The 54,986-nt window shown below is 70.5% G+C and carries 51 protein-coding genes (1 of these 51 running past the window's edge); 19 read left to right on the top strand and 32 right to left on the bottom strand.

What is annotated here, in order from left to right:
* From NON00_RS11750 to NON00_RS11720, 7 genes are all read right to left on the bottom strand, one after another.
* On the bottom strand, positions 1-462 hold the 5' portion of the coding sequence (locus tag NON00_RS11750) for a molybdenum cofactor biosynthesis protein MoaE (RefSeq protein WP_256021046.1). Its footprint begins 3 nt before the window's first position; only the first 462 of its 465 coding nucleotides appear in the window; the start codon lies at positions 460-462; its stop codon lies off the left edge, out of view.
* Between the two features lies 1 nt (position 463).
* Positions 464-721 (bottom strand): molybdopterin converting factor subunit 1, encoded by a 258-nt coding sequence (moaD, locus tag NON00_RS11745; RefSeq protein WP_256021044.1) that lies wholly within the window; start codon positions 719-721, stop codon positions 464-466.
* Entirely contained in the window at positions 721-1,272 is a 552-nt protein-coding gene (locus NON00_RS11740) for a hypothetical protein (RefSeq protein ID WP_256021041.1), read from the bottom strand. The genes moaD and NON00_RS11740 overlap by 1 nt, the downstream gene beginning before the upstream one ends.
* An 85-nt stretch (positions 1,273-1,357) precedes the next feature.
* Positions 1,358-1,972 carry a CDP-diacylglycerol--glycerol-3-phosphate 3-phosphatidyltransferase gene (pgsA, locus tag NON00_RS11735; protein WP_256021039.1) on the bottom strand — a complete coding sequence of 205 codons (615 nt, stop codon included), beginning with the start codon at positions 1,970-1,972 and terminating at the stop codon, positions 1,358-1,360.
* Positions 1,973-2,023: 51 nt separating this feature from the next.
* The gene (uvrC, locus tag NON00_RS11730; protein WP_256021057.1) at positions 2,024-3,970 is read right to left on the bottom strand and encodes an excinuclease ABC subunit UvrC; all 1,947 of its coding nucleotides are present in this window, start codon (positions 3,968-3,970) and stop codon (positions 2,024-2,026) included.
* Between the two features lie 820 nt (positions 3,971-4,790).
* A complete protein-coding gene (gene folB, locus NON00_RS11725; protein WP_256021036.1) occupies positions 4,791-5,186 on the bottom strand; it encodes a dihydroneopterin aldolase in 396 nt (131 codons plus the stop codon).
* Complete coding sequence (locus NON00_RS11720) at positions 5,183-5,956, bottom strand: SDR family oxidoreductase (protein ID WP_256021033.1); 774 nt, start codon at positions 5,954-5,956, stop codon at positions 5,183-5,185. Before NON00_RS11720 ends, folB begins: the two co-directional genes overlap by 4 nt.
* Before the next feature lie 95 nt (positions 5,957-6,051).
* On the opposite strand from NON00_RS11720, the gene NON00_RS11715 reads away from it, so the two are divergent.
* Positions 6,052-6,258 (top strand): DUF1289 domain-containing protein, encoded by a 207-nt coding sequence (locus tag NON00_RS11715; protein ID WP_256021030.1) that lies wholly within the window; start codon positions 6,052-6,054, stop codon positions 6,256-6,258.
* A gap of 128 nt (positions 6,259-6,386) precedes the next feature.
* Here the strand turns inward: NON00_RS11715 and NON00_RS11710 are convergent, their stop codons facing one another.
* Together NON00_RS11710 and NON00_RS11705 are read right to left on the bottom strand one after the other, a co-directional pair.
* On the bottom strand, positions 6,387-7,217 hold the full coding sequence (locus NON00_RS11710) for an ABC transporter ATP-binding protein (protein WP_256021026.1): 831 nt from the start codon (positions 7,215-7,217) through the stop codon (positions 6,387-6,389).
* A complete protein-coding gene (locus NON00_RS11705) occupies positions 7,217-7,990 on the bottom strand; it encodes an ABC transporter permease (protein ID WP_256021023.1) in 774 nt (257 codons plus the stop codon). The genes NON00_RS11710 and NON00_RS11705 overlap by 1 nt, the downstream gene beginning before the upstream one ends.
* 247 nt (positions 7,991-8,237) lie before the next feature.
* Here NON00_RS11705 and NON00_RS11700 point away from each other — a divergent pair, with 247 nt between their 5' ends.
* Together NON00_RS11700 and NON00_RS11695 are read left to right on the top strand one after the other, a co-directional pair.
* Positions 8,238-8,957 carry a hypothetical protein gene (locus NON00_RS11700; protein ID WP_256021020.1) on the top strand — a complete coding sequence of 240 codons (720 nt, stop codon included), beginning with the start codon at positions 8,238-8,240 and terminating at the stop codon, positions 8,955-8,957.
* Between the two features lie 93 nt (positions 8,958-9,050).
* The gene (locus NON00_RS11695; RefSeq protein ID WP_256021017.1) at positions 9,051-10,289 is read left to right on the top strand and encodes a hypothetical protein; all 1,239 of its coding nucleotides are present in this window, start codon (positions 9,051-9,053) and stop codon (positions 10,287-10,289) included.
* A gap of 102 nt (positions 10,290-10,391) precedes the next feature.
* Here the strand turns inward: NON00_RS11695 and NON00_RS11690 are convergent, their stop codons facing one another.
* Positions 10,392-11,345, bottom strand: a complete 954-nt coding sequence (locus NON00_RS11690; RefSeq protein ID WP_256021014.1) for an ABC transporter substrate-binding protein — start codon at positions 11,343-11,345, stop codon at positions 10,392-10,394.
* A 184-nt stretch (positions 11,346-11,529) separates the two neighbouring features.
* Between NON00_RS11690 and NON00_RS11685 the strand changes: the two genes are divergently transcribed.
* Positions 11,530-12,069, top strand: coding sequence for a DUF4347 domain-containing protein (locus NON00_RS11685; protein WP_256021011.1), 540 nt, complete (start codon positions 11,530-11,532; stop codon positions 12,067-12,069).
* A gap of 14 nt (positions 12,070-12,083) precedes the next feature.
* Here NON00_RS11685 and parE read toward each other — a convergent pair whose 3' ends face one another.
* The 6 genes from parE to NON00_RS11655 form a co-directional block, all read right to left on the bottom strand.
* Entirely contained in the window at positions 12,084-14,057 is a 1,974-nt protein-coding gene (gene parE, locus NON00_RS11680) for a DNA topoisomerase IV subunit B (protein WP_256021008.1), read from the bottom strand.
* A 214-nt stretch (positions 14,058-14,271) separates the two neighbouring features.
* On the bottom strand, positions 14,272-14,754 hold the full coding sequence (dps, locus tag NON00_RS11675) for a DNA starvation/stationary phase protection protein Dps (RefSeq protein WP_256021005.1): 483 nt from the start codon (positions 14,752-14,754) through the stop codon (positions 14,272-14,274).
* An 81-nt stretch (positions 14,755-14,835) separates the two neighbouring features.
* Positions 14,836-16,449 carry an MFS transporter gene (locus NON00_RS11670; RefSeq protein ID WP_256021003.1) on the bottom strand — a complete coding sequence of 538 codons (1,614 nt, stop codon included), beginning with the start codon at positions 16,447-16,449 and terminating at the stop codon, positions 14,836-14,838.
* Between the two features lie 139 nt (positions 16,450-16,588).
* Positions 16,589-17,161 carry a nucleoside 2-deoxyribosyltransferase gene (locus tag NON00_RS11665; protein WP_256021000.1) on the bottom strand — a complete coding sequence of 191 codons (573 nt, stop codon included), beginning with the start codon at positions 17,159-17,161 and terminating at the stop codon, positions 16,589-16,591.
* Positions 17,162-17,387: 226 nt separating this feature from the next.
* Positions 17,388-18,824, bottom strand: coding sequence for a trehalose-6-phosphate synthase (locus tag NON00_RS11660; protein WP_256020997.1), 1,437 nt, complete (start codon positions 18,822-18,824; stop codon positions 17,388-17,390).
* A gap of 12 nt (positions 18,825-18,836) precedes the next feature.
* A complete protein-coding gene (locus NON00_RS11655; RefSeq protein WP_256020994.1) occupies positions 18,837-20,615 on the bottom strand; it encodes an ABC transporter ATP-binding protein in 1,779 nt (592 codons plus the stop codon).
* Between the two features lie 167 nt (positions 20,616-20,782).
* Between NON00_RS11655 and NON00_RS11650 the strand changes: the two genes are divergently transcribed.
* The gene (locus tag NON00_RS11650) at positions 20,783-21,844 is read left to right on the top strand and encodes a glycosyltransferase family 4 protein (protein WP_256020991.1); all 1,062 of its coding nucleotides are present in this window, start codon (positions 20,783-20,785) and stop codon (positions 21,842-21,844) included.
* Positions 21,845-21,930: 86 nt separating this feature from the next.
* On the opposite strand, the gene NON00_RS11645 is transcribed toward NON00_RS11650, so the two are convergent.
* From NON00_RS11645 to NON00_RS11620, 6 genes are all read right to left on the bottom strand, one after another.
* On the bottom strand, positions 21,931-22,125 hold the full coding sequence (locus NON00_RS11645) for a hypothetical protein (protein ID WP_256020988.1): 195 nt from the start codon (positions 22,123-22,125) through the stop codon (positions 21,931-21,933).
* 114 nt (positions 22,126-22,239) lie between these two features.
* Complete coding sequence (locus NON00_RS11640) at positions 22,240-22,461, bottom strand: hypothetical protein (RefSeq protein ID WP_256020985.1); 222 nt, start codon at positions 22,459-22,461, stop codon at positions 22,240-22,242.
* Between the two features lie 79 nt (positions 22,462-22,540).
* A complete protein-coding gene (locus NON00_RS11635; RefSeq protein ID WP_256020982.1) occupies positions 22,541-22,747 on the bottom strand; it encodes a cold-shock protein in 207 nt (68 codons plus the stop codon).
* 262 nt (positions 22,748-23,009) lie between these two features.
* Positions 23,010-24,707 carry an iron ABC transporter permease gene (locus NON00_RS11630; protein ID WP_256020979.1) on the bottom strand — a complete coding sequence of 566 codons (1,698 nt, stop codon included), beginning with the start codon at positions 24,705-24,707 and terminating at the stop codon, positions 23,010-23,012.
* Between the two features lie 239 nt (positions 24,708-24,946).
* Positions 24,947-25,603, bottom strand: a complete 657-nt coding sequence (locus NON00_RS11625) for a flavin reductase family protein (protein ID WP_256020976.1) — start codon at positions 25,601-25,603, stop codon at positions 24,947-24,949.
* Between the two features lie 50 nt (positions 25,604-25,653).
* The gene (locus NON00_RS11620) at positions 25,654-26,625 is read right to left on the bottom strand and encodes a D-glycerate dehydrogenase (RefSeq protein WP_256020973.1); all 972 of its coding nucleotides are present in this window, start codon (positions 26,623-26,625) and stop codon (positions 25,654-25,656) included.
* Positions 26,626-26,911: 286 nt separating this feature from the next.
* Here NON00_RS11620 and NON00_RS11615 point away from each other — a divergent pair, with 286 nt between their 5' ends.
* The 3 genes from NON00_RS11615 to NON00_RS11605 all read left to right on the top strand — a co-directional run bounded on the left by NON00_RS11615 (position 26,912) and on the right by NON00_RS11605 (position 29,554).
* On the top strand, positions 26,912-27,700 hold the full coding sequence (locus NON00_RS11615) for an SDR family oxidoreductase (protein WP_256020970.1): 789 nt from the start codon (positions 26,912-26,914) through the stop codon (positions 27,698-27,700).
* A gap of 7 nt (positions 27,701-27,707) precedes the next feature.
* Positions 27,708-28,991 carry a Zn-dependent hydrolase gene (locus tag NON00_RS11610; RefSeq protein WP_256020967.1) on the top strand — a complete coding sequence of 428 codons (1,284 nt, stop codon included), beginning with the start codon at positions 27,708-27,710 and terminating at the stop codon, positions 28,989-28,991.
* A gap of 62 nt (positions 28,992-29,053) precedes the next feature.
* Positions 29,054-29,554, top strand: coding sequence for a YaiI/YqxD family protein (locus NON00_RS11605; RefSeq protein ID WP_256020964.1), 501 nt, complete (start codon positions 29,054-29,056; stop codon positions 29,552-29,554).
* A gap of 115 nt (positions 29,555-29,669) precedes the next feature.
* Here NON00_RS11605 and NON00_RS11600 read toward each other — a convergent pair whose 3' ends face one another.
* Positions 29,670-32,066, bottom strand: a complete 2,397-nt coding sequence (locus NON00_RS11600; RefSeq protein ID WP_256020962.1) for a penicillin acylase family protein — start codon at positions 32,064-32,066, stop codon at positions 29,670-29,672.
* Positions 32,067-32,218: 152 nt separating this feature from the next.
* Positions 32,219-32,989, bottom strand: coding sequence for an IclR family transcriptional regulator (locus tag NON00_RS11595; RefSeq protein WP_256020959.1), 771 nt, complete (start codon positions 32,987-32,989; stop codon positions 32,219-32,221).
* A 175-nt stretch (positions 32,990-33,164) separates the two neighbouring features.
* Here NON00_RS11595 and NON00_RS11590 point away from each other — a divergent pair, with 175 nt between their 5' ends.
* Positions 33,165-34,616, top strand: a complete 1,452-nt coding sequence (locus NON00_RS11590; protein ID WP_256020956.1) for an amidohydrolase family protein — start codon at positions 33,165-33,167, stop codon at positions 34,614-34,616.
* Between the two features lie 118 nt (positions 34,617-34,734).
* Here the strand turns inward: NON00_RS11590 and NON00_RS11585 are convergent, their stop codons facing one another.
* The gene (locus NON00_RS11585) at positions 34,735-36,321 is read right to left on the bottom strand and encodes a diguanylate cyclase (protein ID WP_256020954.1); all 1,587 of its coding nucleotides are present in this window, start codon (positions 36,319-36,321) and stop codon (positions 34,735-34,737) included.
* A 268-nt stretch (positions 36,322-36,589) separates the two neighbouring features.
* Here NON00_RS11585 and NON00_RS11580 point away from each other — a divergent pair, with 268 nt between their 5' ends.
* The 3 genes from NON00_RS11580 to NON00_RS11570 all read left to right on the top strand — a co-directional run bounded on the left by NON00_RS11580 (position 36,590) and on the right by NON00_RS11570 (position 41,017).
* Positions 36,590-38,176, top strand: coding sequence for an alkaline phosphatase (locus tag NON00_RS11580; protein ID WP_256020951.1), 1,587 nt, complete (start codon positions 36,590-36,592; stop codon positions 38,174-38,176).
* 271 nt (positions 38,177-38,447) lie between these two features.
* Positions 38,448-39,827, top strand: a complete 1,380-nt coding sequence (locus tag NON00_RS11575; protein ID WP_256020948.1) for a class II 3-deoxy-7-phosphoheptulonate synthase — start codon at positions 38,448-38,450, stop codon at positions 39,825-39,827.
* Entirely contained in the window at positions 39,824-41,017 is a 1,194-nt protein-coding gene (locus NON00_RS11570) for a nicotinate phosphoribosyltransferase (RefSeq protein WP_256020945.1), read from the top strand. Before NON00_RS11575 ends, NON00_RS11570 begins: the two co-directional genes overlap by 4 nt.
* 96 nt (positions 41,018-41,113) lie before the next feature.
* Here the strand turns inward: NON00_RS11570 and NON00_RS11565 are convergent, their stop codons facing one another.
* From NON00_RS11565 to NON00_RS11550, 4 genes are all read right to left on the bottom strand, one after another.
* The gene (locus NON00_RS11565) at positions 41,114-41,941 is read right to left on the bottom strand and encodes a M15 family metallopeptidase (protein ID WP_256020942.1); all 828 of its coding nucleotides are present in this window, start codon (positions 41,939-41,941) and stop codon (positions 41,114-41,116) included.
* 75 nt (positions 41,942-42,016) lie between these two features.
* On the bottom strand, positions 42,017-42,754 hold the full coding sequence (locus NON00_RS11560) for a prephenate dehydrogenase/arogenate dehydrogenase family protein (protein ID WP_256020940.1): 738 nt from the start codon (positions 42,752-42,754) through the stop codon (positions 42,017-42,019).
* Between the two features lie 185 nt (positions 42,755-42,939).
* Positions 42,940-44,352, bottom strand: coding sequence for a dipeptidase (locus NON00_RS11555; RefSeq protein ID WP_256020938.1), 1,413 nt, complete (start codon positions 44,350-44,352; stop codon positions 42,940-42,942).
* Between the two features lie 19 nt (positions 44,353-44,371).
* On the bottom strand, positions 44,372-44,566 hold the full coding sequence (locus NON00_RS11550) for a hypothetical protein (protein WP_256020934.1): 195 nt from the start codon (positions 44,564-44,566) through the stop codon (positions 44,372-44,374).
* Here NON00_RS11550 and NON00_RS11545 point away from each other — a divergent pair.
* A complete protein-coding gene (locus tag NON00_RS11545) occupies positions 44,565-45,557 on the top strand; it encodes a D-2-hydroxyacid dehydrogenase (protein WP_256020931.1) in 993 nt (330 codons plus the stop codon). The two genes, NON00_RS11550 and NON00_RS11545, sit on opposite strands and share 2 nt — an antisense overlap.
* A gap of 45 nt (positions 45,558-45,602) precedes the next feature.
* On the opposite strand, the gene gpt is transcribed toward NON00_RS11545, so the two are convergent.
* Positions 45,603-46,079, bottom strand: a complete 477-nt coding sequence (gene gpt, locus NON00_RS11540; protein WP_256020928.1) for a xanthine phosphoribosyltransferase — start codon at positions 46,077-46,079, stop codon at positions 45,603-45,605.
* A gap of 3 nt (positions 46,080-46,082) precedes the next feature.
* Positions 46,083-46,424 carry a tRNA-binding protein gene (locus tag NON00_RS11535; protein WP_256021055.1) on the bottom strand — a complete coding sequence of 114 codons (342 nt, stop codon included), beginning with the start codon at positions 46,422-46,424 and terminating at the stop codon, positions 46,083-46,085.
* Between the two features lie 118 nt (positions 46,425-46,542).
* Here NON00_RS11535 and NON00_RS11530 point away from each other — a divergent pair, with 118 nt between their 5' ends.
* From NON00_RS11530 to NON00_RS11510, 5 genes are all read left to right on the top strand, one after another.
* Entirely contained in the window at positions 46,543-47,358 is an 816-nt protein-coding gene (locus NON00_RS11530; protein WP_256020925.1) for an SDR family NAD(P)-dependent oxidoreductase, read from the top strand.
* Between the two features lie 20 nt (positions 47,359-47,378).
* On the top strand, positions 47,379-48,986 hold the full coding sequence (gene ggt / locus NON00_RS11525) for a gamma-glutamyltransferase (RefSeq protein WP_256020922.1): 1,608 nt from the start codon (positions 47,379-47,381) through the stop codon (positions 48,984-48,986).
* A gap of 72 nt (positions 48,987-49,058) precedes the next feature.
* On the top strand, positions 49,059-50,549 hold the full coding sequence (locus NON00_RS11520; protein ID WP_256020919.1) for an amidase family protein: 1,491 nt from the start codon (positions 49,059-49,061) through the stop codon (positions 50,547-50,549).
* Between the two features lie 184 nt (positions 50,550-50,733).
* Positions 50,734-51,699 (top strand): D-glycerate dehydrogenase, encoded by a 966-nt coding sequence (locus NON00_RS11515; RefSeq protein ID WP_256020916.1) that lies wholly within the window; start codon positions 50,734-50,736, stop codon positions 51,697-51,699.
* A 60-nt stretch (positions 51,700-51,759) separates the two neighbouring features.
* Entirely contained in the window at positions 51,760-52,743 is a 984-nt protein-coding gene (locus NON00_RS11510) for a tripartite tricarboxylate transporter substrate binding protein (protein WP_256020913.1), read from the top strand.
* Positions 52,744-52,895: 152 nt separating this feature from the next.
* On the opposite strand, the gene NON00_RS11505 is transcribed toward NON00_RS11510, so the two are convergent.
* Positions 52,896-53,744 (bottom strand): VOC family protein, encoded by an 849-nt coding sequence (locus NON00_RS11505; RefSeq protein WP_256020910.1) that lies wholly within the window; start codon positions 53,742-53,744, stop codon positions 52,896-52,898.
* A 176-nt stretch (positions 53,745-53,920) separates the two neighbouring features.
* Here NON00_RS11505 and mbfA point away from each other — a divergent pair, with 176 nt between their 5' ends.
* Positions 53,921-54,877, top strand: a complete 957-nt coding sequence (gene mbfA / locus NON00_RS11500; protein ID WP_256020908.1) for an iron exporter MbfA — start codon at positions 53,921-53,923, stop codon at positions 54,875-54,877.
* Positions 54,878-54,986 lie beyond the last annotated feature (109 nt).

Here is a 54,986-nt window from a genome sequence, read left to right as displayed (position 1 = left end):
GGGGGCAGCACCCCCTGCCTGCCACTTGGCTGTGGCGGCGTCGTCGCTCGCCTTCGCCTCGACCCAGCGTTCCGACCCGTCGGCGAATTCCTCGCGCTTCCAGAAGGGCGCGCCGGTCTTCAGCCAGTCGATCAGGAAGGCGCAGGCCTCCAGCGCCGCTGTGCGGTGGGCCGAGGCAGCCAGCACCAGCACGATCGGCTCCCCCGGCCGGATGCGGCCGACGCGGTGGATGATGGTGCAGCCCGTCAGCGGCCAGCGCGCCTCGGCCTCGGCGGCGATGCCGGCCAGGGCCTTTTCCGTCATGCCGGGATAGTGTTCCAGCACCAGGGCGCTGATGCCGTCATCCGCCCGGCACAGCCCGGTGAAGCTGGCGATGCCGCCCACATCCACCCGCCCGGCGGCGAGCGCCGCCGCCTCCGCCGCCGCGTCGAAAGCCTCTTCCTGGACCAGGATGCGCGCCATCTCAGCCGCCCGTCACGGGGGGGAAGAAGGCCACCTCATCCCCATCCGCCACCGGGTGGGAGGGCGGGCGGAATTCCTGGTTCACCGCGGCGCGGATCTGCCGTGCCTGGGCGAAGGCGGCGGCATGGCCGGGGCTGCGCGTGGCGAGATGCGCCATCAGCCCCGCCACATCGGTGACGCCTTCCGGCAGGTCCAGCCGCTCGGCGCCCGTGCCGGCCTTCTGCCGCACCCAGGCGAAATAGAGGATCTGGACCGCCATCAGCGTGCCGCCGGCACCTGGCGGACGCTGCCATCCGCGCCCAGCAGCAGCGTGGTGGCCCCCTGCGGGATGGCGATGCCCGAGCCACCGCCCGGCGAATTGTAGGTGGCATAGCCCGGCCCGCCGGTGGCGGTGATCACGGGGCCCTGCGGCGTGTGGATCACCTGCCCCCCGGCACGGCGGTCCGGCGCGGTCAGGGCAGGAGTGGGTGTGGGCGGCGCGGCGGCCGGCGCGGCCCGCCCGGCGGGGGTGCCGGGCGCCAGCAGCTCGGGCGGCGTGGCGCTGCCATGGCTGCGCGGCGCCGGCTGGCCCTCGCGCGGGCGCAGGTCGCGGTTGCCGGGGCTGGGGGGCGGGGCTTCCCCGGCGGCGGGCCAGACATTGCCGGGCGCCGGCAGCAGCGGCGCCACCTCCGCCGGCTGGCCCAGCACCCGCTGCACCGTCAGGCTCTCCGCCGGCAGGCCGGCGCGGCTGTCCGGCGGGACGCAGCCGCCCAGCAGCGCCGCCGCCACGCCCATCCCCGCCACCATCCCGATTCGTCCGGCGCGTGCCATCGGCCCCTCCTGATATCCCATTCTCCCCGCAGAGATGCGGGCGCGGACCCTGTGCCTCAAGGGGGGTGCCTCAAGGGGGGGGGCCTCAAGGGCGGGAGAGCTGCTTGGCCGCGCCGTCGCGCGCCATGTCCTGCTCCCCGGCATGGCGCAGCCCGGCGCGCAGATAGTCCCAGCCCGTCAGCATGGTCAGCGCGGCGGCCAGCCAGAGCAGCGCCTCGCCGATCCAGCCCACGGGCAGGAAGCCGAGGCCGAGCGCCCGCGCGCCCGTATCGCCGGCCAGTAGCACGCCGAGCGCCGTCATCTGCACACCCGTCTTCCACTTGGCCAGCCGCGTCACCGGCAGGCCGACGGCCAGCCCGGCCAGATATTCGCGCAGGCCCGAGACCAGGATCTCCCGCAGCATGATGACAATGGCCGGCAGCAGCCCGAGCAGCGAGAGCCGCCCAAGCCCGGCCAGCAGCATCAGCGCCGCGGCGACCAGCAGCTTGTCCGCGATCGGGTCCAGCATGCGGCCGAAGGCGGAGATCAGCTGCCGCTCGCGCGCGATCTTGCCATCGAAATAGTCGGTGATGGCGGCGGCGGAGAACAGGGCGCAGGCCGCCACATCCCCCCAGGGCAGGCGCAGCGCAGCCAGCAGCACCAGGACGGGCACCGCCGCGATACGGGACAGGGTCAGGAGGTTCGGCAGGTCTGTCGGCAAGGCTTCGGTCTCTTCCCGCTGGGCGGCCCGGTGGGTCTTTCCGGGGCGGTGTTACCGTGGAGGCTTTCCCAAATTAGCCCCGGCGGCGCCAGGGTGGAAATGCTCATGGATGCGTGTGGCCATGGCCGGGCCGATGCCCGGGCAATTTTGCAGATCCTCCAGCCCCGCCTGCCGCACCCCGCGCGCCGAGCCGAAATGGTTCAGCAGCCGCCGCTTGATGGCGCTGCCGACGCCGGGGATCTCGTCCAGCTCGCTGCGGGTGATGGCCTTGCTGCGCCCGGCGCGGTGGGTGGTGATGGCGAAGCGGTGCGCCTCGTCCCGCAGCCTTTGCAGATAATAGAGCACCGGGTCGCGCGGCGGCAATTGCAGGGGCGGGTGGCCCTCGCGGTGGAACCATTCGCGCCCGGCATCACGGTCCGGCCCCTTGGCGACGGCGACGAGGGCGAGATCCTCCAGCCCCAGCTCCGCCATCACGGCGCGGGCGGCGGAAAGCTGACCGGCGCCGCCATCGATCAGCACGAGGTCCGGCCAGCCCTCGCCCTGGCGCTCCGGGTCCTCCTTCAGGGCGCGGCCGAAGCGGCGCTCGAAGACCTCGCGCATCATGGCGAAATCATCGCCGCCGCCGCTGGCGGTGCGGTCGCCCCCTCCCGGCGCGGCGGGGCGGGCAGGGGCGGGTGCAGGAGAGGCGGGGGTGGGCGCCGCGCCGCCCTGGATGGCGTATTTGCGGTAGGCCGCCTTGAGAAAACCCTCCGGCCCGGCCACCACCATCACGCCATAGGCGTGGCTGCCCTGGATGTGGCTGTTGTCATAGATCTCGATGCGGCGCGGCGTCTCCGGCAGGTCAAAAAGCTGCGCCACGCCCTCCAGCAGCGCGCGCTGGGCGGTGCCCTCGGCCAGGCGGCGCTCCAGCGCCTCGCGCGCATTGGTGGCGGCGTGCTCGACGGCCACGCGCTTCTCGCCGCGCTGCGGCGCGTGCAGCTCCACCCGGCGCCCGGCCTTGAGCGCCAGCGCCTCGGCGATCAGCCCGGCATCGGGCAGGGCGTGGGAGAGCAGCAGCAGCGGCGGCGGCGGCAGGTCGTCGTAAAGCTGCGCCAGGAAGGCGGAGAGCACCTCCTCCGGTGCCGCGTCGTCCTTCAGGTGGGAGGGGAAGAAGGAGCGGTTGCCATTGTTCCGCCCGCCCCGGAAGAAGAACACCTGGACGCAGGACTGCCCGGCGATCTGGTGCAGGGCGATGACATCGGCATCGCCCACCCCGTCGAGGTTGATGGCATTCTGCCCCTGCACATGCGTCAGGCCGCGGATGCGGTCGCGCAGCGCGGCGGCGCGCTCGAATTCGAGATTGGCCGCCGCCTGCTCCATCTCCACCGCCAGCGCCTTCTGCACCGAGGGCGTCTCGCCGGAGAGGAATTTTTTCGAGTCCTTCACCAGCGCGCCATAGTCCGCCTCGCTGATGCGCCCGACGCAGGGGGCGGAGCAGCGCTTGATCTGGTGCAGCAGGCAGGGGCGGTCCCGGCTGTCGAACACCGTGTCGCGGCAGGAGCGCAGCAGGAAAACCTTCTGCAGCGCCGTCAGCGTCTGATCCACCGCCCAGGCGCTGGCGAAGGGGCCCCAGTAGCTGGCGCCCTTGCGCTTCTCCCCCCGGTGCTTGGCGATCTGCGGGTAGGGGTGGTCCTCGGTGATCACCAGCCAGGGATAGGACTTGTCGTCCCGCAGCACGATGTTGAAGCGCGGCCGCAGCTTCTTGATGAGGTTGGCTTCCAGCAGCAGCGCCTCGGCCTCGCTGCCGGTGGTGATGATCTCCATCCGCCGCGTGGCGTGCACCATGCGGCGCAGCCGCTCCGGCAGCCGGGCGAGCTGGGTATAGGCCACCACGCGCTTCTTCAGGCTGCGCGCCTTGCCGACATAGAGCGCCTCGCCCTTCGCATCGAGCATCCGGTAGACGCCGGGGGAGAAGGGCATGGTGGCCAGCGCCGCCTCGATGACGGCCACCCCCTCCATCACCGGGCCTTCCGCCGCGGGGGAGGCAGGGGCCTCCGGCTGATCTTCCGCGGCGCCCTCGGCGCGCGTCCCGGCCTGTTCACCGGTCTGCCCCTCGGCCAGCCCGTCTGACGTCCTCCCCGGGGCCGGTGTTTCGGGCGTCTCCCCTGGTCTCTCCCGTGGCGGCGTGTCCTGCATGGGCGGGGTGAACCACGCCGGCGCCCGCCGCTCAAGGCCCACGCGGAAGTTGTCCACCGAAGCTGTGGATAAACCTGTGGATGGGGTTGGGGTTAACCCTCCTAAATGGCTGTCATCTGCGGGTCACATGGGGATGCTCATGCTTTGGGCATTTTTTTAAGTTATTGATGTAGAATGATTTATCGGATTTTTGCGCCGCGACAGGGCGTCAAGTTCAACAATGCCATTGACGCAGAGTTCACTCTTCAGATGTGAAATGAGCGGTGGACAAAACCCTGTCCCAACTGGCCTTTTCGCATCCCCGGCGGTGGGCGCGCGGGGCCGGGCCGCCGAATCGTACCCTCACCCCGGGCCAGGGGCCGGCCCCTCCGCCGCCCGCGAAAGCGCCTCCGGAGCGGGGGCGCAACAGTTTGGGGGCCATTCTGCCTAGGCCCTGTGCAGCGCAGCATGAAGCCTTGGCATGGGGGGCCAGGGGCGGGCAGGGGGGCGGGCTGAGGGGCGGGCCGCTGCCCCCCGGCCCCAGGGTTTTCCACCGAAACCGTGGATGAGGATGTGGAAGGGGCTGTGGGAATCTTCCGCAAGCCCCTGTCCTGTAACGGGATTTTACAACCCCAGGGGGGGTGCCCCGGAGGCGGGGCCTCGGTCAGGCGCGCAGCCGCTCCACCGTGACCCCCACGGCGGCGACATCGGCGATGATGTCCGGCTTCTCCACCGTCACCCGCGCGGCGGCGATGCGCCGGTCCCCCGCCAGCACGGCGCAGGCGATGCGCTCGGCCAGCGTCTCCGCCAGCCGGACATGGCCTTCCAGCGCGATGCGCCGGGCGGTGTTGGCCACCGCCTCATAATCCACCACGCGCTCCAGCCGGTCCTCGCCCACCCCGTGGGGGGCGGCATCGTCCTCGGCCAGCAGCTCGACATCGATCAGCACGCGTTGCGGCGCGGCTTCCTCATGCGGGTAGATCCCGATGCGGGCGTCCACCGCCAGGCGGCGGACGAGGATACGCCGCAGCCCGCGCGCGGCATCAGGGGAGAAGCTCATTCCGGCAGGGTCTGACCCCGGGAGGGGGACCATTGCAAGTGCTGCCCGCCATCCAGCGCGATCATCTGCCCCGTCATCGCCGGCAGGGCGAGGATGGCGAGCACGGCGCGCGCCACCTCCTCCGGGCTGGTGCCGCGGCCGAGCGGCGTGCTGGCGGCCTGCGCGGCGAACTGCTCCGCCGTCTGGCGCGGGCTCGGGATGGCCGGGCCGGGGCCGATGCCATTCACCCGGATGCGCGGCGCCAGGGCCAGGGCCAGGCTCTGCGTCAGCGCCCACAGCCCCGCCTTGGAGACGGTGTAGGTGACGAAATGCGGCGTCAGCGACCACACCCGCTGGTCCAGCATGTTGATGATCACGCCTTCCGCCGCCGCCGGCAGGGCGCGGGCGAAGGCCTGGGCCAGCACGAAGGGGGCGCGCAGATTCGGCTCCAGGTGGAAATCCCAGCTTTCGCGCGTCGCCGTATCCCACTCGTCGCGCTCGAAGGTGGAGGCGTTGTTCACCAGCACCCCCACCGGGCCGAGGGCGGCGGTGGCGGCGGGCAGCAGGGTCTCCACCTCCGCCTCGCGCTCCAGCGCGGCGGGGAGGGTGATGGCGCGGCGGCCCAGGGCGCGGATCTCGTTCGCCGTCGCCTCCGCCTCGGTGGCGCTGCGGCCGTAATGCAGGGCGATGTCGAAGCCGGCACCGGCCAGGGCCAGGGCGGTGGCGCGGCCCAGCCGCCGGGCGCCGCCGGTGACCAGGGCAAGGCGGGGAATCGTCTCAGGGATCAACATGGACCCAGACTTGGCCGCGCGGCGCCGATCGTCCAGGGGGCAGCGCATGGCAGCCCCGCGCTCGCCTCCGCCGCCCCCGGCGCCATATGGCGGGCATGAGCGAACGCCCCTGCATCAAGGTCTGCGACTTCGACGAGGAAACCGGCTGGTGCCTCGGCTGCGGCATGACGAAGCCGGAGCGCAAGGCCTGGAAGAAAATCCCCGCCTACCGGGAGGCCATCCGCGCCGCCCTGCCGGCCCGGCTGGACGCCATGGCGGGGGAAGGGCATAGGGTCGGGGAAGAAGCCAGAAGAAAGAAATAGATGCCTTCTTTTTCTGAAGAAAAAGAAGCAAAAAGACTTTTTCCGTTTGGCGTCCCGCCTCAGGCCTGAAGCGGGACGCCAACTGAAAAAAGGTTTTTGGTTCTTTTTTCTAAAAAGAACGCTTCTTCCTAAACCAAAGCCGCCTTGCGCACTTCCTCACGGATTTCCGCCATCAGCCTGGCCTTGAGTTCGGCGAAGATGGGGGTGGTCTTCACCGTCCAGTCGCGCGGATAGGGCAGGGGGACGGGGATTTCCGCCTTCACCCGGCCGGGGCGGGCGGACATCACCAGCACGCGGTTGGCCAGGAAGATGGCCTCGTCGATATCGTGGGTGACGAAGAGCACGGTCTTGCGCGCCTCCGGCGTGTCGCTGCCCCAGACTTCCAGGAGGAGTTCCTGCATCAGCTCGCGCGTCTGGTGGTCGAGCGCGCCGAAGGGCTCGTCCAGCAGCAGGATCTCGGGGTCGTTGGCCAGGGCGCGGGCCAGGGCGGTGCGCTGCTGCATGCCGCCCGAAAGCTGGCGCGGCCAGTGGTTCTCGAAGCCGCGCAGCCCGGTGCGGGCGATGAAGCGGGCGGCGATCTCGCGCGCCTCCTTCTCCGGCCGCTTCCGCTCGCGCAGGCCAAAGAGGATGTTCTGCTCGACCGTCAGCCAGGGGAAGAGGGTGTAGGACTGGAACACCATCCCCCGGTCCGGCCCCGGCCGCGTCACGCCCTGGCCGTTGAGGTGGACGCTGCCGCCGCTCGGCCGGTCCAGCCCGGCGACGATGCGCAGCAGCGTGGACTTGCCGCAGCCCGAGGGGCCGAGGATCGAGACGAACTCGCCCGGGCGGACATCGAGATCGGTGGGTTGCAGCGCCAGCGTGGGCGCGGCGCGGCCCTGGCCGGGGAAGCTGCGCGTCAGCCCGCGGACGGACAGGCCATGGGCGAGGGGAGGGGGGGCGAGGGGAGGGGTATCCGGCATCACAGCGTCGCCCAGCGGAAGAGGCGCCGGTTCAGCGCCTTGAAGAGGAAATCCGTCACCAGCCCGATCAGCCCGATGACGACGATGCCGAAGATCATCTGCCCGGTGTCGAGCAGGCGCTGGCTGTCCATGATCATGTGGCCGATGCCGCTCTGCGCCCCGATCAGCTCGGCGACGATGACATAGGTCCAGGCCCAGCCGAGGACGAGGCGCAGCGCCTCCATCACCTGCGGCGCGGCGGCGGGGATGATGACGCGCCGCAGGATGCCGCCCTGGCGCGCGCCCAGCGTATAGGCGGCCTCCACCAGGTCGATCCGCGTCGCGCCGGCAATCACCGCCACCATGATGACGACCTGGAACACGCTGCCGAGGAAGATGACGGACAGCTTCTGCGCCTCCCCCACCCCCGCCCAGAGGATGAGCAGCGGGATGAAGGCCGAGGCCGGCAGGTAGCGGGCGAAGGAGATGAAGGGCTCGAAAAAGGCCTCGACCGGCTTGTAGGCGCCCATCAGCAGGCCGAGCGGCACGGCCAGCGCGGCGGCCAGCACGAAGCCGCCCAGCACGCGCCACACCGTCATGCCGATATCGCCGATGAAATTGTATTCGGTGAAGAGCGACCAGCCGGAGGCCAGCGCCTGCCAGGGCGAGGCGAGGAAGAGCGGCTGGACGAAGCCCGTCGCCGTCACCAGCGCCCAGGCGCCGATGAACAGGACGAAGAAGGCGATGCCCAGCGCGATTCGCGCCGAGGCGGGGACGGGTTTCAGCGGTTCCAAGGCAACGGGCTTTCCTGTCGTCGGTCGGGGTGGGCGCGGGAGGGCCGGCGCAGGATGCCAGCCTGTGGCGGGTAATCAATCCAGGGCCTGCAAGCAAAGCGGGGGCCAGGAAAGCGGCAGGCCGGTGGGCGCGCCCCTCGCGGTCACCGCCCGGCAACCTCGTCCGGCCATGCTGCGGGGCGTGCCGTCCGCCTCTGCCCCCGCCTCTGCCCCCGTCTCCATCCCCGGGCCCGCCAGGAGAACCGTCATGATTCCCTTCCGTCTCTCCGCCCGCCGCCTGCTGCTGGCCGGGCTGGCGCTGCTGGCGATGCCCGGCCTCGCCCGTGCCGCCTGTGAGCCGGCGGGTGGCGACACGCCGCCGCAGGGGGCGCTGGCCGTGGCGCCCCAGGCCGGGCCGCGCCTCTATTTCCACGAGGACGGGGCGCGCTGCCCGCAGGCTGGCGCGCCCTGCCGGAGCAATGCCTATCTGGTGCCGGGGGATGCCGTCCTGCTGGCCGGGCGGGATGGCAAGGGCTGGGCCTGTGTCACCTTCGCCAGCCCGCGAGGGCGCGTGACCTGGGGCTGGATGCGGGAGGAGGCGCTCAACCCGCTGCCCGTCATTTCCGACCGCGCGGCGGATTGGGTGGGGCGCTGGCGCTTCGGGGCGGAGGAGACCCTCACCCTCTCCGCCGCGCCCGGCGGCGGGCTCCAGCTTGAGGGGGAAGCCAGCTGGGGCGCCTCCGATCCCGAGCGGGTGAAGCGGGGCGGGGTGAATGTCGGCAGCATTTCCACCCGCGTCGTGCCGCGCCAGGGGCGGGTGGCCTTCGCCCTCGATGATGACGGCAAGCCCGTGCCCTATGAGAAGACCCGCTTCGGCTGCCGCCTCTGGATGGAGCGCCATGGCCCCTATCTGGTGGTGGGCGGCGACCAGCCCGGCAATTGCGGCGGCCACAATGTGACCTTCAACGGGCTTTACCGCCGCTCCTGACCGGGCGGTGTGGGGGCTGGCATGCGGGAGGCCGGGCGGTTAGAGAGCGCCCGGTCAACATCACGGCAATGTCAGCGGCGGAGAAGAGCCAGCATGCGCCCCGCCTTCTCCCGCTCCGCCCGCCGGCATGCCCTGCCGGCCCTGCTGCTGCTCGCCGCCCTCGCCAGCCCCGCCGCCCAGGCCACCGAGCCCTTCACCCTGACGCTCGACATCCTGGGCCGCCGCATGAGCGGCAGCGGGCATGATGCCATGGCGCTGCTGAAGCTGTTGCAGCCGGGTTCCGCGGCCACCGCGGCCCTGCCGCCGCCGGGCCTGCCCTACACCGTCTCCCTGATGGCGCGCGGTGTGGCGATCCGCTTCGATATCGCGGCCGTCACCGGTGCCATCCGCCTGCGCGTGCCCGCCGCGGGGGTGGACATCACCTTCAACAGCGGTTCGCCCGTGGCCTCGCGCGATGCGCTGATCCATTTCATCCAGGGGCAGGGGGACCGGGAGGCGCTGAAGCGCATCATGAGTGCCGCCGTCCGCACCACCACGCTGGACCCGGTGGCGGGTGCCCCCACCGCCATGCTGGAGCGCACGGCGGTGGCGGATTTCAACCTCGGCCTGCTGCCGCCGGGCGATGCCGGAGACATGACGCCGCGCGCCGCCGGCTGGCATGCGGCCCTGGGGGCCGCCTTCATGGCCCAGCGGGAGGATACCCCCTCCACCACCGTTCCCATGCTGCCGCTCTCCCTCTCCTACGCCTTCGGGGAGGATGGGCCGGAAGCTCTGTTCGATCTTCAGCTGGAGCGCGGCAATACCGGTGGCGGCAAGCGTGCCTCGGCCAGCGGGGCGCTGGGGGTGCGGCTGCCCCTACTGACCACGCCGGACCTGCGCTGGTCCGTCACGCCCGCGCTGCGGCTCGGCGCGGTGAGTTCCGCCTGGCTGGCGGCGGCGGCGCGGGTGCAGGGCGCGGCCGTCACCAGTGACCTGCGCATCGCCCTGCCGGGCGAGATGGTGCTGGCCCTGGGTTCCGGCGTCGGCCACTACCAGACGCGGCCGATGAAGCTGCGCAACTATGATGTCCTGTACGAGCTGGACAACACCGCCTGGCGCAACAGCGCCAGCCTTTCCTGGCCGATGGGCCGGGTGGCGGACCGGCCGCTGCGCATGGCTGCCGGCATCGCCGATACCCGCCTGAACGGGCATGACACCGCCGTGCCCTCCTGGCAGGAATACAGCCTCTCCGCCGTGCTGGGGCGGGCGCAGCCGGTGCGCCTCTCCCTGGGCTACCTCGCGGGGGAGGGCGGCTACCACGCCTTCCAGGCCGGCTTGAGCGTGGCGTTTTAACGGGCGCCCCGCCTCCATCCTGAGGCGGGACGCGATCTGGAAAAGTTTTTTGGTTCTTTTTTCCAAAAAAGAACGCTGCTCTTTCTTTCCCCCCCCCCCGGCTCAGCCGCCGAGGAAACGCGTGTCGAGCAGCTTCGCCAGATCCGGCGCCTGCCGGATAACACCGGCTTCCTTCTGCACTTCCAGGGCCTTGGCCATGAACTGCGGCAGGCCATCGGCGGCATAGGCCTTGTTCTCGGCGGCGTCCTGCCAGTCGATGAAGGCGGCGCTGGCCTTGAAGGCCTCGCCCGACTGGTTGACGCGCTTGCCCATGATCTCGAAGGATTTTTCCGGCTCCTTCCCGATCATCTCCAGGGCGTCGTACCAGCTCTTGACCACCAGCTTCACCGCCTCGGCATTCCTGGCGACGAAATCGGGGGTGAAGGCCAGGGTATCGACGACGCAGGGGTAATCCAGCGTGGTGGAGAGGATCCGGCCCTTCTCGGCCCCCATGGCGCGCACCTGGGAGAGATAGGGCTCATAGGTGGAGCAGCCATCGAACTGCCCGGCCACGAAGGCCTGGGCCGCCGGCTGCGGCGCCAGCGTCGCGGTCTGCACATCCTTGATGGACAGGCCGTTCTCGCGCAGCATGTAGGCCAGCACGAAATAGGGCGTGGTGCCCGGCCCGTCGACGGCCAGGGTCTTGCCCTTCAGCGCCGCCCAGCTGGCGATGTTCGGGCGCACCGCCACGCCATCGCCGCCCTTCGACTTGTCGAGCACCAGCACCTGCACCAGCGGCATGGTGCTGCCCCACAGCACCATGGTGTCCACGGTGGTGACGACGCAGTTCAGCGCACCGGCGGCCAGCGCCAGGTTGCGCTCGCGCTGGGGGACGAACTTGGTCTCGACCTCCAGCCCGTTGGCCTTGAAGAGGCCGGCCTGCTCGGCCAGCGTCAGCGGGGCGAAGCCGGTCCAGCCCGACATGCCGATGGTGATCTTGGGCAGGCCCTGGGCGCGCAGGATAGAGGGCATGGCGAGCGCGCCAGCGGCGGCCCCCAGGAAAAGGCGGCGTTTCATCGGTGTGTTCTCCTCAGGCCTGGCGGCTCTCCCGTTGGCGCCACAGTAGAGCGGCCCCGGCGGCGCGGGAAGCGATTCACCCGGCGTCAAGGAATGGACACACCCCCTTCACATCCACCTGCGGTGGATCAATACTCCGTTAGTTCCCCTCTGCGATGATGAAGTTTCTTGGAAAGGACTCGCCATGCCGCAGAATGCCGCTGCCCCTGAACCCGCCCGCGCCACCCGCCTGCTGGTGCTCGACCCCCGCGCGCCGGGCTGGACGCTGCGGCTGACCGCGGCGGGGGAAGGCACGGCGGTGCTGGTGCTCGACCCCGCGCGGGACGGGCTGGCCCAGGCGGCGGAGGTCGCGGCCGAGATGGCGCCCCTGCAGGAATTGACGCTGTGCGGCCTGTCCGAGCCGGGCCGGCTTGGCCTCGGCAGCGCCACGCTGGTGGTGGATGGGCTGGCCAATGGGCTGGAGGATCGCGGCTGGATGCTGGCCGCGCTGGGGGAGGGCCTCGCGCCCGGCGCGGCGCTGGTGCTGGCCGATGGCGCCGGGGATGGCAGCGCCGGCGGGCGGCTTCTGGCTGCCCTGGCCCGGCTGGTGGGCCGCGATGTCGCCGCCGCCGATGGCCGTATCCTCGCCCGCCCCGACCGGCTGCGGGAGGTGCCGGGCTGGCTGCTGCCGCCCGGCCAGGGCAGCGGCCCCGGCAGCGGCCCCGCCCGCCTGCTGGCGGGCTGACGCCGCGCCGCCTTTCAGGCGTCCACTTCCTCCAGGTCCAGCTTCGCGGCGTTCTCCTGGATGAACTTGAAGCGCAGCTCCGGCTTGCGGCCCATCAGCGCCTCGATCAGCTCGGAGGTGCGGGCGCGCTCCTCGGGCGGCAGCACCACCTGGAGCAGCGTGCGCTTGCGCGGGTCCATGGTGGTTTCCTTGAGCGAGGCCGGGGGCATCTCGCCCAGGCCCTTGAAGCGGCTGACCTCCACCTTCTGGCTGGGCTTGAAGGCCTTCTTCAGCAGCTTCTCGCGCTCCGCGTCATCCATGGCGTAGAGCGTCTTGCCGGCGGTGGCCAGGCGGTAGAGCGGCGGCTGCGCCAGGAAGACGCGGCCCTGCCGCACCAGCTCGGGCAATTCCTTGTAGAAGAAGGTCATCAGCAGCGCGGCGATATGCGCGCCATCCACATCGGCATCGGTCATGATGACGACGCGGCCATAGCGCAGGCGGCTGATGTCGAACTTCTCCCCCGCGCCACAGCCCAGCGCCTCGATCAGGTCCTTCAGCTCCTGGTTCTGCCGCAGCTTGTCGGCGCTGGCCGAGGCGACGTTGAGGATCTTGCCGCGCAGCGGCAGCACCGCCTGGGTCTCGCGGTCGCGCGCCTGCTTGGCGGAGCCGCCGGCCGAATCGCCCTCCACAAGGAAAAGCTCGGTGCCCTCCGCCGCCTCGCGCGCGCAGTCGGCCAGCTTGCCGGGCAGGCGCAGGCGGCGCGTCGCGGTCTTGCGCGGGGTGTCCTTCTGCTCACGGCGGCGCAGGCGCTCCTCGGCGCGCTCGATCGCCCAGGTGAGCAGGTTGCCGGCCATCGCCGGGTCCCCCGCCAGCCAGTGGTCGAAATGGTCGCGCAGGCCCTGCTCGACCAGCTTCGCCGCCTCCGGGCTGGTCAGCTTGTCCTTGGTCTGGCCCTGGAACTGCGGCTCGCGGATGAAGACGGAGAGCATGCCCGCCAGCCCGCCGAAGACATCCTCGGCGGTGATGGCGGCGGCGCGCTTCTCCTTGCGCAGCTCGCCATAGGCGCGCAGCCCCTTCACCAGCGCGGCGCGCAGCCCGGCCTCATGTGTGCCGCCCTGTGGCGTCGGGATGGTGTTGGCATAGGTGTGCAGGAAGCCCTCGCCCTGCTCCAGCCAGGTGACGGCCCATTCGCAGCGCCCGGCGCCCTGGGGAAAGCGCGTCTCCCCGGCCCAGGGGGCGGGGATGACGGGGGCGCGCTTCTCCACCGCCGCCGCCAGGAAGTCCGAGAGGCCGCCGGGGAAGTGCAGAATCGCCTGGGAAGGGGTGTCGTCCTTCACCAGGGCGGGGTCGCAGGACCAGCGGATTTCCACGCCCCGGAACAGATAGGCCTTGGAGCGGCAGAGGCGGAACAGCCGGGTGGCCAGGAATTGCTGCGCGCCGAAGATCTCCGGGTCCGGCCGGAAGCGGATGGTGGTGCCGCGGCGGTTCTGCACCGCGCCGGCATTCTTCAGCTTGGCCAGCGGCTTGCCGCGCGAATACGCCTGGGTGAAGAGGGTGCGGTCGCGCGCCACCTCCACCTCCAGCCGCTCCGACAGGGCGTTGACGACGGAGGAGCCGACGCCGTGCAGCCCGCCCGAGGTGTCATAGGCCTTGCCCGAGAACTTGCCGCCGGAATGCAGGGTGGTGAGAATCACCTCCAGCGCCGAGAGGCCCGGGAATTTCGGGTGCGGGTCGGTCGGGATGCCGCGGCCATTGTCGCGGATGGTCAGCCAGTTGTCTTTCTCCAGCGTGACCTCGATGCGGTCGGCATGGCCGGCCACCGCCTCGTCCATCGCGTTGTCGAGCACCTCGGCCGCCAGATGGTGCAGGGCGTTCTCGTCGGTGCCGCCGATATACATGCCGGGGCGCCGCCGGACGGGCTCCAGCCCCTCCAGCACCTCGATATCCTTGGCCGAATAGGAAGCGCCGGCCTGCGCCTTGGCACCACGGCCGCCAAACAGATCGTTCATGTCTTGTTCACACCCTCGCCGGGCACCGTAACCAAGGCGAAGGGTCTGAGGCAAGCCCGCGATGCAGGGGGCAGAAAGCGGGAAGAAAGAAGCGTTCTTTTTTGAAAAAAGAACCAAAAAACTTTCCTCAGACAGCGACCCGCTTCCGGCCTGAAGCGGGTCGCCAAACTGAAAAAGTCTTTTTGCTTCTTTTTCTTTAGAAAAAGAAGATGACTTAATCTCCCAGATGGGCTTCCAGCATCCACACTTTCTTGTCGAGATCGCGGGAGAGGCCGGTCAACAGGTCGGCGGTATCGGCATCCCCGGCCTCATCGGTGCTGTCGATCCCCTCGCGGACCGATTTGGCGAGGCTGGCGAAGCGGTCGGCCAGTTCCTTCACATGGGCGAGGGCGGCGGTGGTGGCCTGCGGATAGGCGGGCAGGCGGGACTTCTCGGCGACGATCTGGCTGGTGCCATCCGGCGTGCCGCCCAGCTGGACCAGGCGCTCCGCCACATCGTCGGCGGTGGCGAAAAGCTCGTTGTAGAAGCCTTCCAGCATGGTGTGCAGGCCGATGAAGTTCGGGCCGCGCAGCGTCCAGTGGGCCATGCGGACGCAGTTGGTCAGGTCGATCGTATCGGCCAGCGTGGCGTTGAGGACGCTGACCGAGACCTTCTTGGCATTCTCGCCGAGATCGTTGCGCGTGGCGCGGAGAGCCATGGGATACCTCCTGTCTGGCAAGGCAAACGCTGAGCCTAAGATGGGGTTGCGCGGCGGAATTGTATCTTCTGATCGTGCCGCTCAGGGCGCATGGCTGATGAAGCGTGTGGCCTCCGGCCCGGTTTCGCCCCCCGTCGCGCTCCGGTGCAGCGCGGCGGCGCGGGCGATGGCGGCGCGGTCGGCCGGCTCCAGGCGCTGCAATTCGCGCAGATGGTCGGTCCAGTTTTCCATGGCCCAGAACTCGGCCCACATCTCGGGATGGGCGACATCCTCATAGAGCCGCCAGGAGAGGGCGCCGCTGCGCAGCCGCACCTGCCGCAACTCCGCCATGGCGGCCAGGAAGGCCTCGCGGTCGGCGGGGGCGATGCGGTAGCGCACCATCTCCAGCACCCGCCCGCGGCCCTGGGCGAGCAGCCCGGCGAGTTCCGCCGCCGGCGCCTCCGGCTGCGGCAGGAGGGAGGAGGCCGCCTCCGCCGCCGGGCGCGGGTCGAGCGACCAGCGGCGCATCACCAGCCCCCCCACCGCCCCGGCGGCGCCGAAGGCGAGCAGCGCCGGCTGCACCCCCACCGCATCCCCCGCCCAGCCCGCCAGGGCGGAGCCGAAGGCGAGCGCGCCGAAGAAGGAAAGCTGGTAGATGCCGATGGCCCGCGCCCGCACCCAGGCGGGGGAAGCCATCTGCGCCGCCGCCTGGAGGGTGGAGGCGGCGCCGATCCAGGCGGCGCCGTAGAACAGCATGCCGATGCCCGCCAGGAACCAGTGCGTGGCGAGGCCGAGCAGCAGCAGCGCGGCGGCGGCGCTGAGCGAGGCGCCGGCGATGAGGTCGCTGCGGCTGAAACGGGCGCGGGCGCGCGGCAGCAGCAGCCCGCCGCCCACGGCGCCGACGCCCATGGCCGCCAGCATCAGCCCGAAAGCCTCCGGCCCGAGGCCGAGCCGCCCCCGCACCACCAGCGGCAGCAGCCCCCACATGGCCGCGCCGAAGAAGAAGAACACCACCGCCCGCAGGATGATGACGCGCAGCGCCGGGGAGGCCGTGACGAAGCGCAGCCCCGCCCGCATGGCGGAGAGGAAATGTTCCTTCGGCAGGGCGTTGCGCGGCGCCTCCCGCCGCCAGAGCACCAGCGCCACGATGAGGATGACGAAGCACAGGGCGTTGAAGGCGAAGGCCGCCTCCGTCCCCGCCAGCCCGATGATGAAGCCGCCCAGCGCCGGGCCCACGGCGCGGGAGAGGTTGAAGCCGATGCCGTTCAGCACGATGGCCTGGGTGAGGTCGGTGCGCGGCACCAGCTCGGGCGTGGTGGCGGCCCAGGCGGGGAAGTTCATGGCGCTGCCGGCACCGATGGCGAAGGTGAAGGCCAGCAGCCCCCAGGGCCCGATCGCCCCCGTGGCGGTGACGAGGCAGAGCCCCAGCCCCATGGCGCACATCCAGGCCTGGGCGAAGATCAGGTAGCGGCGGCGGTCCACGATATCGGCCATGGCGCCCGCCGGCAGGGCGAGCAGGAAGACCGGCAGCATGGAGGCCGCCTGCACCAGGCTGACCATGATGGGGGAGGGGGCGAGGCTGGTCATCAGCCAGCCCGCGCCGGTGTTCTGCACCCACATGCCGGTGTTGCTGGCGAGGTTGGCCAGCCAGAGCAGGCGGAAGGCGGGGTGGCGCAGCGGCGCGAAGGCGGAGGGCGGCGCGGTGGTCTGGGACATGGGAAGCCTTGGCAGGGGCAAATCCCGGCCAGCCTGCCGTGATCCCACAGCCCCTGCCACCCTGTCCGAGCCCCTGACAGACAAAAGTTTTTTGGTTCTTTTTTACAAAAAAGAACCGCTTTCTTCCGCCAGCCTTCTGTCAGGCCGCCATGCGCCCGCGCATCAGCGCCTGGACGCAGGCCTCGAAACCGTCGAGGTCATGCCAGCGGCGTTCCTCCGGCACATCGCGTGCCACGAGCAGGCCGCCGGCGGCGCGGATGCCGCCATCGATCATCAGGTTGTCGTGGCAGCCGAAGCTTTCGAGGTGCAGCCCCTCGCCATCGGCCCAGCCGCCTTCCGGCAGGGGGCGGGCGGCGGCGCCGAGGAAGGCGCGGGTGCGGTGGCTGAAATCCACCACGCTGTTGGTGTAGCCCAGCACCGGGCGGCCGAGGGCGCGCATGAACCCCACCTCATAGACCGTGCCGGCATCGGCCGAGGGGCCACGGAAGGGGGTGAGGTTGGCGATCATCGCATCGCAGGCGCGGATATGCGCCTCGTTGCGCAGATAGATTTCGAACCAGCGGTCCCCGGCCTGGTCGGCGGCCGTATCGCTGATCGGGTCGGTCGGGAAGATGCCGATGGCGCCGTGGCGGGCGCAGATGGACTTCTTCGCCACGGCCATGGCGGCGGCGTCGGGGAGAAAGACGTCAGGTCCGGCAAGATAGATGCGCATGCACGGATTATGGCGTGGCGTGGGGCCAACCGCCAGCGGCTGCTGCGCCTCTGTGCCCTGTTTCGTCCTGCTTTGTTCCGGATGGAGCGGGACAAAGCAGTCAATTTGCTTAAAAAATGTTCTTTTTTGGTAAAAAAGAACCAAAAAACTTTTTCCAGATGGCGGCCCGCCCATGGCCCAGGGCGGGACGCCAAATGGAAAGTCAAATGGAAAGAAAGATCAAAATTTATGCCGCGTCGTGCGCCACCAGTTCGCGGCTGCCAGTGGCCGGCAGGGCGCGCAGGTCAGCCTCGAAGCGGTCGCGCCAGCGTTCCAGGCTGTTGCGGCGCATCACCGCCATCATCGCCGCGTGCCGCTCCTGGCGTTCCTCGCGCGACATGGCCAGCGCCCGGTCCAGCGCGGCGGCCACGCCCGCCTCGTCATGCGGGTTGACCAGCAGCGCGGCCTCCAGCTCCCGCGCCGCGCCGGCGAATTGCGACAGCACCAGGATGCCAGGGTCGCGCGGGTCCTGCGCCGCCACATATTCCTTGGCGACGAGGTTCATGCCATCGCGCAGCGGCGTCACCAGCCCGACCTTCGCCGCGGCATAGAGCGGCATCAGCGCGGCGCGGGGGAAGCTGCGGTTGAGGTAGCGCAGCGGCGTCCAGTCCAGCTCGGCGAAACGGCCATTGATGCGCCCGGCCTCCCCCTCCAGCTCGCGGCGGATGGCCTGGTAGGCCTCGACATCGCTGCGCGAGGGCGGCGCGATCTGGAGATACTCCACCCGGCGGTGCCAGGCGGGGTGCGAGGCCAGGAAGCGCTCATAGGCGGCGAAGCGCTGGCGCAGGCCCTTGGAATAGTCCAGCCGCTCCACGCTCATGATCAGCTCGCGCGTGCCGAGGGCGGCGCGCAGCGCGTCCATCTGCGGGTGGCCGGCACCGGCCACGGCCTCGGCGCGCAGCGCGTCCACATGCACGCCGATCGGGTAGACCGCCGTGCGCACCAGCCGGCCATGCACCAGCAGCAGCCCGCCCGCGAATTCCTCGCCGCCCAGCTCGCGCCGGACATAGTCGGCGAAGGCGAGGCGGTAGCCCTCCGTCTGGAAGCCGATCAGGTCGTAATGCGCCATGGCGCGCACCAGCTCGGCATGGGCCGGCACCGTCATCAGCACGGAGGGGGAGGGCCAGGGCGTGTGCAGGAAGAGGCCGATGCGGTTGCGCACGCCCAGCCCGCGCAGCGCCTCGGCGAGGCCCAGCAGGTGGTAGTCATGCGCCCAGATCACATCCTCCGGCCCGACCAGCTCGGCCAGGTGGCGGGCGAAATGCGTGTTGACGCGGCGGTAGCCGGCGAACTCGCCCCAGTCGAAGCGCGCCAGCGCCGTCTGGTCGTGCAGCACCGGCCACAGCGTGCCATTGGCGAAGCCGCGGTAATATTCGTTGTAGTCCCGCTGCGTCAGGTCGGTGGTGTAGAGCGTCACCGGCCCGCTGCGCGCCACGGCGGGGGGGATGCCGGGGGGCAGGCTGTCGGGCGGCACCACATCCGGCACCGTCTGGCCGGACCAGCCGAACCACAGCCCGCCCGTGTGGCGGAGCGCGTCCATGACGCCCGCCGCGAGGCCGCCGGCGGTGGGCTCGCCCTCGGTGATCGGGGCGACACGGTTCGAAACCACGACAAGACGCGACATCGCGCGGCCCTTTCAGGCTGCCTCCGGCAGGTCCGGCCCGGCGCCGGCCTGCTGCTGCAGCAGCAAATCCCGATACGGACCGGGGCGGCGGGCCAACTCCGACGGAGGGCCGTCCTCCACGATCCGACCCCGATTCAGGACGATGATTCTGTCGAAATTTTGGAGGCTCGCGAGGCGGTGCGCGATGGCGATGACGGTGCGCCCGCGCATCGCCTCGCCCAGCGCGCGGCGCAGGGCGGCCTCGCTCTCGCTGTCGAGGGCGCTGGTGGCCTCGTCCAGCAGGAGAATCGGCGCGCGGCTGAGCAGGGCGCGGGCGATGGCGAGCCGCTGCCGCTGCCCGCCGGAGAGCTTGACCCCCCGGTTGCCCACCACGGTGGCGAAGCCCTCCGGCAGGGCCTCGATGAAGTCACGGCACTGCGCGGCGGCGGCGGCGGCCTGCACCTCCGATTCGCTGGCCTCGGGGCGGGCGTAGCGGAGATTCTCGAGGATGCTGCGGTGGAACAGCGCCACATCCTGCGGCACCACGGCGAAGGCGGCGCAGAGGCTCGCCTGCGTCACCGCGCGCAGATCCTGGCCATCGACCAGGATGCGGCCCGAATCGGGGTCGAAGCCGCGCTGCAGCAGCGCCATCAGGGTGGATTTCCCGGCCCCCGAGGCCCCCACCACCCCGAGCTTCTGGCCGGGCGGCACCACGAGGTCCACCCCCTCCAGCACCGCCCCCCGCCCGGGATAACTGAAGAAAAGACCTTCGAGGCGGAGTTCGCCGGCGCCGGGGCGCAGCGCCACGGCGCCCGGCGCATCGGCCAGGGCATGCGGCGGCAGCAGGGCGGCGAGGGCTTCCTCCAGCCGCGCCATCTGCTGGGTGAACTCCACCAGCGCCACGGCGATATCCCGCGTGCCGTGCAGGATGGTGAGGGAGAGGGTGGCCAGCAGCGTGACATCCCCCACCGTCGCCGCGCCGCGCTGCCAGAGGGCGAGGCCGGCGGCCAGCACGCCGGCACTGAGGAAAATCGTCAGCAGCGCGTGCAGGCTGCGCAGCTTCTCCATGTGCCAGAGGCTGGCGCGGTGGCTGGCCACTTCCGCCGCCACCACCCCGGCCACCCGGCCGCGCTCGCGCAGCGTGGCGCCAAAGGCGCGCACCACGCCGATATTGCCCAGGATATCCACCACCTCGCCATCGACGGCGGCGGCGCGGGCGGCATGGGCGCGGTGCAGCGCCACGCCGCGCCGCGCCAGCCGGTGCATCAGCAGCCCGATCAGCAGCCCCGCCAGCGCCAGCCCGCCGGCCAGGGCGGGGGAGACACTGGCCGCCAGCGCCACCGCCGCCAGCACCGCCGTGGCGGGGGGCAGCAGGTTCCAGGCCAGGGTGTTCTCCACCGTGAAGGCGGCCTGGGCGGTGGCGGAAAGCCGCGCCGCCAGGGCGCCCGGCAGGCGGTCGGCGAAGAAGGCGGGGCCATGCCCGGCCAGATGGGCGAAGAGGCCGAGGCGGATCTCCCCCGCCACGGCGGTGAAGCTGCGCGTCGCCGCCCAGCCGCCCAGGCGCCAGAGCAGGTTGTCCGCCGCGATCAGGGCGCAGAGCCAGCCCAGGCCGCGCCAGGCCGCGGCGGCAGCGCCCGGGTCTGCGCCCCCCTGGCCGGTTCCCTGGCCTCCCGCTCCCTGGGCCAGCAGGTCCACCAGATGCTTCAGCCCGTATTGCGTCAGCACGCCGCACAGCATGGCGGCCAGCACGGCGCCGAAGGCCAGGGCATGCCCGCCCGCGTGCCGGGCCGCGTGGCGCGCCAGGAAATGCATGGCAGGGACCGGCGGAGCAGGGGGAAGATCGGGCAAGGAAGCCTACTTTTCGCCATAATGGATTTGTAGGTTCACGATGAAATATGGGCGTGAGCGGAAGCGTTCAAGTCGCAAACGGCCTGTTTTAACTAGAAACTGTGATCTGCCTGAGAAAAGGGATCGCGTTCATGCGTATCGCGCAAATCTCGCCGCTGTTCGAGGCTGTTCCGCCCAAGCTCTATGGCGGCACCGAGCGGGTCGTTTCCTCGCTGACTGAGGAACTGGTGGCGATGGGCCACGAGGTCACGCTGTTCGCCAGCGGTGACTCGGTGACCGCCGCGAAGCTGGCCGCGATGCGCCCCGAGGCGCTGCGCCTCGACCCCACCGTGCGCGACTGGGTCGCCCACTACATGCGCATGGTCGAGATCATCGCCCAGCGCGCGCATGAGTTCGATGTGATCCACTCCCACATCGACTACTTCCCCCTCGGCCTGCTCGACCGCCAGCGCGTGCCCTTCGTCACCACGCTGCATGGCCGCCTCGACCTGCCCGAGTTCAAGATGATCTACGAGACCTATGGGCATACGCCCTTCGTCTCGATCTCGGACCATCAGCGCCTGCCGATCCCGAAGCTGAACTGGGCCCGCACCATCCTGCACGGCATGCCGGAGAACCGGCTGACGCCGCAGCCGGTGGAGCAGAAGTACTTCGCCTTCCTCGGCCGCGTCTCGCCGGAGAAGGGGCTGGACCGCGCCATCCGCATCGCCGGCCGCGCCGGCGTCAAGCTGAAGGTCGCCGCCAAGATCGACGATGCCGACCGCGCCTATTACGAGCGCGAGATCGCCCCGCTGATGAAGCAGGACCACGTCGAATACATCGGCGAGATCAATGACGACCAGAAGCCGGAATTCCTCTCCGGCGCCCATGCCCTGCTCTTCCCGATCGACTGGCCGGAGCCCTTCGGCCTGGTGATGATCGAAGCCATGGCCTGCGGCACCCCCGTCATCGCCATGCGCCGCGGCTCGGTGCCGGAAGTGATGGAAGACGGCCTCACCGGCTTCATCGTCGAGAACGAGGACGAATTCGTCTCCGCCATCGCCCGCCTGCCGCAGCTCGACCGCGCCAAGGTCCGCGCCCGCTTCGAGCAGCGCTTCACCTCCCGCCGCATGGCGGAAGACTATGTGGCCCTCTATGAGGACCTCATCGAGCAGAGCAAGTCGCCGCGCCTGCGCGCGGTCGCCGGGAACTGACGATCAAAAAAAGTCCGGGGGAAGGAATTCCCCCGGACCCCCTTCTTTTTTCCGGCAGGGCCGGCCGACGCTGTCGGCCGGTTTTTTTATCGGCGGGCGAGGCCCTTGCGGATCTCGCGCTCCACCGCCGACCGCTCGGCCGAGCCGATGCGGCGGATGATCTCCCGCACAATGGCCGGCGAAACACGGTGGCGCTTGGCGAGGTAATCCACCTCGGCCTCCGGCGCGGCCATGGGCTCGGGGGGAGGGGTGGGCTTCTTGGTGGGAGCAGGGCGCAGCATCGCCAGCCTCCTGGAGCAGATCCCGGCCGGAGGAATCACCGGGGCGGGCAAAGATGCTCGTGAAAATAAAATTCCGGGGTGGGTTCCAGGCGCCGGGGCGCGTGGAAGGCGGCCTTAGCCGCCCGTGCGGAAGAAAGATTCGGCGCCCTGCCGCAGCTGGCTCTCGCGCACCACGCGCTCATGCCCGTCCTGCTGGTGGCGCACCCGGTATTCGCGGTCCGCGCCGTCATTGGGCAGCAGCCGCACCACCGTATAGGTGCCGCGCGGGATATTGCCGTCATACTTGCCGGGGAAGAGCTCGACGCTCTGCCCGACGGTGAAGCCATGGGGTTGCATGGGTCGCCCTCGCGGATCCGGGTCGGAACCGGGCGGGCCGGGCGGCCCGCGCGCCCTGCCGCCCCATGGCGCCCTGGCGTCAGGCCAGCTTCAGATTGGTCGCCGAGGTCTTGCCCTGCTGGCCACGCTGCAGGTCATACTCCAGCTTGTCGCCCTCGCGCGGCTCGCGCAGGTTGGAGCGCTGGACATCGGAAATGTGCAGGAACACGTCCTTGGAGCCGTCATCGGGCTGGATGAAGCCATAGCCCTTGGTCGCGTTGAACCACTTCACGGTGCCGGTCGACATGGATGATATCCGTTCATAGCAAAGGGCCGCGTAGCGGAAGCGCCACACGGATCGAACGTCGCGGGGAGACGGACACCGGGCTCGGCGCTCAAGCGAGAGCAAGGAGACAGGCCGAACCAAACGAGCTTGACGCCGTCAACATGGGCGCTTTGCGGCGAATTCACAAGGTTTTTCTTCAGCCCCCGCGCCGCAGGGCGCGCAGCCTGAATTCCCGCGCCGCAGGGCGTGTATCTTCAGTTCCCGCGCCGCAGGGCGCGCAGCCTCAGTCCCTGCGGCGCATGGCGCGCACCAGCACCAGCACCGGCGCCAGCCCCACCGCCACGATCAGCAGCGCCGCCGTCGAGGCCTCGGCCAGCCGTTCATCCGAGGCGAGGTTGTGCACCCGCACCGCCAGGGTATCGAGGTCGAAGGGCCGCACGATCAGCGTCGCCGGCAATTCCTTCATGGTGTCGACAAAGACCAGCGTGGCGGCGGTGAGCAGCGCGCCCCGCGCCAGCGGCGCCTCCACCCGGCGGATCGCCTGCCCGGGCGTGCAGCCCAGCACCCGCGCCGCCTGGAACAGCGAGGGCTTCAGCCGCGCCAGCCCGGATTCCACGGCGGATTGCCCGACGGCGAGGAAGCGCACGAGATAGGCGAAGACCAGCGCCGCCATGCTGCCCGAGAGCAGCAGCCCGGAGGAGAGGCCGAAGCGGGCCCGCAGCCAGGAATCCAGCGCATTGTCCAGCAGGCCGAAGGGCACCAGCGTGCCCACCGCGATCACCGAGCCGGGCAGGGCATAGCCCAGCCCCGCCAGCCGGTTGGCCAGCCGCGCCCAGGCGGAGGGATAATGCCGCACCCCCCAGCCGAGCAGCGCCGCCAGCGCCACCCCGATCGCCGCCGTGGTCCCGGCCAGCAGCAGCGAATTGCGCGCGAAAGGCAGGAAATTGGCCGGCGCCAGCGCATCGCCATGCTCCAGCATCAGCCAGACCAGCCCGCCGGCGGGAATGGCGAAGCCCACCAGCACCGGCAGGGCGCAGCAGGCCGTGGCCGCCCAGCCCTTCGCCCCGCGCAGCACCACCGGGCGCAGCGGCGGGTGGCGTGTGGTGGTGGGGTGGTAGCGCCGCCCGCCGCGCGAGACCTGCTCCGCCAGCAGCAGCAGCGCCACGACGCCGATCAGGCAGGCGGCGAGCTGGCTGGCCGCCTGCCGGTCCCCCATGCCGAACCACGCCTCGTAAATGCCGGTGGTGAAGGTGCGCACGGCGAAATAATCGACCGTGCCGAAATCGGCCAGCGTCTCCATCAGCACGAGGCCGGTGCCGGCGGCCAGCGCCGGCCGCGCCAGCGGCAGCGCCACCCGCCAGAAGGTGCGCGGCAGCGACAGCCCGAGCGTGCGCGAGGCCTCGATCAGGCAGGTGCTCTGCTGCAGGAAGGCGGCCCGGCAGAGCAGGTAGACATAGGGGTAGAGCACCGCCGCCAGCATCAGCGCCGCGCCGGGCAGGGAGCGGATCTCCGGGAACCAGTATTCCCCCCAGCGCAGCCCGGTGGCCTCGCGGATGGCCGCCTGCACCGGCCCCGCCGCATCCAGCAGCCAGGTGTAGAGATAGCCGCAGACATAGGCGGGCATGGCGATGGGCAGCAGCAGCGCCATCTCCAGCACCCGCCGCCCGGGAAAGCGGCAGGCGGTGACCAGCCAGGCGCAGGCCACCCCGGTGAGGGCGGACATCCCCGCCACCAGCGCCCCGAGCTCCAGCGAATGGCCGAGATAGGGCAGCAGGTTGGTGTGCAGGATATGGCGCCAGACCTGCCCCGCGCCCTCGCCCCGCAGCAGCGGCGCGGCGGCATTGGCCAGCACCGCCAGCACCGGCAGCGCCACCAGCAGCGCCACCAGCCAGCCGGCCCGTGCCCAGAAGGGCACGCGCCGCCGCGCGGGCGCAGCCGCCGGGGAGGGCCGGAGAGGAGGGGGGAGGGTGCTGCTGGACACGCGGGTGCGATTGCCTCTCAGGCGCCGGTAGCATGCGCCGCGGGGAGCGGAAAGGCCCATCCCCGTTCCGTCTCCGGTCCAGGCGGCCAAGTTTCAGCCCTGACGGGCCTGCTCCCCCCGCACCTGCCACCAGGGAAGACTCCCGGATGGGTTTCCAAAGGCCTCAGGCCTTTGGTGGGGAGAGTTTGAGAGGGGCGAAGCCCCTCTCAACAGCAAGCGCCCTATCCTCAAACCGTCTTTCAGCCCTCGCTCTTGCCGCCGCCGCGCGCCTGCCAATCGGCCAGGGTGGTGCGCGGCACGTCGAAGACATCGCCCGTCCGGGCATACCAGCCCCGGCCATGCATGCGGCCGACCAGCCCCAGCTTGGGCGTATCGACATAATATTTCGTTGCGTCCAGCACGCCTTCATCCTGGATATGCATGGCCAGAACCTTGCCCAGCACCAGCACATGCTGCCCCACGGGGACGAGCTGGAAGGTCTCGCACTCCATCGCCACCGGGGCGCGGGCGATGCGCGGCGGCTTCACATGCCGGCTCGGCGCCGGCTCCAGCCCCACCTCCGCCAGCTCGTCCACCCCGGGCGGGAAGTCGGTGGCCGTGGCGCTCATCGCCGGGGTCATCGCCTCATTCACCAGGCAGACCACGAATTGCCCGGTGGCACGGATATTGGCCAGCGTGTCCTTGGGCGGGGCCGCCGCCCCCTCCGGCCGCGGGCCGCAGGAAAAGCCGATCACCGGCGGCGTGTCGCCAAAGGCGTTGAAGAAGGAGAAGGGCGCGGCATTCACCACCCCCGCCGCATCCTGCGTCACCACCCAGGCGATGGGGCGCGGCACCACGGTGGCGACCAGAAGCTTATAGGCCTCGCGCGCGGGGATCGTCTCGAAATCGAACAGCATGGGGCATCCTGCCGGGAGAGAGGGAAAGGCCGGGAGAACCGGGGGAAAGATCAGCCGACGGGGTGCGGCGGCGCCTCGCCGCGCAGCAGCACGGCATCCAGATTGTCGAGGCAGCGCAGGCCCATGGCATCGCGCGTCTCCACCGTGGCACTGCCCAGATGCGGCAGCATCACGAGGTTGGGCGCGCTGTGATAGCCCTCGAAGATGCGCGGCTCGCCATCGAAGACATCCAGGCCGGCGGCGCGCAGATGCCCGGTGTGCAGCGCCGCGCAGAGCGCCGCGTCATCCACCGTGCTGCCGCGCCCGGTATTCACCACGATGCTGCCCGGGCGCAGCCTGGCGATGCGCTCCGCGTTCAGCCAGTGCCGCGTGGCCGCCCCGCCGGGGATATGCATCGACAGCACGTCGATGCGGCTGAAGAAGCTGTCCTCCTGCGCGTGGTAGTAGGCGCCGCGCTCCTCTTCCGGCGGCAGGCGGTTGCGGTTGTGGTAGTGCACCTTCATGCCGAAGCCGCGCGCCATGCGCGCCAGCGCCTGGCCGATCCGCCCCATGCCGAGGATGCCGAGCCGCTTGCCCTCCAGCGTGACGCCCATCAGCTGCGTCGGCGCCCAGCCCACCCATTGCCGGGCGCGGAGCATCCGTTCCGCCTCGCCGCCCCGCCGCGCGGCGGCCAGGATCAGCAGCATGGCGATCTCGGCCGTCGCCACGCTCAGCACGTCCGGCGTGTTGGTCACCAGGATGCCGCGCGCCGCCGCCGCCGCGAGGTCGATATGGTCCGTGCCCACGCTGAAGGTGGCGATGATGCGCACGCTCTCCGGCAGGGCGGCGATGGTCTCGGCATTCAGCGGGTCGCCGGCGGCGCAGAAAAGACCCTGCACCCCCGCCTGCGCCGCGGCGCGCACGATCTGCACCCCCGTCATCGGCACGTCGCTGGGGTTGGGGATGGTGACGTAGCTCTCCCGCGCGCGGGCCTCCACGGCATCCGGGAAGCGGCGGGTCAGCAGGAGGACGGGTTTCGTCATGCGCGACAACTCCAGCGGGCCGGAAGGGCGTGCGGAATGCAACGCAGCCCCGGCCTTCCGGCCCGGCGCGCGCGTCTTCCCTCCCGGCCCGGCAGCTTAACCATGCCGGCGCATCTGGCCAGGGGGGACCAACGGGTGGGTTTCCAAAGGCCCCAGGCCTTTGGTTGGGAGAGTTTGAGAGGGGCAAAGCCCCTCTCAAGAGCCGCCCCCACCCAGGGGATGACTTGCCAGCGGGGGGCGAAGCGTTCACGGTCCCCGCCCGAAAACCTGAGGGAGTTGCAAGGCCATGGATCTCGGTCTGCAAGGGCGCCGCGCCCTGGTGATGGGAGCCTCCAAGGGGCTCGGCCGCTCGATCGCCGATGCGCTGGCGGCGGAGGGGGTGGCGCTCGCCATCTCCGGCCGCGACCAGACGAGCCTCGACCGCGTGGCGGCCGAGCTGGAGGCGCTGGGCGCGCCCAAGGCCGTCGGCATCCCCGCCGATGTCGCCGAGGGCACGCAGATGGACCGCCTGGCCGACACCGCCGTGGCGGCGCTCGGCGGCGTGGACATCCTGGTGCTGAACCATGGGGGGCCGCCCACCTGCTCCGCGCTGGAGATGAAGCAGGAGGACCTCGTCACCTGGTTCCAGCGCATCGTCCTCTCGCCCATCCGCATCGCCAACCGCCTGCTGCCAGGCATGCGCGAGCAGAAATGGGGCCGCATCCTGGCCATCGGCTCCACCGGCATGGTGCAGCCGCTGCCGGGCCTCGCCCTCTCCAACACGCTGCGCGCCGCCATCGTCGGCTGGAACAAGACCCTGGCGGCCGAGGTGGCGGGGGAGGGCATCACCTGCAACATCCTCGCCCCCGGCGCCTTCGCCACCGACCGCACGGCGGAGACCCTGGCCGCCGCCGCCGCCAAGACGGGCAAGAGCATCGAGGCCCTGGTGGCCGAGCGCTCCGCCACCATCCCCGTCGGCCGCTATGGCGAGCCGAAGGAATTCGGCCCGATGGGCGCCTTCCTCGCCTCCGACGTGGCGGCCTACACCACGGGCCGCATCCACATCATCGATGGCGGGATCGTGCGCGGTGTCTGATTGCGTGGTGTCTGATACGGGGGCGGCCCGGCCCAATCTCCTGCCGGAAACCGATCTGGCCCGGCGCCTCTTCGCCACGCTGCGCGAGAAGAGCTTCGACGGCGTCGGCATCACGCGCGAGGCCTATGGCCCGGGCGAGCGCATGGCCCATGCCCTCGTCCGGGGCGAGGCCGAGGCGCTGGGGCTTGAGGTCACCACCGACCCGGTGGGCAATCTCTACATGACCCTGCCCGGCGCGGACCGCGCGGCGCCGCGCCTGCTGACCGGCAGCCATCTGGATTCCGTCCCCAAGGGCGGCAATTTCGATGGCGCGGCGGGGGTGCTGGCCGGCCTCGCGGCGGTGGCGGGGCTGAAGCGCGCGGGCTTCGTCCCGGCGCGCGACATCACCGTCATGGCCATCCGGGCGGAGGAGGCGGGGGCCTGGTTCCCCACCTCCTACCCCGGCAGCCGCGGCGCCCTCGGCCGGCTGAAGGCGGAAGAATTGCAGGTCCGCCGCCAGGATTCCGGCCGCACCCTGGCCGAGCACATGCGCGAGGAGGGCTTCGACCCCAGCTTCGCCGAGCGCGGCGAGGCCGCCATCACCCCGGCCAACACCGCCGCCTTCCTGGAGCTGCATATCGAGCAGGGGCCGGTGCTGGATGCGGAGGCGGTGCCCGTCGGCATCGTCACCGGCATTCCGGGCAGCCGGCGGCTGCGGCAGGGGCGCGTCCTCGGCGAATACAACCATTCCGGTGGCACGCCGCGCCGCTACCGCCGCGATGCCGCCATCGCCCTGGCCGAGCTTGCCCTGGCGCTGGATGAGGAATGGGCGCGGCTGGAGGCGCTGGGCCACCGCCTCGTCTGCACCTTCTGCACCCTGGCCACCACGGCGGAGGCGGGCTTCACCAAGATCCCCGGCGAGGCCACCTTCATGCTCGATGTCCGCAGCGTGAACCCGGCCAGCGTGGATGCCATCTTCGCCGAACTCGCCCGCAAGGTGCCGGAGATCGAGGCCCGCCGCGGCGTGCGCTTCGACCTCGGGCCGGAAACCGGCTCGCTCGCCTCGCCCATGGATGCGGGCCTCCGCGCCGGGCTGGCCCGCGCGGCCGATGCCGTGGGCGTGCGCTGGATGGACATGGCCTCCGGCGGCGGGCATGACGCGGCGGCCTTCGGGGCCGCCGGCATCCCCACCGCCATGCTCTTCGTGCGCAACCAGAATGGCAGCCACAACCCGCATGAGGCCATGCGGGACGAGGACTTCGCCGAGGCCTGCAAGGTGATGACCCGCTGGCTGGCGGACGCCGCCGGCTGAGCCACGATCCGCCAGGGGTGGCCTCTGCCCCTGGCGCCCTCCGCCCGCTGTGGGACGCGTGCATGAGCAAGACTGAAATCTGGATCGACGCCGATGCCTGCCCGGTGCGGGAGGAGGTTTTCCGTGTTGCCGGGCGCCTCGGGCTGGTGGTGCATGTGGTGTCCAACGGCGCGCGCGGCATCCGCCTGCCCGAGGCGGAATGGATCCGCCGCGTCATCGTGCCGCCGGCGCCGGATGCGGCGGATGACCACATCGCCGCGCAGATCACGCCGCGCGACCTCTGCGTCACCGCCGATATCCCGCTGGCCGCGCGCTGCCTGGAGAAGAAGGCCCGCGCCCTCTCCCCCACCGGCCGGCCCTGGACCAGCGACAATATCGGCCAGGCCCTGGCCGGGCGCGAGGTGTCGCGCCACCTGCGCGAACTCGGCGTGGAAACGCGCGGCCGCCCCATGGCGGCGCAGGACCGCGCCCGCTTCCTCTCCGCCCTGGAGAATGAACTCCAGGCCGCCCTGCGCGACGGGCCGCCGCCGACCCTGTGGCGGCCCGTCTTTGATGATATTTAAGCGAAGACGTTCTTTTTTGAAAAAAAGAACCAAAAAACTTTTTCAGTTGAGCGTCCCGCTGTGCCGGGAGACGGCGGCAGCCTGAAAGAAAATTTTTCTTCAGAAAAAGAAGATCTTATGAAGCATCTTCAGGAAGCAGCGTGATGCGCTGCATTTCCATCGCCGCGACGGCCTCGCGCGAATAGAGCAGCGGCACATACGCCCCGCGTGCCCAATGCGGCGCGAGATCGGCGTAATGCGGCGAGGCGGGGTCGCCGGACTGGCCGGGCGCGTTGATGCACAGGCTGTTGTCCCAGGCGCCGACATCCATCACCAGCCGCACCGAGGCGCCGTGGTTGCAGCGGAAGTCTGAGGGGCGGTAGCCTGTGTGCATCGGCGTCTGCGCGCTGCCGCCGAGCGGGAAGGGGCCGACATCCATCGCCGCCGTCTCGGGCGAGAGCCCTTGCAGGGCATGGGCGAAATAGCCGTGGTGCAGCCGGCCCCAGTTCCATTCCGTCGGGCAGAGGCCCATCCGCTCCACACAGTCGCGGAAGGCGGCGAGCAGGCACTCCGCCAGCAGCGCGTCGCGCCCCGCCACGGGGTCGGCGCCGAAGCGGGCATCCGGCTGCTCCACCACGCGCAGCAGGCTCTCCATGTCCTGCGGCACCAGCAGCGGGCGCAGCGTGGCCTCCGGCACCAGCAGGGCCAGCAGGCGCGGCTTGAGGTGCTTGCTCAGGAAAACCTCGAACAGCGCGGCGGCGGCGCTGTCGGCCTCCAGCCGGTGGTCCCATTCCTCCAGCAGGGTCTGCGCCGCCCAGAATTCCGGCGCCGCGCCGCGCGGCAGGGCCAGCAGCAGGGCGCAGAGGCGGCGCGCGGGCAGGGATTCCACATCGGTCTGCAGCGCCGTGCTGTCGGCCAGCGTCAGCAGCGGGCCGCGCGTCAGCGCCTCGGCGATGCGCGTGGCGCGCGCGCCATCGTTCCATTCATAGCCATAGGTTTTCTCGGCATGCGGCCAGTCGGGCGGCAGGTTCTGCTCATTGGCGCTGTGCACGAAGCCGGCCGGCGGGTCGATGCGCCAGGGATGCTCCGCCGGGTCGAGCAGGCCGGACCACTCATAGCGCCCATCACCGGGCACGGGCAGCAGCCCGTCCCAGTTCGGCCGCTGCGGCGCGTAGCCGGCGGGCGTCCAGGCGATGGTGCCGGTGACATCGGCATAGACCTTGTTGACCGAGGGCGTGCCCCAGCGCCGCAGCGCCTGGCGGAACTCTTCGAGGCTGCGCGCGCGCATCGCCGATAGGCTGCCGAGATAGGGCGCAGCACCCGGCATGGCCCACACGCTGCGGATGGCCACCGCGCGCCGCGCCGCCCCATCGCGCGCGATGACGGGGCCATGCCGCGTGAAGCGCAGCACCAGCTCCTGGTCCTCATGCCCCTTGACGGCGAAACGCTCGGTGATGCGCCGCATCGGCTCGAAGCCATCGCCATAGCGGTAGGAGTCCGCGTCCTCCTCCGCCGTTTCGTAGACATAGACGTCTTCCTGGTCCGCGCCGTGGATGGTCAGCGCGAAGGCGGCGGTGCCGTTATGGCCGATGGAAATGCCCGGCACCGCCGGCTCGCCGGCGCCGATCGCGTTGAAGCCCGGGCTGTCCAGATGGACGATGTAGCGCAGCGAGGGCGCGGCATGGGCGCGGTGCGGGTCCGAGGCCAGGATGGGCCGCCCGCTTTCCGTCCGGCTGCCATGGATGGCCCAGTTGTTGGAGCCTTCCATCTCCGCGCCCTGCACCACCTCGCCGAGATCGGTGACGCTGCCCCAGCGCCGCCATTCCTCCAGCGGCGCCGCCAGCCGCGCGGCGGAGAAGGTGACGCCCGCCGTGGCCAGCTTGAACTGCGCCAGCACCTCGGTGCCGAGGGCGGAGAGATCCAGCCCTTCCGCCCGCACCGGTTCCGTCATCGGCTCCAGATTCTTGCGCAGCAGGTCGGTGGCGAGATCGGCGCGGGAGAGGATGATGGCGCGCAGCACTTCGGACATCGCGTTGCGCGTCAGGCTGTGGCTGCGGATGCGCACCACATCTTCCGCCGCCCAGCGCGCCGGGCGCGTGCCGAGGGCGCGGAACTCCGCCGGCAGCCGCGCCGGCTCCGCCTCCACCAGCGCGACATAGGCGTTGATGCCGGCGACGAAGGCTTCGCAGATGGCGCGGGCATCGGGCGCATAGGCGTCGAACTCCGCCTGCATGTCGCCGCGGTAGAGGAAGAGGCGCGCCGCGCGGTCCTGCGCCAGGTAGCCGGGGCCGAAATCGGCGGCGAGCAGGCCGAGGCCGCGCTTGCGCCAGAGGTCGATCTGCCACAGCCGGTCGCGCGCCGCGTTGAAGCCCTGCACGAGGAAGAGATCGTGCTCGTTCTCCGCGCGCAGATGCGGGATGCCCCAGCGGTCCACCTGGATGGAGGCCGGCTGCCGCAGCCCCGCCAGCCGGAGCGTCTCGCCCTGGAAGGTCTCACCCTGGAGCGTCGCGGGGGAGGGGGCGGTGTCGGTCATGCGGCGGCGTCCATGCGGTGGCGTTCCTGGGCGGAGGAAAGGCGGCGAAGCTAGGAGCCGTTGCGCCGCCGTGCAATGCGCGCGCGCCGCAAATATCGCTGCGCGCTACCATGATTCGGAATGTTGCTGTCCCGCACAGGAAAAATGCGGGATCAGCGCAGCCCGCTACCGCCGCCCAGCGCGCGCGCCGCCTCGATCGCCAGCGGCGCGAAGCGCGAGGCGAAGCGCGCCGGCGGCCATTCGGAGAGCGAGCCGGCGATATGCACCGCCCCCACCGGCCGCCCGTCCTGCCCGGCGATGGCGGCACCCACCACCACCTCGCCGATCAGCATTTCTTCCTGCACCACGCTGTAGCCCTCGCGCCGCGCCAGCTCGATGCGGGCGATGATGGCATCCGGGTCGAGCAGCGTCTTCGGGGTCACCGGCCGCACATCGGCGCGCAGCATCAGGGCATTGACCTCCTCGCGCGGCAGCAGCGCCATGCAGGCGCGCCCGCCGGCCGTGCTGAAGCTTTGCAGCCGCCGCCCGACCAGCGTGGCATAGAAGGTCTCGCGCTTGCTCTGCCGCCGCAGCGCATAGACGATGGTGGTGCCGTCGAAGAGGCTGAGATCGACGCGCTCCCCGGTCATGCGCTGCAGCTCGATGATGACGGGCGTGGCGCGCTCGATCAGCGGGCGGGAGCGCAGGAAGTCGAAGCCACGGTCAAGGATCTTGCGGCCCGGCGTATAGCCGCGCCCATTCGTGCCGCGCTCCAGGTAGCCGAGCTTCAGCAGCGTATGCGCCATGCGCTGCGCCGAGCTGCGGTCGATGCCGGAGAGATGCGCCAGCTCGTTCAGGCTCAGCTCGCCCGGCTGCCGGCCGAAGGCTTCCAGCAGGGCCAGGCCCTTCTGCAGGGATTGGACGAACAGCCGGTCCTCGGACATCGCTCACGCTCCTTTGCGCGGCAGCTTTGCGGCGCGCGGGCGCGTGGCGCAAGGCCAGTGGTGGCAAAAGTGGTGGCAAAAGTGGTGGCAAAAGCGCCGCCCCGGGCTGGATCACCCGGCGCGCGCGGCGCATGATCCGCCGCCCTGACCCTGCCCGCCCCGAGGAGAGCCACCCATGGCGCTGCGCTGCGACATGATCATCCGCGATGCCACCCTGTTCGACGGCACCGGGGGGCCGCGCCGGGTGGGGGATGTCGGCGTCACCGGGGACCGCATCGTGGCCGTGGGCGACCTCGGCGGCATGAGCGCCGACCGCGAGGTCATCGCCACCGGCAAGGCCCTCGCCCCCGGCTTCATCGATGCCCACACGCATGATGACCGCGCCGTGCTCTGCGGCCCGCAATGCACCCTGTGCAAGATCAGCCAGGGCGTCACCACCGTGGTGGTGGGCAATTGCGGCATCAGCCTCTCGCCCATGCGCCACACCGCCAAGCGCCCGCCCGCGCCGCTCGACCTGCTGGGCGATGAGGCGTGGTGGACCTTCGACAGCTTCGGCGACTACGCCCACGCGCTGAAGAGCAAGGGCAGCGAGGTCAACACCTACGCCTTCATCGGCCACCAGACGCTGCGCGTCGAGGCGATGGCGGGCGATGTCTACCGCCCGGCGAAGGATTCCGAGATCCTGCGCATGCAGACGCGGCTGAAGCAGGCGCTGGCCGAGGGCGGTTCCGGCTTCTCCACCGGCCTCTACTACCCGCCCAACGCCCAGGCGACGACGGAGGAGGTGATCGCGGTCGGCGAGGCGCTGCGCAGCACCGGCGGCCTCTACGTCACCCATATGCGCGATGAGGCGGACCGCATCTGCGCCTCGATCGAGGAGACGCTGAAGATCGGCAGCCGGCTGAAGGTGCCGGTGCATATCAGCCACCACAAATGCTCGATGCCGGAGAATTACGGCCGCTCGGTGCAGACGCTCGCGCTGATCAACGCCGCCGCCTCGATGCAGGAGGTGGCCTTCGATGTATACCCCTATCCCGCCGGCTCCACCGTGCTGATGCCGGACCGGGTGCGCGACGACCTGCGCACCATCATCACCTGGTCCGTCCCCTATCCGGAGATGGCGGGCAAGGACCTCTCCGAGATCGCGCGCGGCTGGAACACCGATCTGCGCGCGGCGGCGGAGCGGCTGACGCCGGCCGGCGCCGTCACCTTCCAGATGGATGAGGAGGATGTGCGCCGCATCATGCGCCACCCGCTCTCCATGATCGGCTCGGACGGGCTGCCGCATGACGAGAAGCCGCATCCGCGCCTCTGGGGCACCTTCCCGCGCGTGCTGGGCTTCTATTCGCGCCAGCTCGGGCTGTTCGACATGGAAACCGCCATCCACAAGATGACCGGCCGCGCCGCGCAGGTCTTCGGCATGGTGGACCGCGGCGTGCTGCGCGAAGGGGCCTATGCCGACCTCGTCCTCTTCGACCCGGCGACCATCCTGGACAATGCCACCTTCGAGAACCCGGTGCAGATGAGCGTGGGGATCGAGCAGGTCTGGGCCAATGGCGTCGCCACCTTCGCCAAGGGCAAGGAAACCGGGGAGAAGCCAGGGCGGCTGATCACGCGCAACCGGTAAGCAGGAAGAGAAGAGGTTCTTTTTTGGAAAAAAGAACCAAAAAACTTTTTCAGTTCGCGGCCCGCTGTGCCGGGAGACGGCGGCAGCCTGAAAAAAAAGCGGCAGCCTGAAAGAAAAATCAGGCGGCTGCGGAGACCTGGTCGCGCCCGGTTTTCTTGGCGTGGTAGAGGGCGGCATCGGCGGCCTGCACCAGGGTGGCGGGGCTGCTGCCCGGCTGGGGATGCATCGCGGCGACGCCGAGGCTGACGGAAACCCGCCCCCCCGGCACGCCGGGATGCGGCAGGTCCAGCCGCCGCAGGGCGATGCGGATGCGCTCGGCGGTGCGGGTGGCGCCGTCCAGGTCGGTATCGGGCATCAGCACGGCGAATTCCTCCCCGCCATAGCGGGCGGCGAGGTCGTTATCCTGCCGCATGGCGGTGCGGATGCAGCCGGCGAGGCTGCGCAGCACGGCATCCCCCGCCGGGTGGCCCTGGCTGTCATTGAAGGCCTTGAAGTGGTCGAGGTCGAGCATGACCAGGGCCAGGGGCTGGCGCATGCGCTCCGCCCTTTCCCATTCCAGGCTGAGCAGCCGGTCCAGGTGGCGGCGGTTGGCGAGGCCGGTCAGCCCGTCGGTCTCGGAGAGGGCGCGGAAGCGGGCGCCCTCGGCCAGGGCCTCGGCCTCGGCCAGCCGGCGCAGGCGCAACTCCCGCCGCAGCCGGGCGGCGAGGCCGAGCATCGCCAGGCAGAGCAGCAGCACCATGCCGCCGATGCCCAAGGCGCGGCCCTGCCAGTTGCCCTCCACCAGGCGGGTGGCCATGGCGACATTCAGGATCAGCGGGCGGTCACCGAGATGGGTGTAGGTGTAGAGGCGCTCCACCCCGTCCAGCGCGGCGGTGCCGGTGAACTGGCCGGTGGGGGAGCTCATCATCCGCCGCACCGTCGGCGCCTGGGAGAGGTCGATGCCGGGGATGCCGCTGCCCATCGGCTCGCGGTAGAGCAGCACGCCGGTGCTGCTGAACAGGTTGATGGTGCTGCCGGGGCCGATATGCAGCTCCGCCAGCAGGCTGCGCAGGAAGGACAGGCGCAGCGTGCCCACCACCACCCCGCCGAAGCGCCCCTCCGGCGTGGTGACGCGGCGGCTGAGCGCCAGCAGGAACTCGCCGGGATGGGCGCGGTCCGGCATGGGCTGGCTGATGTAGAGGCCGAGATCCGGCTCCAGCAGATGGCGCAGGAAGAAGTCGCGCCGGGCCATGTCCTGGTTCAGCGGCTGCGCCGGGTCGGAACTGGCCATGACCTGCCCCGAGGCATCGAGCAGCGTCATCGAGCCGAGATGGGTGATGGCCGCGGCGGAGGAGAAGAGCAGCTCCGCCGACGGCAGGCCGTCCGTTTGATGGCGGCTGGCATGCCCGGCCACCTGCGCCAGCACGCGGTCATAGATGTCCACCTGCCGCTGGATATCGCGGCTGACCACCAGCAGCAGGTTCTGCGCGCTCATCTCCACCCGGGACCAGGCATCGCGCCGCAGATCCCACAGCTGCATCAGGCCGAGGGTGGAGATGCAGACCGGCAGCAGCACGCCCAGCAGCAGGAGCAGCCTGTCACTGCGGGGGGAGGCGCCGGCCGCCTCGGACGCGGCCATGCCGGAAGCGGACGCCTCGGCGCCGGACAGGTGCGGGCCGGTCGCGCCGGAACGGGCCGCGCGGCGCAGGGGGAAGAAGCGGGGCATGGTGCTCTGGCTCAGTGCGTGCCCGGCCGGGAGGAAGGGTGGAACCCGGCCAGGGTGGGGCGGAGGGCGCGGTCGGTCATGGTGGAACTCCCTCCTGGGGAATGCAGCGCAAAGTTTAGACACGAAATCGCGAGGCCGCCATGCCGTCCACGGCGGCCGGTCTGTCATCCGCAGGTCACGCGGCCATGCTACACGCGGCCATGCCAGGAGGGTGCGCCAGGCCCTCCGCCGGCCCATGCCCACCCCTGCCGCCCGAGGCCCCGCCGCGATGGACAGCATTGCCCGCCATATCCTCGATCTCTCGCGCCGTGGCCTGCTGCGCGGCGGCCTGGGGATGGCGGCGCTGGCGGCCTTGCAGCCGGCCGGGGCGCGCCATGCCCTGGCCCAGCCGCCGCGCTTCGAGCGGGACCCCTTCACCCTCGGCGTCGCCTCCGGCGACCCCTGGCCGGAGGGGGTGGTGCTGTGGACGCGGCTGGCGCCCGAGCCGCTGGCCGGGGGTGGCATGCCCCGGCAGGCCGTGCCGGTGCGCTGGCAGCTTTCGGAAGAGCCGGAGATGCGCCGCGTGGTGCGGGAGGGCGAGGCCCTGGCCTACCCCGAATTCGGCCACGCCGTGCATGTGGAGCTGGAGGGGCTGCGCCCTGGCCGCTTCTACTGGTACCGCTTTCAGGCGGGGGAGGCGCTCTCCCCCATCGGCCGCACCCGCACCGCCCCGGCGCCGGGGGCGGCGCCGGCGGGGCTGCGCTTCGTCAATGCCGGGTGCCAGCACTATGAGCATGGCCACTTCACCGCCTGGCGCCACATCGCCGGGGAGGGGGAGCTGGACTTCGTCTTCCACTATGGCGACTTCATTTATGAATACGGCCCCCGGGGCGGCCAGCCACGCCGGCACAACAGCCCCGAGGTCTATACGCTGGATGATTACCGCAACCGCTATGCCCTCTACCGGATGGACCCGGAACTGATGGCGGCGCAGGCGGCGCATCCCTTCCTGCATTCCTTTGACGACCATGAGGTGGATAATGACTGGGCCGGCCCCTTCTCCGAGGAGGATGGCAGCCGCCCGGACCGCCCCGCCGTGCCGCCGGAGCTTTTCGCCCTGCGCAAGCAGGCGGCCTTCCAGGCGTGGTACGAGCATATGCCGCTGCGCCGCGCGCAACTGCCGCGCGGGCCGGAGATCCAGGCGTGGCGCGGTTTCCGCTTCGGCGGCCTGCTGGAGGTCTCGGTGCTCGACACCCGCAGCGGGCGGACGGACCAGCCCTGCGGCGGTGCCACCGCCGCCCCCTGCGAGGGCTGGGCAGACCCCGCCGCGCGGATGATGGACCCCGCCCAGGAAGCGTGGCTGATGGAGCGGCTGCGCCCCGGCCGCGCCCGCTGGCAAGTGCTGGCGCATCAGGTGCCCATCCTGAAGCGGGATTTCGGCGCCCCCGGCGCCCCGCGCTATTCCATGGACAAGTGGGATGGCTACCCGGCGGCGCGGGAGCGCCTGCTGCGCCATGTGGAGGAGAGCGGGCTGCGCGACCTCATCGCCGTCTCGGGCGATGTGCATGCCGCCTGGGCCGGCACGCTGCACCGCGAGGGCGGTGGCGCGGCGCTGGGCACGGAGTTTACCGCCACCTCGATCAGTTCCGGCGGCGATGGCTCGGAGACCATGGCCAATACGCCGAAGGTGATGGCGCAGAACCCGCATCTGGGCTTCTTCAACAACCGGCGCGGCTACACCCTGCACGAGGTGGCGGCGGACCGCTTCCTGGCGACGTATCGCGCCGTGGCCGAGGTCAGCCATCCCGGCGCGGCGCGCGAGGATCGCGGGGCTTTTGTCGTGGAGCCGGGGCGGCCAGGATTGAAAGCGGTTTGAGGAGAAGCGTTCTTTTTTGAAAAAAAGAACCAAAAAACTTTTTTCAGTTTGGCGTCCCGCTGTGCCGGGAGACGGCGGCAGCCTGAAAGAAAGCTTCTTTTTCTTTAGAAAAAGAAGATTCTTGAAGATCTTCCTTTTAAATCAATCTCCTCCTGTCGCTCTTCCGGCGCGGGGCAGCCCTGAGCGGTTGGAACCGCTTCGGTGGTAGCCCTCTGCCCGTGGCTCGGTCTATCCTGCCCGGCCAAGAATTGCTCTGAGGACGCTGAGTGTCATGACGGTGCGCGGGTGGCAGCCCGGTAGCTGGCGCGAAATGCCGATCCGGCAGGTTCCGGATTATCCGGATCAGGCCAGGCTCAAGGAAATGGAATCCCGCCTCGCGAGCTTTCCCCCGCTGGTTTTTGCCGGTGAGGCCCGCAGGCTGCAGCAGTCCCTGGCCAAGGCCGGGCAGGGGCGGGCCTTCGTGCTGCAGGGCGGCGATTGCGCCGAGAGCTTCGCCGACTTCAAGGCGAACCCGATCCGCGACACCTTCCGCGTGCTGCTGCAGATGGCGGTGGTGCTGACCTTCGGCGGCTCGCTGCCGGTGGTGAAGCTGGGCCGCATGGCCGGGCAGTTCGCCAAGCCGCGCTCCTCCGACACGGAGACGCAGGGCGGCGTGACGCTGCCCTCCTATCGCGGCGACATCATCAACGGGCCGGACTTCACCCCCGAGGCCCGCGTGCCGGACCCGGCGCGGATGGAATTCGCCTATATGCAGTCGGCCGGCACGCTGAACCTGCTGCGCGCCTTCGCCACCGGCGGCTATGCCGACCTGCACGAGGTGCACCGCTGGAATCTCGGCTTCGTCGCGCGCTCGCCGCTGGTGGACCGCTACCGCGACCTCGCCGCGCGCATCGACGAGACGCTGCGCTTCATGGCCGCCTGCGGCATGTCCGAGGCGCCGCAGGTGCGCGAGACCGATTTCTACACCAGCCATGAGGCGCTGCTCCTCCCCTATGAGGAGGCGCTGACCCGCGTCGATTCCACGACGGGGGACTGGTATGCCTGCTCCGCCCACTTCCTGTGGATCGGCGACCGCACGCGGCAGCCGGAGGGCGCGCATGTCGAGTTCCTGCGCGGGGTGAAGAACCCGCTGGGCCTCAAGGTCGGCCCCAGCACCGATGCCGATGAGCTGGTGCGGCTGACCGAGATCCTGAACCCCGCCAACACGCCGGGCCGGCTGACGCTGATTAGCCGCATGGGCGCGGGCAAGGTGGCGGAGAAGCTGCCGCCCCTGCTGCGCGCGGTGAAGCGCGCCGGGCGCGAGGTGGTGTGGATCTGCGACCCCATGCACGGCAACACCCACACGGCCGGTGGCTACAAGACCCGCTCCTTCGATGCCATCCTCTCCGAGCTGCGCGGCTTCTTCGACGCGCACCAGGCGGAAGGCAGCTGGGCCGGCGGCGTCCATGTGGAAATGACGGGCAGCGACGTGACGGAATGCGTCGGCGGCGCCCACAAGCTGACCGAGGCCGATCTCGCCGCCAACTACGCCACCTCCTGCGACCCGCGGCTGAATGCCGAGCAGGCGCTGGAACTGGCCTTCCTGGTGGCGGAGGAGCTGAAGGCCCGCCGTCCGGAAGGGGCGGTGCTGCCGCTGGTCGCCGCGCAATGACGGACGGGCTGCCGCCGCGCACCGCCACGGGCGCGGCGTCCGGCCCGGCGGGGGATGAGGCCATCTCCCGCCAGACCGACGCCTATTTCAACCGCACCAAGGCCATCGTGCAGCGCTTCGGCGATGCCACGGTGACCTACGCGGTCTTCCTGCGCCGCCCCGTCGTCAGCGCCCCGCGCCTGATGATCGACTGGCTGGAGCGCGTCGCCGCCGCGCGCGGCACGCGCTTCGAGATCGAGCTGATGCACAAGGAAGGCGAGTGGGTGGGCGCGGGCGACCCGATCGTCTATCTCACCGGCTCCTTCGTGCATCTGTCGGACCTGGAGACGATCTATCTCCAGAAGCTGGGCCCGGCCTGCGTCGCCGCGCACAATGCCTATCAGATGAGCCTGGAACTCCCCCATGCCGCCTTCCTGGCCATGGAGGCCCGGCACTGCGCCGGCGCCGAGATGCAGGAGATGATGGCCTATGCCGCCGCCGTCGGCAGTGCCGCGGCGAAGCGGGAGGGGGCGAAGGGCTTCATCGGCAATGCCAATGACGCCACGGCGCACTGGTTCGGCAATCTGCGCGGCTATGGCACCATGCCGCATGCGCTGATCGGCTACGCCCGCAGCACCGTCCGCGCCGCCGAGATGTTCCACGAGACCTTCCCGGATGAGGCGCTGACCGTGCTGGTCGATTACTTCGGCCGCGAGGTGACGGACAGCCTGGCGCTCTGCCAGCGCTTCCCCGAACTGGCGGCGGAAGGGCGGCTGGCGGTGCGGCTGGACACCCATGGCGGCCGCTTCCTGGAAGGGCTGGACCCGGCGGAGTCCTACGCCGTGCTGGAGCGGCACGCGCCCGGCGCCATCCGCCGCTACCGCTCGGAGACGGAGTTGCGCCATCTGGTCGGCACCGGCGTCTCCGCCGCCGCCATCTGGCGCATGCGCGAGGCGCTGGACGAGGCCGGCTTCCCCAAGGTGCGGATCGTCGCCTCCTCCGGCTTCGGCGTGACCAAGTGCCGGGTGATGAGCGAGGCCCGCGCGCCGGTCGATGTCGTCGGCACCGGAAGCTTCATCCCCAATACCTGGAGCGAGACCTACGCCACCGCCGATATCGTCTCCTATGACGGTGCGGCGCGGGTGAAGCTCGGGCGCGAATTCCTGTTGCACAAGAACGGGGCGCGCAAGAAGAATGGGGTGAGCAATTAGGGTTATTGTTCTTTTTTGAAAAAAAGAACCAAAAAACTTTTTTCAGTTGGCGTCCCGCTGCGGGCCTTCAGCGGGACGCCAAACTGAAAGAAAGCTTTATAGCTGTAGTTTTGCGATCTCGAAGTGCATCCCGTCCGGGCGGCCCTTGAAGTGCCCGCCCCAGTAGAAGCCATGCGCATTGGCGCTTTCCACCAGTTCGCGCACGCAGCCCGGATGGTTGAGCAGGGCCGGGATGTCGTAGAGCCGGTTCCACTCCACATTGATGTCGAAGGCGGTGGCGAAGGCGTGGCTGCTGAGAATGCCCTCCTTCGCCTTGCCGCGCACGAAGCGCGGGTTCCAGCTGCCGCCCCAGCTCAGCACGCGGCCCAGCAGCCCCTTCTTCTCCCAGGTGGTCCAGAGCGCCAGGAGCTGGTCCGCCGCGCCCTTGTACCAGGAGATGCTCTCATGGCTGGGGCCGCCCTGCACCCGGGCCAGGCCGGGCAGGCGAACCCGCACGATATTGCGCTGGGCCCAGTCATCAAGGATGCGGATGGCCTCCGGGTTGTCGGCTGTCGGCGCCGCCACATAGGTGAAATCGCCGAAGAGCGCCTGCTTCTGCGCCGTGCTCAGGGGGGAGAGCGAGGTGGGCGGCGGCGGCCAGGAAGGGCCCGCCGTGTTGAAGGCGGCCGTGGCCGCGACCTCGGCCCGCGTGAGGCTTTGGGTCAGGTGCTGCCGCGCCGCCTCCAGGGTGGGCGGGTCCACCGCGCCGCTGGCGGCCACGCCCAGCAGCCTTTGCAGGTGCCGCGTGGCCGCTTCCGTGATGGGGCCGAAGCGGCCATCCACCTGATCCGGCGGCAATTGCCCCTGCTCGACCAGATAGTCCTGCCAGGTCCGCACATCCTGGCTGTTGTCGCCGAATTGCAGCGTGTGCTGTGGCAAGGGCATGGCGCTTTCCCCCGTGGGTGGTGCGGCGCACTGTGTTGCAATTTTGAATCGAATTCAAAACAAATTGACAACCACTCACGCGGCCTGGGCTTTTGCCTCCCCCGCCGGCATGGGCGCCAGCAGCCGCTCCGCCCCGGCCAGGAGCTGCGCCTTCACCCCGGCGACGAAGGGGTTGTCCTCGGTGATGGTGCGGAACAGCGCCTCGGAATCCTGGGAAACCTGGGCGGTGGCGCGCATCAGCAGGTCGAAGCTCGGGGTGGTGTGGGGCAGGGCGGGCATCTCCAGCCCGGCCACCAGCCGCGCCACCAGATGCGTCAGCCCCTGCACCCAGGCCATCTGGCGGTCATGCTCCTCCGCCGTCATGGCCACCACCTGGAGGCCGAGGCGCCGCAGCATCCGCAGCGCCAGCCGCGCCTGCGCCCCGCCGCCCGGGCAGGCCACCAGCCGCAGCCCGGCGATGCCATCCCGGCCGCTCTGCGGGCCGAAGAGCGGGTGGGTGCCGAGCAGTTCCACATGCGCCGGCAGCAGATCGCGCAGCACGGCCAGCGGGTGTGTCTTGATCGAGCAGACCTCGACCACCAGCGCGCCGGGGCGCAGATGCGGGGCGATGGCGCGCGCCGCCTCCGCCAGCCGAGCCACCGGCACGGCGAGGATGACGACGGGCTGGCTGGCGGCCTCCGCCAGCGGGGCGCTGCCGGGCTGGGCGGGGTCGTGGCCATGGACGGTGCCGATCCGCTCCAGATGCGGGCGGCAGAAGGCCCCGAAGGCGCCGAGGCCGATCAGGCCGAGATGGGGGCGGGCAGGGGTGGACATCGGTCCCTCAGGAGGCTGCGCCGCCACCGGGAGGGCCATTCCATGAAAAATGCCGCCCGGAGGCGGCAGGGGTCAAACAAACAGGCTTCGACCGCGCCGCTCTTATATCGAGCGGCGGTAGTAAAGGCGCGGGGTGGGCGCGGTCTGGCTCATGCCGGATGAAGTGCGCCCGCCCCGCGCCGCTGTCAAGCGGGGATGGGGCGCTTCCAGGGGGCGAAGCGCGCCGCCTCCTCCTGCCCGAGGCGGGAGAGCAGCAGCGGCCAGGCGCGCAGACCCTCCTCCAGCGAGGAGAGGCGGAAGAACTCGTTGGGCGCGTGCACATCCTCATCCGGCATGGCGAAGCCGAACATCAGCGTGTCGATGCCGAGTTCCTCCTGGAAGATGCCGGTGATGGGCAGGGTGCCGCCGATGCGCGCCCGCGCCGGGGCGCGGCCGGTGGTGGCGCGCACCACCTCTTCCGCCGCCGCCAGCAGCGGGTGGCCCTCCGGCAGGGTGGAGGCGGGGGCGCCGGCGCCGGGCGGGCTGAAGCGCAGCTCCACCCCCGGCGGGCAATGGGCGCGGAGATGCGCCACGAGGCAGTCCCGCGCCCGCGCCGGGTCCTGCCCGGGCACCAGCCGGGCGGTGATCTTGGCATGCGCCTCGGCGGGGATGACGGTCTTGCTGCCGGCGCCGGTATAGCCGCCCCAGAGGCCGTTTACGTCGATGGTCGGGCGCAGGGTCAGGCGCTCCCGCACCGAATAGGCGGGGTCGCCATGCGGCAGGGCGCCGCTGCTGGCGTAGAAGGCGGCCTCGTCCGCCGCCAGCTCCGCCGCATCGGCGCGGTCGCGCGGGGTGAGGGGGGTGGCATCCGCGTCGAAACCGGCGACGCGGATGCGGCCCTGCTCGTCATGCAGGGTGGCGACCAGCCGCGCCATCTCGTGCAGGGCGTTGCGCACGGCGCCGCCATAGCGGCCGGAATGCATGTCCTTCGCCGCCGCGCGCAGGTTGATCTCCAGTTTGCACAGGCCGCGCGCGCCGGTGTTCAGGGTGGGGATGGTGGTGCTGGCCCGGCCGCCATCGGCCGAGAGCACGGCATCCGCCGCCAGCAGGCGGCGATACTTCGCCAGCAGCGGGCGCAGGCTGGGGCTGCCGCTTTCCTCCTCGCCCTCCAGGAAGAACTTGATGTTGACCGGGCAGGCGCCGCCGAGCGCCAGGAAGGCGCCCACCGTCTCCACCGCGATGGTGGTGGAGCCCTTCACATCCGAGGCGCCGCGGGCATAGAGCCGGCCCTCGCGGATCGTGGGCTCGAAGGGCGGGGAGACCCATTGCTCCAGCGGGTCGGGCGGCTGGACGTCGTAATGGCCGTAGATGAGCAGGGTGGGCCGGCCCGGCGCGCCCAGCCACTCGCCATAGAGGGCCGGGTGGCCGCCGGCCTCCAGCGCCTGCACCTGGGAGAGGCCGAGGGCGCGCAGCCGCTCCAGCAGGAAATCCCGCGCTGCGGCCATGCCGGCGGCATAGGCGGGGTCGGTGCTGACGCTGGGCAGCCGCAGCAGGGCCTTCAGCCGCTCCAGAATGGCGTCTTTCTGGGCCAGGAGATGGTCGGCGACGGCTTGGGTCATGGGCAGGGCCTGTTTGAATTCAGAATAAATGTTCTTTTTTGGAAAAAAGAACCAAAAAACTTTTTTCAGTGTAGCGTCCCGCTGTGCCGGGAGACGGCGGCAGCCTGAAAGAAAGTCTTTTTGCTTCTTTTTCTTTAGAAAAAGAAGATATTGAAAGCATTATTCTCGCCAGGAGGCTTGACGGCGCATCCCGGAATGCGAGGCTGCGCCGCATGCGTGTCCATGTCCAGAACCCCGCCAACGAAACCCTCTTCCCCATCACGCCGGAGCAATGGGCCGCCGCCGTGGCCCGCGCGCCGGACATGGCGGATCTTGAGGTCAGCTATGCCGATGACGATGCCGGCTTCGCCGCCGCCCTGCCGCAGGCCGATGCCCTGCTGACCTGGGTGAAGGAGGTGCATACCCGCATCGCCGTGCCGCGCCTGGCCCTGCCGGAGCGGCTGAAGGTGATCTTCTGCACCTCCGCCGGGGTGGACCGGCTGCTGCCCCTGGGCGAGTGGCTGCCGCCGGGCGTGGCGCTGCTGAACAACCGCGGCACCCATGCCGCCAAGGCCGGCGAATTCGGCATCATGGCGCTGCTGATGCTGGCCAACCACCTGCCGGTCTTCGCGCATGACGCGCGGGCGGGGCGCTGGGCGCCGCGCTTCGGCTCGGTGCTGGCGGGGCGGACGGTCTGCGTGGTCGGGCTGGGCTCGCTGGGCGGGGCCGTCGCGGCCTGGGCGAAGCAGTTCGGCATGCATGTCATCGGTGTGCGCCACAGCGCCGCGCCGCACGAGTCGTGCCATGAGGTGGTATCGCAGGCCGATCTGGAGACGGTGCTGCCGCGCAGCGAATTCCTCGTCATCGCCTGCCCGCTGACGCCGCAGACCCAGGGGCTGTTCGACCGCCGCCGCCTTGCCCTGCTGCCGCAGGGGGGCAAGGTGGTGAATATCGGCCGCGGCGCGCTGTGGGACCAGGAGGCCGCCTGCAACCTGCTCGATGCCGGGCACCTCGCCGGCTGCGTGACGGATGTGGCGGTGCCGGAGCCGCTGCCGCAGGAGCACCGCCTGTGGCGCACGCCGGGCATGTTCGTCACCCCGCATATGTCGGCGGACGACCCGGGCACCTACAACGACCGCAGCCTGGATATCTTCTTCGAGAATCTGCGCGCCCTGCGCCAGGGCGCGCCGCTGCCCAACCGCATCCGCCCCGAACGGGGCTATTGAGGCGGGGCTGGGGCTTAGGGGGCGAAGCCCCCTCAGCCTGCCGTCTTACTTGTGCGCCGTCTTGGCGATGGGCGCGACGAACTGCGGCTCGGTGTCCCAGGGGAAGAGGATCCAGGTATCCTGGCTCACTTCCGTGATGAAGGTATCGACCAGCGGCTTGCCGGCGGGCTTGGCGTAGACGGTGGCGAAATGCGCGCGCGGCAGCATGCCGCGCAGCTGCTTCGCCGTGGTGCCGGTGTCCACCAGATCGTCGATCACCAGCCAGCCCTCGCCCTCGCCGGCGGCGATGGGGGGCTTGGCCACGACCGGCTCGCCCTTCTTCTCCTCATCATAGGTGATGATGGAGACGCTCTCGATCAGGCGGCAATCCAGCTCGCGCGCGATGATGGCGGCGGGGATCAGCCCGCCGCGCGTGACGGCGACGATGCCCTGCCACGGGCCTTTCTCCACCAGCCGCCAGGCGAGTGCCTTGCTGTCGCGGTGAAGCTGGTCCCAGCTGACGGTGTAGTAGCGCGAGGCCATGTCTCAGAACATCCTGCCGCCATTGGGGACGGCGAAATCGGGGCGGAGCAGCACCACGCCACCATCGGCATCGGGCAGGCCCAGGGTGAGGACCTGGCTCTCGAAGCCGGCGATGCGGCGGGGCGGGAAGTTCACCACGCAGAGCACCTGCCGGCCGATCAGCCGGTCCGGCGTGTAGTGCACGGTGATCTGGGCGGAGGAGCGGCGGATGCCGAGTTCGGGGCCCAGGTCGATCTCCAGCCGGTAGGCGGGCTTGCGCGCCCCCTCCAGCGGCTGGGCATCGACCACGGTGCCGACACGGATGTCGAGGCGCTCGAAATCGTCGATCGTCGCGGTGGCTTCCATCGGGTTTCGATAGCGCAGCGGCGGCGGCGGCGGAAGGGCGGATTGCCGCGGCCCCGCCCGCATGCCAGCGTCCGGCGCAGGAAACGCCCCCATAGGTCCGCCAAAGGCCAGGATCCCCATGACCGAACCCCTGCCCACCACCCCCTCCCTGCGCTGCGACGGGCAGCGTGCCCTGGTCACCGGCGCCTCGCGCGGGATCGGCCGCGCCGCCGCCCTGGCCCTGGCCGCGGCGGGGGCGGAGGTGGTGATGGCCGCGCGCGCCCTGCCGGAGATGGAGGCCACCATCGCCGCGGCGCGGGCCGCCCATGGCCCGGCGGGTGGCCCAGCGGATGGCCCAGCGGATGGCCCTGGCCTGCGCCTTTCCGCCCGGGCGCTGGACGTGACGGACCGCGCCGCCGTGCGCGCCCTGGTGGAGCGGGAGGGGCCCTTCGACTTCCTGCTCAACAATGCCGGCACCAATATCCGTGAGCCCTTCACCGCGGTGCAGGATGAGAGCCTGGACGCGCTGCTGGACCTCAACCTGCGCGCGGCCTTCACGGTGGCGCAGGCGGTGGCGGCGGGCATGGTGGCGGCGGGGAAGGGGGGCAGCATCCTGCATCTCTCCTCCGTCAATGGCCATGTCGGCGGGCTGAACCGCAGCGTCTACACCGCCACCAAGCACGCCATCGAGGGGCTGACCAAGGCGATGGCGGCGGAGCTCGGGCCGCGGGGCATCCGCGTCAACGCCCTCAGCCCCGGTTTCGTCGAGACGCCGTTGACCGCCGGGCTGCTGGCGGACGAGAAATTCCGCGCCGCCCATCTGCGCCGCACCCCGCTCGGCCGGATGATGACGGTGGAGGATGTGATGGGCGCGGTGGTCTTCTTCGCTTCCCCCGCCTCGGCCATGATCAGCGGCGCCTCGCTGCTGATCGATGGCGGCTTCTGTTCCGTTTGAGTCCTGACCGAAAGAATCCCATGCGCGACTTCCATTCCCCCGGCCGCAGCCCTGTCCTGGCCATGAACGGCATGGCCGCCACCTCCATGCCGGTGGCGACGCTGACGGCCATCGACATCCTGCGCCAGGGCGGCAACGCCATGGACGCCGCCATCGCCGCCGCCGCCGTGCTGGCGGTGGTGGAGCCGCAATCCACCGGCATCGGCGGCGATAATTTCTGCCTGTATGCCCCGGCGGGGACGGGCGAGGTCTTCGCCATGAACGGCTCCGGCCGCGCCCCGGCCGGCGCCACGCCGGAGAAGCTGCGCGCCGATGGCCTCACCGCCATGGCCAATACCTCCGCCCATTCGGTGACGGTGCCGGGCGCCGTCTCCGCCTGGGAGAAGCTCAACAGGGCGCATGGCCGGCTGTCGCTGGCGCAGATCCTGGCCCCGGCCGTGAAGCTGGCCGAGGAAGGCCACCCGGTGCATCCGCGCGTCGCCGCCGACTGGGCGGATGCCGCCGGCAAGCTGGAGAAGAACGCGGCCGCCGCGCGCCACTTCCTGAAGGATGGCAAGCCCTTCGCGGTGGGCGAGACCTTCGCCCAGCCGGCGCTGGCCCGCACCCTGCGCGCCATCGGCGAGAAGGGCGCCCGCGCCTTCTATGAGGGCGAGATCGCCGCCGACATGGTGGCCACCCTGCGCGCCGCCGGCGGCACCCATACCGAGGCCGATTTCGCCGCCGGCCTCGATGTGGCCGAATTCGTCACGCCCATCCGCACGCGCTGGAAGGGGCTGGACATCTTCCAGTGCCCGCCGAATGGCTCCGGCCTGCTGGTGCTGCAGATGCTCGGCGTGCTCGGCCAGTGCGAGACGCCGGAGGGCGGTCCGCTCTCCGTCACCCGCCTGCACCGCCATGTGGAGGCCGCGCGCCTCGCCTACCGCGACCGCGACGGCTTCCTGGCCGACCCCTCGCAGGTCGAGGTGCCGGTGGCGAAGCTCACCAGTGACGACTACACGCGCCAGCTCCGCGCCCTGATCCGCGACGACGCGGCGATGCGCGAGCTGCCGCCGGCCGGCATGGCGGAGATGCTGCCGAAGCACAGGGATACGGTCTATCTCTGCGTCGTCGATGCGGAGGGCAATGCCTGCTCCTTCATCAACTCCCTCTTCGAGAGCTTCGGCTCCGGCATCCTGGCCGAGAAGAGCGGCGTGATGCTGCACAATCGCGGCTTCGGCTTCCGCCTGCAGGAGGGCCACCCCAACTGCATCGGCCCCAACAAGCGCCCGATGCACACCATCATCCCCGGCATGGTGCTGAAGGAGGGCCGCGCCATCATGCCCTATGGCGTCATGGGCGGGCATTTCCAGCCGATGGGGCAGACCCTCTTCCTCACCAACCATTTCGAGTTCGGCCTCGATGTGCAGGCGGCGCTCGATCTGCCGCGCCTCTTCCCCTATGCCGGCAAGGTGCAGGTGGAGCGCGGCATCCCCACCGCCGTGGTCGACCAGCTCAACCGCCTCGGCCACCAGTGCGAGCTGATCGCCAAGCCGCATGGCGGCGGCCAGGCCATCCTGATCGACCATGCGCGCGGGGTGCTGGTCGGCGGCTCCGATCCGCGCAAGGATGGCTGCGCGCTGGGCTACTGAGCCCTGCCGGGCGCCGGCCGCCACGCTGGCCGGCGCCTTTCTTGCCGTGTGCCACTGGAAGGAATTTGTTGCGTGACCGAGCCCTGCGACCTGTCCGCCGTCACCCTGCGCCGCCTGATCGGCGAGAAGAAGCTCTCGCCCGTCGAGCTGCTGGATTCCTGCCTGAAGCGCATCGGCGAGGTGGACCACGCGGTCAACGCCATGGTCGCGCTCGATGAGCCCGGCGCCCGCGCCGCGGCGCAGAAGGCCGAGCAGGCGGTGATGAAGGGCGAGAAGCTCGGGCCGCTGCATGGCCTGCCGCTCGGCATCAAGGACCTCGACGACACCGCCGGCCTCGTCACCACCTTCGGCAGCCCGATCTTCCGGGACAATGTGCCGGCGCGGGATTCCACCATGGTGGCCGATCTGCGCGCCGCTGGTGGCATCGTCCTCGGCAAGACCAACACGCCGGAATTCGGCGCCGGCGCCAATACCCGCAACGCCGTCTATGGCGCCACCGGCAACCCCTTCGACCCGACGCGCTCCGCCGCCGGCTCCTCCGGCGGCTCGGGCGTGGCGCTGGCCTGCTCCATGGTGCCGCTGGCCTCCGGCTCCGACACCGGCGGCTCGCTGCGCAACCCGGCGGCCTTCAACGGCATCGTCGGCTTCCGCCCCAGCCCGGGCGTCGTCCCGGCGGAGCGCCGCCAGCTCGGCTGGTCCAACCTGCCCGTGCTCGGCCCGATGGCGCGCGATGTGGGCGACCTCGCCCTGATGCTCTCCGTCATGGCCGCCGACCACGGCGTGGACCCGCTGGCCTATACCCTGCCGGACCGCGATGTCCGCCGCGGCCTGGCGCTGGACGAGGCGGTGGACCTCTCCGCCCTGCGCGTCGCCGCCACGCCGGATTTCGGCTTCGCCCCCACCGAGAAGCATATCCGCGCCGTCTTCGCCGAGCGGGTGAAGGCGCTCTCCCCGCTCTTCGCCAGCGTCGAGGAGGCGACGCCGGACTGCGAGGGGGCGGACGAGGTCTTCGCCGTGCTGCGCGCGCTGAACTTCCTCGCCGCGCATGAGGAGAAGGTCCGCCTGCGGCCGCAGGATGTCGGGCCGAATGTGCGCGCCAATGTCGAGGAAGGGCTGCGCTACAGCGCCAATGACGTCGCCCGCGCCTCGGTGCAGCAGACGAAGATCTACCGCAACTGGCAGGCCTTCTTCGCCCGCGGCTATGACGTCGTCATCTCCCCCGCCATCACCCTCTCGCCCCGGCCGTGGAGCGAGCTCTACCCGGCGGAGATCGATGGCCAGCCGACCAAGAACTATTTCCATTGGCTGGCCCTGGCCTATGCGGTGACGGTGCCGGGGCATCCGGCCATCTCGCTGCCGCTCGGCGTTGACCATGCCGGCCTGCCCTTCGGCCTGCAGATCGTCGGGCCGCGCGGGGGGGATGCGCTGGTCATCGCGGTGGCCGCCGCCATCGAGGCGGCGGTGGCGGGGGATGCCACCCTGGCCCGCCCGCTGCCGGACCTGGCGAAGCTCAGGGCGGCGCCCGCCATCAAGACCATGCCGGGCTTCCTCAGCTTCGACTGAGCGGCGGGTGGCCTGAGGGGGCTTCGCCCCCTCACGCTCCCCCCCTTTGGTTGCCTGGGCAGAGGGCAGGCGGCAATGGCCTGCCACACAAGCCTGTGGTCAGGCGATCAGCAGCTTGTCCGACAAGTTGCGCCTGCTATCCTCCGCGTAACCGCCGCCCTGGCGGAAGCGCGAAGGAAACGCCATGACGACTGCCCGGCCCCGCATCCTGGTGGCCCGCCGCCTCACGCCCGCCGCCGAGGCCCGCGCCCGCCGTGACTTCGACGCGCTGGTGGCCGCCGAGGATATGGGCACCGAGGACGCCCTGGCCGCCGCCGCCAGCCACGGGGCCGAGGCCCTGCTGATCGGCCCCAGGGTGAGGCTGGATGCCGCCGCCATCGCCCGCCTGCCCGGCTCCGTGCGGCTGATCGCCAATAGCAGCGTCGGCTATGACCATATGGACGCCGCCGCCGCCCGCGCCCGCGGCATCCTCGTCACCAACACCCCGGATGTGCTGACGGATTGCACGGCCGATCTCGCCTTCCTGCTGCTGCTCGCCGCCTGCCGCCGCGCTTATGAATATGAGGGGATGATGCGCCAGGGCTGGCGCAGGGGCCTCGGCCTGCCGGACATGCTGGGGGTGCGGCCCTCGGGCAAGGTGCTCGGCATCGTCGGCATGGGGCGCATCGGCCGGGCCATGGCGCAGCGCGCGCGCGGCTTCGGCATGCGCATCCTCTACCACAACCGCAACCGCCTGCCGCCGGAGCTGGAGCAGGGGGCGGAATACTTCCCCGCCCTGCGCGACATGCTGCCGCACTGCCAGATCCTCTCCCTGCACCTGCCGGGGGGCGCGCAGAATGGCACGCTGATGGATGAGGCCGCCTTCGCCGCCCTGCCGAAGGGCGCCGTCTTCGTCAACACCGCGCGCGGCTCGCTGGTGGATGAGGAGGCGCTGCTGGCGGCGCTGCAATCGGGCCATCTCTTCGCCGCCGGGCTCGACGTCTTCCGCAAGGAACCGGATTTCGACACGCGCTTCGCCGCCCTGCCGAATGTCTTCCTGACGCCGCATGTCGCCAGCGCCACGCTGGAGACGCGGGAGGCGATGGCGATGCGCGCGCTCGACAACATCGCTGCCGTCACCGCCGGGCAGGCACCGCCCGACCCGGTGTGACGGCCATGTCCGGGGGGCGCGTGCCATGCCCCCCAATGGGAACGTCCAAGGAGAAGAACAATGAAGCGTCGTACCCTGCTGCGAGCCGGGAGCCTCGCCATGCCGGCCCTCATGCTGGGCCGGGCCGCCGGAGCCGCGGAGGACTGGCCCTCCAAGCCCGTCACCATCACCGTGCCTTTCGCGCCCGGTGGCTCCTCCGACATTGTCGGCCGCGCCGTGGCGCAGCGCATGACCGAGGCGCTGGGCAAGGCGGTGGTGGTGGAGAACCGCCCTGGCGCCGCCGGCGAGATTGGCGCCCGCGCCCTGGTGCGCTCCGCCCCCGATGGGCATGCGCTGATGGCGGCGCCGATCAGCACCTTCGCCATCAACAAGGCGCTGCGGCCCAATCTGGGCTATGACCCGGTCAACGACTTCACCAACCTCACCCTGGCGGTGACGACGCCGAACGTGCTGGTGGTGAACCCGAAGCAGGTGGCGGCCAATGACCTGCCTTCGCTGCTCTCCTGGCTGCGCCGGGCGGGCGCGCAGGAGAGCTATTCCACCAGCGGCGTCGGCTCCTCCGACCACCTGACGATGGAACTGTTCAAGCAGCTCACCGGCACCCAGATGGCGCATATTCCCTATGCCGGCGGCGCCCCCGCGACCACCGACCTGATCGCGGGGAATGTGCAGATGTCCTTCCAGAATCTCGGCTTCATCACGCCTTTCATCCGCGACAGGCAGGTGAAGCCCATCCTCGTCACCTCCGAGCAGCGCCACCCGCTGCTGCCCGAGGTGCCGACGGCGCAGGAAGCCGGGCTGAAGGATTTCGTGGTCTATTCCTGGCAGGCCTTCGCCGGGCCGCCGAAGATGAGCCCCGCCCTGGTCGGCCGCGTCCACGCCGCCATCGCCGCCGCCCTGAAGCACCCCGCCACCGTGGAGCAGATGGACCGCATCGGCTTTTCCGTCGTGGCCAATACGCCGGAACAGTTCCAGGACTTCCAGCGCGCCGAAATCGCCCGCTGGACCGATGTGGTGAAGCGCGGGAATATCCAGGCGGCTTGAATATTTTGCAGTAAGGGTTCTTTTTTGAAAAAAAGAACCAAAAAACTTTTTCAGTTGGCGTCCCGCTTCAGGCCTGAGGCGGGACGCCAAACTGAAAGAGTCTTTTTGCTTCTTTTTCTTCAGAAAAAGAAGAATGCTAAATTAAACAAACATCACTCCACAAACGCCAAAGCCAGCCCGAAGGCCTGCGCCGCCGGCACCACCAGCCGCCCCGGCTGCTCCAGCGGCGTGATGCCGCCCGCCTGCAAGGCCGCGCGGGCGGTGGCGAGGCTGGCGCGCAGGGTCAGGGCCACCATGCGGTCCGCGCCATCGGCGGGCAGGGGGGGTAGGGCATCGCCCCAGTGCAGCGCGGCCGCGCCGGGTTCCAGCACCAGCACGCGGGCGCCCCCGGCGGCGAGCAGCGCCTGGCCACCCGGCACCTCCTGGATCGCCGCCGCGCCGAAGATCTTCGCATAGGGCGCCAGGGCGCGGGCGGGGTCGCGGCTGACAATGCCAAATTCCGCGACGCCGGTGGCACCGTTCGGGTGGCGCTGCCATTCCGGGCGCCAGACCAGATCCGGCGTGAAGTGGTGGCAGAAGAAGACCCGGCCATTGAAGGCCACCTCCGGCCCCAGATGCGTCACGCGGAAATGCGCGTCCGGGCTGGTGCCATCGGGCAGGGCGACGGGGCGGGTGAATTCGCGCGATTCCGCCACGGGCAGGCCGGCGGCGGCCACCGCATCGCGGAAATCCGGCGCGGCGGTGGGCTTGAACACCAGCCCGCCCAGGCCCGTCGGCATCTCCCAAAGCTGGGCGCGGGCGCTGGCGCGGCCGGGCTCATAGCCCAGAAGCTCCAGATAGTCGGTGCCGAAGATCGCCAGGTTGTTGCTGGAGCCCAGCGAGTGGTGGCCGCGCTCGGTCAACTGGAAACCCAGCCGCGCATATTGCGCCGCGGCCTCGTCCAACTGGGCGCCGACATGGATCACCACATGGTCGATGGCGGGCTTCAGCAGGCTGGTCATGGCATCGGGTCCTCCGGATGGGGCGGCGATACTGGACCCGGGAGGCGGCTTTGCGAAGCCTGCTTGCGAACGCAACGCATTTTCTTTAAGTATATGAAAAAACTTCGTTTTCCGGAGGATTCCCTCTTGCCGGCCGGCGCTTCGCGCGGAGATATGCGGGCAGGAGGGCCTGCCCCATGAAACACTTCCGCGATCTGAGCGAGGCCGAGACCCTGGCGCTGGCCATCGCCAATGAGGAGGAGGATTCGCGCATCTACCGCAACTTCGCCTTGCGGCTGCGCGCGAGCTACCCCGGCACGGCGGCGATGTTCGAGGCGATGGCGGAGGAGGAGCAGGGCCACCGGCACCGTCTGCTGACGCTCTACGAGCAGAAATTCGGGCCGGAGATGCCCTATATCACCCGCCAGGATGTGCGCGGCTTCCTCAGGCGCCGCCCGGTCTGGCTGATGCAGGATCTGCGCATCGAGACGGTGCGCGCCCAGGCGGCGCTGATGGAGCGCGAGGCCGGGCAGTTCTATGCGAAGGCCGCCGAGCGCGCGCGGGATACCGAGATCCGCCGCCTGCTGGGCGACCTCGCCGAGGTGGAGCAGAAGCACGAATCCCGCGCCGCCGCGCTGGAGACGGAGAAGCTGCCTGATGCGGTGCGCAGCGCCGAGGATGCCGAGGCGCGGCGGATGCTGCTCCTCCAGGTGGTGCAGCCGGGGCTGGCGGGGCTGATCGACGGCTCCGTTTCCACCCTGGCGCCGATTTTCGCCGCTGCCTTCGCCACGCAGAATTCCTGGGACGCTTTCGTGGTCGGGCTGGCGGCCTCGATCGGTGCTGGCATCAGCATGGGCCTGACCGAGGCGCTGTCCGATGATGGCGAGATCACGGGCCGGGGCCACCCCTGGGTGCGCGGCGTGGTGTGCGGGCTGATGACGGCGCTGGGCGGCCTCGGCCATACCTTGCCCTACCTGATCCATGATTTCTGGACGGCGACGCTGGTGGCTGGCCTGGTCGTGGCGGCGGAGCTTTTCGCGATTGCCTGGATCCGCTGGCGCTACATGGAGACGCCGTTCACGAGCGCGATCGTGCAGGTGGTGCTGGGTGGCGTGCTGGTGCTGCTGACCGGCATTTTCATCGGCAGCAGCTGAAACGGAAGGCGGGGTCCGGGGAGGCCCTGCCTCCCCGGCGGGGGTGTGGGGGGGGCGGCCCCCCCCAAACATCCTTCAACAATTTCCCTTCCAGCCGCACCACCCGCTC

Origin of the sequence: Roseomonas sp. GC11 (assembly GCF_024437745.1) — a bacterium.
In the GTDB taxonomy this organism is placed as follows: Bacteria; Pseudomonadota; Alphaproteobacteria; order Acetobacterales; family Acetobacteraceae; genus Pseudoroseomonas.
This window is presented reverse-complemented; position numbering and strand designations above follow the sequence as displayed.

Excerpts from the sequence above, each read along its gene's own strand:
- moaD (WP_256021044.1), bottom strand. The coding sequence starts at position 721 with ATGGCGGTCCAGATCCTCTATTTCGCCTGGGTGCGGCAGAAGGCCGGC.
- NON00_RS11740 (WP_256021041.1), bottom strand. The coding sequence starts at position 1,272 with ATGGCACGCGCCGGACGAATCGGGATGGTGGCGGGGATGGGCGTGGCG.
- uvrC (WP_256021057.1), bottom strand. The coding sequence starts at position 3,970 with ATGGAGGGGGTGGCCGTCATCGAGGCGGCGCTGGCCACCATGCCCTTC.
- folB (WP_256021036.1), bottom strand. The coding sequence starts at position 5,186 with ATGAGCTTCTCCCCTGATGCCGCGCGCGGGCTGCGGCGTATCCTCGTC.
- NON00_RS11720 (WP_256021033.1), bottom strand. The coding sequence starts at position 5,956 with ATGTTGATCCCTGAGACGATTCCCCGCCTTGCCCTGGTCACCGGCGGC.
- NON00_RS11715 (WP_256021030.1), top strand. The coding sequence starts at position 6,052 with ATGAGCGAACGCCCCTGCATCAAGGTCTGCGACTTCGACGAGGAAACC.
- NON00_RS11710 (WP_256021026.1), bottom strand. The coding sequence starts at position 7,217 with ATGCCGGATACCCCTCCCCTCGCCCCCCCTCCCCTCGCCCATGGCCTG.
- NON00_RS11700 (WP_256021020.1), top strand. The coding sequence starts at position 8,238 with ATGATTCCCTTCCGTCTCTCCGCCCGCCGCCTGCTGCTGGCCGGGCTG.
- NON00_RS11695 (WP_256021017.1), top strand. The coding sequence starts at position 9,051 with ATGCGCCCCGCCTTCTCCCGCTCCGCCCGCCGGCATGCCCTGCCGGCC.
- NON00_RS11690 (WP_256021014.1), bottom strand. The coding sequence starts at position 11,345 with ATGAAACGCCGCCTTTTCCTGGGGGCCGCCGCTGGCGCGCTCGCCATG.
- NON00_RS11685 (WP_256021011.1), top strand. The coding sequence starts at position 11,530 with ATGCCGCAGAATGCCGCTGCCCCTGAACCCGCCCGCGCCACCCGCCTG.
- parE (WP_256021008.1), bottom strand. The coding sequence starts at position 14,057 with ATGAACGATCTGTTTGGCGGCCGTGGTGCCAAGGCGCAGGCCGGCGCT.
- dps (WP_256021005.1), bottom strand. The coding sequence starts at position 14,754 with ATGGCTCTCCGCGCCACGCGCAACGATCTCGGCGAGAATGCCAAGAAG.
- NON00_RS11670 (WP_256021003.1), bottom strand. The coding sequence starts at position 16,449 with ATGTCCCAGACCACCGCGCCGCCCTCCGCCTTCGCGCCGCTGCGCCAC.
- NON00_RS11665 (WP_256021000.1), bottom strand. The coding sequence starts at position 17,161 with ATGCGCATCTATCTTGCCGGACCTGACGTCTTTCTCCCCGACGCCGCC.
- NON00_RS11660 (WP_256020997.1), bottom strand. The coding sequence starts at position 18,824 with ATGTCGCGTCTTGTCGTGGTTTCGAACCGTGTCGCCCCGATCACCGAG.
- NON00_RS11655 (WP_256020994.1), bottom strand. The coding sequence starts at position 20,615 with ATGCATTTCCTGGCGCGCCACGCGGCCCGGCACGCGGGCGGGCATGCC.
- NON00_RS11650 (WP_256020991.1), top strand. The coding sequence starts at position 20,783 with ATGCGTATCGCGCAAATCTCGCCGCTGTTCGAGGCTGTTCCGCCCAAG.
- NON00_RS11645 (WP_256020988.1), bottom strand. The coding sequence starts at position 22,125 with ATGCTGCGCCCTGCTCCCACCAAGAAGCCCACCCCTCCCCCCGAGCCC.
- NON00_RS11640 (WP_256020985.1), bottom strand. The coding sequence starts at position 22,461 with ATGCAACCCCATGGCTTCACCGTCGGGCAGAGCGTCGAGCTCTTCCCC.
- NON00_RS11635 (WP_256020982.1), bottom strand. The coding sequence starts at position 22,747 with ATGTCGACCGGCACCGTGAAGTGGTTCAACGCGACCAAGGGCTATGGC.
- NON00_RS11625 (WP_256020976.1), bottom strand. The coding sequence starts at position 25,603 with ATGCTGTTCGATTTCGAGACGATCCCCGCGCGCGAGGCCTATAAGCTT.
- NON00_RS11620 (WP_256020973.1), bottom strand. The coding sequence starts at position 26,625 with ATGACGAAACCCGTCCTCCTGCTGACCCGCCGCTTCCCGGATGCCGTG.
- NON00_RS11615 (WP_256020970.1), top strand. The coding sequence starts at position 26,912 with ATGGATCTCGGTCTGCAAGGGCGCCGCGCCCTGGTGATGGGAGCCTCC.
- NON00_RS11605 (WP_256020964.1), top strand. The coding sequence starts at position 29,054 with ATGAGCAAGACTGAAATCTGGATCGACGCCGATGCCTGCCCGGTGCGG.
- NON00_RS11600 (WP_256020962.1), bottom strand. The coding sequence starts at position 32,066 with ATGACCGACACCGCCCCCTCCCCCGCGACGCTCCAGGGTGAGACCTTC.
- NON00_RS11595 (WP_256020959.1), bottom strand. The coding sequence starts at position 32,989 with ATGTCCGAGGACCGGCTGTTCGTCCAATCCCTGCAGAAGGGCCTGGCC.
- NON00_RS11590 (WP_256020956.1), top strand. The coding sequence starts at position 33,165 with ATGGCGCTGCGCTGCGACATGATCATCCGCGATGCCACCCTGTTCGAC.
- NON00_RS11585 (WP_256020954.1), bottom strand. The coding sequence starts at position 36,321 with ATGCCCCGCTTCTTCCCCCTGCGCCGCGCGGCCCGTTCCGGCGCGACC.
- NON00_RS11580 (WP_256020951.1), top strand. The coding sequence starts at position 36,590 with ATGGACAGCATTGCCCGCCATATCCTCGATCTCTCGCGCCGTGGCCTG.
- NON00_RS11575 (WP_256020948.1), top strand. The coding sequence starts at position 38,448 with ATGACGGTGCGCGGGTGGCAGCCCGGTAGCTGGCGCGAAATGCCGATC.
- NON00_RS11570 (WP_256020945.1), top strand. The coding sequence starts at position 39,824 with ATGACGGACGGGCTGCCGCCGCGCACCGCCACGGGCGCGGCGTCCGGC.
- NON00_RS11565 (WP_256020942.1), bottom strand. The coding sequence starts at position 41,941 with ATGCCCTTGCCACAGCACACGCTGCAATTCGGCGACAACAGCCAGGAT.
- NON00_RS11560 (WP_256020940.1), bottom strand. The coding sequence starts at position 42,754 with ATGTCCACCCCTGCCCGCCCCCATCTCGGCCTGATCGGCCTCGGCGCC.
- NON00_RS11555 (WP_256020938.1), bottom strand. The coding sequence starts at position 44,352 with ATGACCCAAGCCGTCGCCGACCATCTCCTGGCCCAGAAAGACGCCATT.
- NON00_RS11545 (WP_256020931.1), top strand. The coding sequence starts at position 44,565 with ATGCGTGTCCATGTCCAGAACCCCGCCAACGAAACCCTCTTCCCCATC.
- NON00_RS11550 (WP_256020934.1), bottom strand. The coding sequence starts at position 44,566 with ATGCGGCGCAGCCTCGCATTCCGGGATGCGCCGTCAAGCCTCCTGGCG.
- gpt (WP_256020928.1), bottom strand. The coding sequence starts at position 46,079 with ATGGCCTCGCGCTACTACACCGTCAGCTGGGACCAGCTTCACCGCGAC.
- NON00_RS11535 (WP_256021055.1), bottom strand. The coding sequence starts at position 46,424 with ATGGAAGCCACCGCGACGATCGACGATTTCGAGCGCCTCGACATCCGT.
- NON00_RS11530 (WP_256020925.1), top strand. The coding sequence starts at position 46,543 with ATGACCGAACCCCTGCCCACCACCCCCTCCCTGCGCTGCGACGGGCAG.
- ggt (WP_256020922.1), top strand. The coding sequence starts at position 47,379 with ATGCGCGACTTCCATTCCCCCGGCCGCAGCCCTGTCCTGGCCATGAAC.
- NON00_RS11515 (WP_256020916.1), top strand. The coding sequence starts at position 50,734 with ATGACGACTGCCCGGCCCCGCATCCTGGTGGCCCGCCGCCTCACGCCC.
- NON00_RS11510 (WP_256020913.1), top strand. The coding sequence starts at position 51,760 with ATGAAGCGTCGTACCCTGCTGCGAGCCGGGAGCCTCGCCATGCCGGCC.
- NON00_RS11505 (WP_256020910.1), bottom strand. The coding sequence starts at position 53,744 with ATGACCAGCCTGCTGAAGCCCGCCATCGACCATGTGGTGATCCATGTC.
- mbfA (WP_256020908.1), top strand. The coding sequence starts at position 53,921 with ATGAAACACTTCCGCGATCTGAGCGAGGCCGAGACCCTGGCGCTGGCC.